Source organism: Marivita sp. S0852 (genome assembly GCF_046591575.1).
Classification (GTDB): Bacteria; Pseudomonadota; Alphaproteobacteria; order Rhodobacterales; family Rhodobacteraceae; genus Marivita.
The window spans coordinates 57672-115342 of record NZ_JBIQWA010000007.1 but is presented as its reverse complement, the minus strand read 5'-3'; the positions used below and the strand labels follow the sequence as shown (position 1 = coordinate 115342).

The following is a 57671-nucleotide window of genomic DNA, read 5'->3' as shown; positions in this document are numbered from 1 at the left end:
CGTGACAATCGTGTCAGCCCCCTGTTCTGCGGCCCAATCCAGCCCGGCAAGCACACCCGCCAGAGGGCCGGGAAACCCGTCAATGCTGTCTGGCAGAACCGGCAAACCAAAGGCGGCAAACCGCGCTGGATCACCATTGGCGTTCAACGCAATGCCGTCAACTTGTGCGGCCAGACGGGCTTGAACCCGCGATAGCAGGGTTTCTCCGCCAAGGGTCAAAAGCCCCTTGTCACCGCCACCCATACGCGTGGCCTGACCCCCTGCCAAAATCACGCCCAGAGGTTTGGACATCATAGCACTCCGATCCATGCGTCGGTCATTCGGCGCTTTTCCTGCGATGTTTCTTGGACTCTTCGGGAATTGCATCGGGGTCAATGTCGCGCAGCAGACGGTCTTCGCCGGACAGGCACACAAACCGCTTTCCGCGCATCCGCCCGATACAGGTCAGTCCGACCTGACGGGCAATCTCGACCCCCCATGCGGTGAACCCGGACCGCGACGCCAGAACAGGAATACCCATCAGCGCAGTCTTGATGACCATCTCGGATGTCAATCGACCGGTTGTGTACAGCATCTTGTCCGACACCCCCACTCCTTCGAGAAACATCCAGCCCGCGATTTTATCAACGGCATTGTGACGCCCAACATCTTCCATATAAACAAGCGGTTGGTCACCCTGGCACAGCACTGTTCCGTGAATGGCCCCGGCCTCCAGATACAGCGACGGCGTGGTGTTGATCTTGTGGGCCAGTGCATAAAGCGCGGATGTTTTCACCTCCAGCTGTGGCAAAACCACCTGATCCAGCCCCTCCATCATATCACCGAACACCGTGCCCACCGCACAGCCGCTGGTCCGGGTCTTTTTCTTGACCTTTTCCTCGTACACCGTCTGCCGCTCGGTGCGCACGACAACCACCTCAAGATCGTCGTCATATTCGACCCCGGTGATCACATCATCATCCAGCAACATGCCCTGATTGCGCAGAAACCCGACCGCCAGATATTCGGGATAGTCCCCGATCGTCATCGCCGTCACGATTTCCTGGCTGTTCAGAAAAATCGTCAAAGGGCGTTCCTCGACAACACTGATTTCGGTTTCGGCCCCCGTATGGTCCGTTCCCGTCACCCGCCGGGTAAGCCGTGCGGCCCGTGGATCGGGCGCAATGAGGTAGTCGTGACCGCCATCTTCCGGCATAGATTGCAACTCCTTGCGTCAAGAGATACGTCCGCCCGGACGCAGTTCTCGGGAGACAGTGATGGCGGGCGATCACATAATGTCAAGCTACTGGCGCGGCCTTCGGGACGGGCTGCCATTTCTGTTTGTGGTCGGTCCGTTTGGGATGCTGTTTGGGGTGTTGGGCACCGAAGCCGGATTGTCCATTTATGAAACGCTTGCCTTTTCGGTTGTGGTGATCGCCGGGGCTGCACAGTTCACGGCGCTCCAGCTTTTGACCGAAAACGCACCGACACTGGTTGTGATCGCATCGGCCCTGGCGGTGAATATGCGGATGGCGATGTATTCGGCCTCGATCACGCCGCATCTTGGCGCATTGCCTCTGTGGAAACGCGGCATCGTGGCGTATTTTCTGGTTGATCAAACCTATGCGGCTTCGATGATTCACTATGAAAAGACCCCCGAACAAACGATCCATGAAAAATTCGCCTATTTTCTGGGGGTCATGACACCGATCTGCCCACCTTGGTACATTGTAACGCTGCTTGGCGCGGTTCTGGGGGAAAGCATCCCACCCAGCCTCGGGCTTGATTTCGCGCTGCCAATCGCCTTCATCGCGATGATTGGCCCGCTTTTGCGCACACCGGCGCATCGGGCAGCGGCGCTTGCGGCAACCATCCTTGCCTTGGGCTTTGCCTGGGTGCCCTACAATCTTGGCCTGATCATTGCGGGCATCGGGGGCATGATTGCCGGGGCGCAGACCGAAGTCAGATTGGGGCTGAAACTATGACCGACACCCAAGAGCTTTGGATCGTCATTATTGCCCTGGGCATTGGCAGTTTTGGCCTGCGCTTTGCATTCCTTGGTCTGGTCGGAAACCGCGCCCTGCCGGAATGGATGATGCGCCACTTGCGATACACCGCCGTTGCCATCTTGCCTGCGCTGGTGGCACCGCTGGTGGTGTGGCCGAATGCCACTGATGGGCAGACCGACCCAACCCGTCTTGCCGCCGCAATCGCGACATTTGTCGTCGGGTATCTGACGAAAAACGTGTTCGCGGCAATGGGTGTCGGGGCGGCTGTGCTGATCACGCTCAGCGCGATCCTGTAGCGCGCTTACTGCAGGACGGCCTGTTCGAACTGCGCGATGGCAACCGCTTTGTCGTCACTGTCGTTTTCGAACAGGCGTGATGTCTGAACGCCCGGCAATTCACCGAAATCCGCCATCAGACGTTTGGGAAACCAGGTCGATCCGACGTTCTGAAACCCCGGCAGTTGGCGCAAAAGCCCAGCCGTGCTCAGCGCGCATTGCGCCGACGCCACCGGTCCGGAAACCGTCGCCAGGCGCAGCGCGCGTTCGGCCACGTCTGGCGACACCTCGATTCGCTGCATCACCACATGATACGTCTCTCGGGCATGGGCCCGGGCGTAAAAATCCGCAACACCGGGCGTGACACCGTACAGGACATCATTGCGCTCCGGCACCGCACGCAACCGAACCGTTCCGGCAGGATCGAAGATCACACGCTGGGATGCATTGATCATCAGACTGGTATGCGCCCCCGCGCCGGACCGGTTGTTGATCATCGTGTAAAGCGTCAGCGCAGGTGGCCCCGGATGCCGGTACGACGCACTGCTGATCACCTCAAGGGATGCATCAGGGCGTTGATCGGTCAGCCCGCCACCTCCGCAGCCTGCCAGAACCAGCAGCGCCAGGCTGGCAATCACGCGCGCGCAGAATGTCATGTCGATCGCTTGCCTGACGTCACGAATTAAAGATGGCAAGGAAGATCAAAATGCCGATGGAGATCGCCGCAACCCGCACCGACCAACGGATGAACCCGTCAAAGGTTTTTTCCTGTTCGGTGGTGTCCATTGTGCCGTGCTTGTGTTCAGCCATGTCAGACGTCCTCTAGAATTCTTTTAACAGTCGCTACTTGATTTGCCCGACTGTGTCACCCGTGCCAATCGCGCAGTGTGTCGCGGTTCACTCTGCCTGTTCCAATTCCGCCGCAAGCTGAAACCCGATCCGCCGCGGGGGATTTTCGGCCTTTGGGATTGGCAAGGCGCGCAACGCGACATTCAATTGCGACACATGCTGGATCAACTGCATCCGCCCCCCGGCGGCGTCAGTGCCATAAAACGTGACGATATCGGGATCGAAATACCCCAACCCCTCGATACGCAGCACTCCGGTTTCATTTCCGGCAAAGCCCATCGCCACTTCATGCTCGTTATCCAGCTGTTTTTCAAAATCCTGAATATAGAGGATCAACCGCTCATGCGCCCATTCCGCCGGGCTTTTTTGTTGCACCGGCTTGCGCGTGATCGCATCGGGCAAAGGCTTGTCACCGCTTTCGCCACACCCTTTTGCATGCACCTCGAACTGGCGCGGCAAGGCCTCACTTTCTGCCAATTCTGCCGTGGTCCGTATCTCGTCAGACATCGCGCCATCTCCGTTTGCCCGCAGTGCGACACTAGACACAGTCGCCGTACATCATCAACCAACCAAACCGTGACCAGATTGCGCGCACGCGGTCCGCTCGGTTTGGAGCTCATTTTCACCAATGCTGCGTGTGCTCCTGGCGGCAGACTTTGGGTCGGGTTCTGGAAGTTTCAAATAGTATCAACTTACTGACCCGAGATGTGCAGAGCAAAGCGCCTGATTGCGGCCCCAGCCCAGATCTGAATACTTGCGCACTGACGTTCAGGATCAAATTCCGGACCGCAGCAATGTCCTGCAGAGCGCACGCGCGCAAAACACTAACAAATCATTAATAGGTCCGTATCGGTCCCAATGTTTCGCGCGCGAAACATTCGGGTGCTGGTGTTGACCTATTCGCCGGGGTGGCGGGCCAGTTCGGGCATCGGGGCCGGATCGTCTTTGGCCAATTCCTCAAAGTCAAAATTGTCCAACCGTCGCGCCCGACGCCCGGCTTTGTCGGCGCTGATCTTGATGTCGGCGATGTCCTTGGCCGCCTGTCCAAAATGCCGGTCCAGGTTTTCGACCCGCGTTCCCAACCGGTCCACATCGGCGTAAAGCAGGCCCAATTCCTTGCGAATGGCCCCCGCCTGCTCTTGCATCCGCGCGTCTTTCAGAATGGCCCGCATGGTGTTCAACGTGGCCATGCAGGTGGTCGGTGACACGATCCACACCCGCGCTGCAAAGCCGTCACGGACCACTTCGGGGAAATTGGCGTGAAGTTCGGCATAGACGGCTTCGGAGGGCAGGAACATCAAAGCCCCATCCGCCGTTTCGCCTTCGATGATGTATTTCTCGGAAATATCTTTGATGTGCTTTCGCAGCGAAACCCGCAATTGCTGTGCCGCGCGGTTCAGTTGGTCTTGCGAGTCAGCCTTTCGCAGCTGTTCATAAGCCTCAAGCGGAAACTTGCTATCAATCGCAATCGGCCCTGGGGGATTGGGCAAATGGATCAGACAATCCGCCCGTTTGCCGTTCGACAGCGTCGCTTGCAGATCATAGCTGTCCTTTGGCAGCGCCTTGCCAACGATATCCGTCAGCTGGATTTCTCCGAACGCCCCGCGTGTCTGTTTGTTCGACAGGATGTCTTGCAACGAAAGCACGTCGCCCGAGAGTTTGGTGATATTGTCCTGCGCCTTGTCGATGCTTTGCAAACGTTGCTGCAATTCGCCCAGGGACCGCGCGGTGCGTTGGCTTGATCCTTGCAGGTTTTCAGTCATCTGATGCTGCACCTGGGCCAGCCGCTTTTCCATCAGCTGCAACATCGCCGTCTGGCTTTGTGCCTGTGCTTCGCTCACATGGTGCAAGCCGCCGGACAGCCGTTCCTGACCATCGCTGAGGCTTTGCACCCGCTGCCCGACCTGGGCCAGCTGATAGACCAACGGTTCGCTCAGTTTCGCGGCGCGACGGGCCGAGAGCAGCGACAGGATGAGCAGCACGAACACCAATGCGCCAAGTCCGATGACAACAAGCACCACAGGATCGCTCAGATCAAATGCGAGATCACCAATCCGGATCATGTGCGGCCGAACAAGCGTTCAATGTCGCTCAACTTGAGTTCGACATAGGTGGGCCGGCCATGATTGCACTGGCCGGAATAGGGGGTTGCTTCCATCTCTCTTAACAACGCATTCATCTCCTCCCCGCGCATCTGGCGGCCGGACCGGATTGATCCATGACAGGCCACGCGGCTCAGGATTGCATCAATACGGTCTTGCACAGCCGTGGCCTGACCCTGATCATCCAATTCATCCAGAATGTCGCGCAACAGAGCCTCGGCATTCACCTCTCCCAATATCGCCGGAGTTTCGCGCACGACCACGGCCCCTGCCCCGAACGGTTCAACAGTCAAACCCATACGCGATAAATCCTGAACATTTTCTAAAAGCCGACCGCAATCAGCATCGGTCAGTTCAACAACATCCGGGATCAAAAGCGCCTGCGCCGGAACACTGTTTTCCGCCATCTGGGTTTTGAGTTTTTCATAAACAAGACGTTCATGCGCCGCGTGTTGATCGACAATGACAATCCCATCTTCGGTTTGCGCAATGATGTAGTTCTCATGCACCTGCCCGCGCGCCGCGCCAAGAGGCAGGGCGGTGGGGGTTTGTCCGGTCTCTTGTGGGGTGTCGTCGACCATGCGGCCTGAATAGGCGTCCTGCACCTCGGCAAAGCCGGGGGCCTGGGCGTGATAGGCCGTTTGTTTCGCGGCGAAACTCGGGCGGTCCATCTGGTAGACACGGGGGTTTTGCGGCTGTTCGGGGCGCATCGCGCCAAGAGTGGCACCGGCAACAGTGGTGGACGCGCGATGCCCGGCTTCGGCCAGGGCGTGGCGCAGGGCAGACACGATCAGCCCGCGCACAAGGCCCGGTTCGCGAAAGCGCACCTCGGATTTGGCGGGGTGGACGTTCACGTCAACCTTATGCGGATCGCAATCAATAAAAAGCGCAACTGCGGGATGACGGTCCCGGCTGAGAAAATCGGCATAGGCCCCGCGCAATGCACCGATCAAAAGCTTGTCACGCACCGGGCGGCCATTGACGAACAGGTACTGCGCGACAGCCGCACCGCGGGAATAGGTCGGCAAGCCCGCAAGTCCGGTCAGGTGGAGGCCTTCGCGTTCGGCGTCGAGCGGCACCGCATTGTCGATGAATTCGCGTCCCATGATCTGCCCCAAACGCCCGCGCAGGGCATCAAAGAGATCACCGGTGACAGCATCCGCGCGGAAGGTCACGCGACCTTCGCCGCCGCCCGACACGTCACGCAGGGTAAAGCTGACCGACGGTTCGGCCATTGCAAGACGTTTGACCACATCCGAGATCGCCTGCAGTTCCGCCCTATCCGAGCGCAGGAATTTCAGGCGCGCGGGGGTGGCGAAGAACAGGTTGCGCAGCGTGACAATCGTGCCTTTGGACAGCGCGGCAGGTTTGATCGGGTCCACCTTGCCGCCGGTGACGTTCAGCTCTGCGGCATCGTTTTGCGCGGCGCGACTGGTCAAGGTTAATCGACCGACCGCACCAAGCGAAGCCAAGGCTTCGCCGCGAAACCCAAAGCTGTGAATGTTCAAAAGGTCAGAACCATCAATTTTGGACGTGGCATGGCGCGACACCGCCAGAGACAGCTCTTCCGGTGGAATGCCAGAGCCATCATCCGTGACACGGATCAAGGTTTTACCGCCATCCGCAATCGCGATATCAATGCGCCTGGCGTCGGCATCAATGGCGTTTTCCACCAATTCCTTAACGGCAGAGGCCGGACGCTCTACCACCTCGCCAGCGGCGATGCGATTTATGGCGCTTTCCTCAAGCGGTTGAATTGAGGCGCGTATCTTGGGCATTTGGCTGTTCATGCCACGAGATGTAGCATGAGGCGTGCGATTCTTCTATGGGGTTTCCCAGCTATCGCACGCAACATTCTGCGTGACCCAGACGTGTGCCGCTGATCCTTCATGCGTCGTTGCGACGCTTTTGCCGTTTGCCCTAAACCTTGTTTTGAGCACGTGCAGAGCTTGGGGCGAGTTTGATTAAACAGCCCCAACACCCCAAGCGAATTGACCCCGCGTTCCTGCATGGTAACACGGGCATTATGCTGGAAATTTTCCTTCAAACTGTTCCGTTTTTTGCCATTATCGCCATCGGGTTCGGGGCGGGAAAAACCGGTTTCTTTACGGAAGAGGCCACAGCCTATCTTACCAAATTTGTCTTTTACTTTGCCCTGTCTGCGATGATCTTTCGCTTTGCAGCGAACCTGTCGTTGCGTGAAATTTTTGATTGGCGGATTGCTGCGGGGTATCTGTGGGGCACGGCTTTTGTCTATGGGCTGGCCATGGCAATCGCGTTTCTACGCGGTATGGATGTGGCGCGTGCAGGGTTCGAAGGACAGGTCGCGGCAATCGGCAATACCGGCTTTCTGGGTATTCCCATGCTGGCCCTGCTGATGGGAGAAGCCGCCGTTGGGTCGATCATTCTGATCCTTGCGATTGATTTGGTGGTCTTTTCCTCCTTGATTGTGATCCTTGTCGTCGGATCTCGCGAAGGCTCTTTGTCGTTCGGCATCTTCAAGACCGTGGGTCTGGGGGTGATCAAGAATCCGATGATCGTCTCAATTGTGCTGGGGTTTTCTGTGTCCGCCACAGGAGTGAGCATTCCGGAACCGGTGAACCAGTTTTTGGCCATTCTGGGGGCCGCTGCAACGCCGGGGGCGCTTTTTGCGATAGGGGCCTCGCTGGCCAGTAAATCGGCAGAACGCGTCACCATCGCCGGCTGGCTGAGTTTTTGCAAACTGGTCATTCATCCTTTGATGGTTGCGTTTGGGGTGTACTTTCTATTCCCGGCCGATCCATACAATGCCGGTGTTGCCGTCGCCGCGGCGTCTTTGCCTGTCGCTGGAAACGTGTTCATATTGGCGAAACACTATAACGTCGCACCGCAACGGGTGTCGGCGGCGATCCTGATTTCGACGGCGCTGAGCATTGTGACGGTGTCGTTTGTGATTTCTCGAGTTTTGGTCTGAGAGGGGCTTATGGAAACGGTATCTGAAAACGTCTGTTTTGATGGGGTGCAAGGGGTTTACACGCATCGGTCGGACGCATGCGCATGTGACATGACTTTTGGTCTGTATCTGCCGCCCCAGGCACGGGCCAGCAAGGTGCCCGTGCTGTGGTATTTGTCGGGCCTGACCTGCACCCACGAAAACGCCATGACCAAGGCAGCGGCGCAGGGGGTTGCGGCAGATCTGGGCGTCGCTTTGGTGTTTCCCGACACGTCACCGCGCGGCGAGGACGTTGCAGATGATGAGGCATATGATCTGGGCAAGGGGGCCGGGTTCTATGTGAACGCGACGCAAACGCCCTGGGCACCGCATTACAAGATGTGGGACTACATCTCTGCCGAATTGCCCGCGCTGATCGGGGCGGAGTTCGCGGTTGATCTGGATCGACAGGCGATCACCGGTCATTCCATGGGAGGCCATGGCGCATTGACGCTTGCCATGGCGCATCCGGGGCGGTTTGCGTCCGTGTCTGCCTTTGCGCCAATCGCGCATCCCAGCGCAAGTGACTGGGGACGCAAGCAATTGTCGGCCTATCTGGGTGAGGATCAGTCGAAATGGACCCTCCATGACACGACGTTGCAGATGCGCGAAGTCGGGTTTGACGGACCGGTCTTGGTGGATCAGGGCGGATCGGATCAGTTTCTGGACCTGCTGAAACCCGAAGCGTTGGCCGAGGCCATGGCGGCCCGGCGACAGGATGGGGTGTTCCGGATGCAGAAAGGATACGATCATTCGTATTTCTTTGTCTCGACCTTTATTCCCGATCATCTGGCCTTTCACGCCGACGCGTTGGGGCTGTGACGCGACTTTTCATTGATGCCGATGCCTGTCCGGTCAAGCAAGAGGCCGAACGGGTCGCCACACGGCACAAAGTGCAGATGTACCTGGTGTCGAATGGCGGATTGCGCCTGTCGCAGAACCCATTGGTTGAGGTGGTTGTCGTGCCGGACGGACCGAATGTGGCCGATATGTGGATCGCGGATCGGGCCGGGCTGGGGGATGTTGTTGTGACCGCAGACATTCCCCTGGCCGCGCGCTGCGTCGAAAACGGGGCACGGGTGCTGAAACCGAACGGAGAGCGGCTGGATGCGCGCAATGTGGGACAGGCTCTGGCAACGCGGGATTTGATGACCGATCTGCGCGCGGCGGACCCGTTTCGGCAAGGCGGGGGCAAAGCGTTTTCCAGGGCAGATCGTTCACGCTTTCTGGATGCGTTGGAGCGGGACATGCGCGGGGCAATGCAAGATGGCGGTTGAGATCATTCCATTTGCCGAAGGTGAAGCGCAACTTGACTGGATCGGGCTGACACAGGCCATCCAGGCGGGGCATGATTTGCCAAAAGCCAAGATCACTGACAGTTTCCTGTATCGCGGCGATGACACATTGCTGAACCGCGCCGCGTGGATTGACGGGCTGGGTCTGGCGGTAAAGTCGGCCACGATCTTTCCAAACAATGCCAAGACGGGCCGCCCCGCAGTCAATGGCGGCGTCACGCTTTATTCAGATTTGGACGGTACGCTTGAGGCGATTGTGGATTTCCACTTGGTGACAAAGTGGAAAACAGCAGGTGATAGCTTACTTGCCGCGCGGTGCCTTGCGCGGGGGGATAGCCGGGTCATTTTGATTGTTGGCGCGGGCGCAGTGGCCCAGTCTTTGATCGACGCCTATTCAGCGGGCTTTCCGAATGCACGGTTTTTGATCTGGAACAGAACCATGTCAAAAGCACAGGATCTGGCCTCTGCTTTTGAGCATGTCACGGCTGTCAACGACCTGCCATCCGCTGTGGCTGAGGCAGATATCGTGTCCTGCGCGACGATGTCAACGGACCCGGTTCTTCGTGGTGCGTGGTTAAAACCCGGCACGCATGTTGATCTGATCGGGGCCTATCGACCCGATATGCGGGAGGCGGATGATACCGCATTGACGCGGTCGCGGGTTTTTGTGGACAGTCTGGACACAACCGTTGGACATATCGGGGAACTAAAAGATCCGATAGCGCGCGGCGTTTTCTTTGAGACGGATATTATCGCCGATTACTATCGGCCGGAGCGGTTCAAGCGTCAGTCAGACGATGATATCACCCTGTTCAAAAACGGGGGCGGTGCCCATCTGGATCTTATGGTCAGCCGATACATCCTTGATCGCTGGCGCGGGCGGGACGGTTAGGCGCGGCGGGATCAGTCGAAATTTGCCGCCAGACGAGCATGACGGGTGACGGGGCCGTCACCCTGCGCCTCAATCCGTGAAATGGCCTCTTTCAAAGGTTCATATGCCACCGCCATATGATGTGCATTGGCATGCAAAAGCGTGTCGGCATCCTTGACCCAGCCCACATGCCCGTCCCAAAACAGAAGATCCCCGCGTTGTGGCGGGGTGCCGGGTGGCATGGTTTGCCCCAAAGAATGAGCTTGCTGATCGCTATCCCCGGGGCATGGGATGTCAGCCGCGTGGCACGCAATCTGAACAAGGCCCGAGCAATCGATTCCGAAAGCGGAATTGCCGCCCCAGACATAGGGTGTCCCGAGGAGCGTTTCGGCAACCGCGACGGGATCTGTGGCGGGGGTGTCACAGGGGGATAGATGCATCTCCGGCACGAATAAATCCTGCGGCGCGCCTATGATGCGGGCCCACCCGTTTTCCGTGCTTAACACGCTGACATGAGAGCCCAGAGAAAGCGGTATCTGTACGGTTTTCGTGTCTTTGAAGTGCGGACGGCCAAGCGCCATGGTCTGGCGCGCACTGATGCGGTGGGTTGTTGGCTGCTCAACAGGTGCCAGTGTTTCGGCATTAATATATCCGGCATACCCATCCGCGCGCGTGAACCCGAAAGCAAAACCGTGTTCGCGCGCCAAAACGCAGAAAACTTGGCCCCATAACACTTCTCTCTCTCGCTCACCGTCCGGGGCGGACCGCACTGCGGTGAACGGAGCTGCTATGACGCGGTGATCCACGCCATCGGTAAAGCGGTCAGCCGCGACCTGCCCTTGCAGGCTGGAATGGGCAATTGTGCCATTTGACCAAAGCGCACGCCGATCTGTCATAGGTCAAGCAGATCCGGCAATGCATCGAACACCGCGCGCGCGCCTTGCAGCGCGCCGCCTTTGGGTCGGCCCGGAGCAGCGGTTGGCTGCCAGCCGTAGATATCGAAATGGACATAATTATCGTCGTCGTCGACAAACCGGCGCAGGAACAGCGCCGCGGTAATTGCCCCGGCAAACCCACCTTTTGGCGCATTGTCGAGATCCGCAATACCGGGTTCTATCATCGTCTCGTACGGGTCGTGAAAGGGCAACCGCCAGACCGGGTCGGCCATGCGACGCGCCGAAAGGTCAAGCGATGTCGCAATCACGTCATCATCAGTGAAATAAGGCGCAATATCCGGGCCCACCGCGACACGCGCGGCCCCGGTCAATGTGGCCATCGACACAATCAGATCCGGATCACCTTCGGCGGCGAGCGTTAAAGCATCGGCCAGCACAAGTCGGCCTTCGGCATCGGTGTTGTTGATTTCAACGGTCAGACCCTTGCGAGAGGTCAGAATGTCTTGCGGGCGGAAACTGTTGCCGCTGACGCTGTTTTCGACGGCGGGAATCAGCACGCGCAATTGCAGCTGCAAATCGGACGCCATGATCATATGCGCAAGTCCAAGAACATTGGCGGCCCCGCCCATGTCTTTTTTCATCAAACCCATCGACCCACCCGGTTTGAGGTTCAACCCACCAGTGTCAAAACAGACGCCCTTTCCGACCAGTGTCAGGATTGGCCCATTGGTTCCCCAAGACATGTCAATCAGGCGCGGCGCGCGATCAGAGGCACGGCCCACGGTGTGAATCATCGGGTGGTTCTGTTTTAGCAGATCATCACCTGTGACCACAGTGATCTTGGCATCGTGCTGGGCGCAAAGCGCGCGCGCCGCGGCCTCAAGTTCGTCCGGCCCCATGTCAGAGGCTGGTGTGTTGATCAGGTCGCGGGTCAAAAATTCAGCTTCGGCCAGGATTGCGACCCGGTTTGCATCGACCCCATTGGGGGCCACCAGCGTCGGCCGATGCGTTTTGGTTTCGCGATACCTTTCAAAGCTGTACCCGGCCAGAAGCCAGCCGAGAACCTCTTGTTCCAGCTGATCGTCTTCTATGCCGCTGACGATTTCGTAGGTGGCTTTCGCCAATCTGGGCATCGCAGCCGCAAGCGCGAATCGCCCGCGTTTGCGTTTTGCGCCGCTTCCATATCCGATCAGAGCTGCTTCGGGTTGACCCTTTTCATTCGGGATGACCAGAGCAGAGCCAATGGCCCCCTTGAAGCCGCTGGCCTCCACCCAGGTGCGGATCTTGTCGCTTTGCTGTCCGGCCCACAGCGCCACCTCATCAGTGCCAAGAACATGTAAAGGCACAGCTTTGGTGCCTGCAGGCGCAAGTGCAACGGTCATTGATATCCCCTTTTCCGCTTGCGCAAAGGGTACGCCGATGACCGCGCGCTGCAAGCGGAATTACAAAGACAGATCCAGACCCAAATCGGCACAGGCAATGGCAATCTCTCCGGTGCGGAGCAGACGACACAAGGTTGCAGCCAGCGCGACACCTTCGTCCCGGTCAATACAAATCAAGACGTCTTCGGAGATTGCCGCGATCCCCGCCAGGCCAATCTGCTCGGCAATCGGCACAAGAGACCGCACGGTTTTTCGCAATGCCGGTGTATTCGCATCAGTATAATGGTCGCGAATTTGGGCAAGCCGTTGTGCCATATCCTCAAGCGCGCGACACAGAATATTTTCTGCCACGTTCGGCCCAAGATCCCGACTCAGCGTATCAAGGGTGTCCTCATCAAAGTGCGCGGTGTCTCGCGGATGCAGAACCGAAATCTGGTCCACCATCGTTTATCCTTTCTCACCCCTACCTTGGGGTATCTATCGCAGCCATCTCTTTCGATCCGGTAACTCCCGCGACGGTTTTTCTCTCGAATTCCTTTCAATTTCGACGTATCCCGCGTTGAATGATGTATGACCGGGCGGAGGATTTCATGAACGCCGCGAAGCCACTGCCTTCTTATCTCATCCAGCGCTATCATGGATGGAAGGCGACGACCTATTCCGACAATCGGGCGTGGTACAAACGCCTTGCCACCGAAGGCCAGCGCCCGCGTGCGATGGTGATTTCATGCTGCGACAGCCGTGTTCATGTGACGTCGATTTTCGGAGCCGATCAAGGTGAATTCTTTATTCACCGCAACATCGCAAATCTGGTTCCGCCATATGAACCCGATGGTGACCACCATGGCACATCCGCCGCTGTGGAATACGCTGTAACCGCGTTGAAGGTGGCACATATCGTGGTGCTGGGGCATTCGAATTGCGGGGGCGTTCAGGGATGTTACGACATGTGCTCTGGCAACGCGCCGCACCTGGAGGAAACGTCAAGCTTTGTGGGCCGCTGGATGGATATTCTGCGTCCCGGCTATGATCGCGTGACCGCGTCGAATACCGCTGAGGATCACGTTCGCGCGCTTGAAAAGGAATCGGTCATTGTTTCGTTGGAAAACCTGATGACGTTCCCCTTTGTAGCCAGTGCCGTCGAGGACAACAGCCTGACATTGCACGGCCTATGGACCGACATCGGAGAAGGCGGTCTGGAATTTTTCGAGCCCGCATCGCGGACCTTTCAGGCCGTCTGATCAGTTTTTCAGTGTCGCGGTTGCGCCGGTACAATCGCTGCGCAATTTCGGCCGCCCCAGCCTGTCGGCCAATCGTGCCAAAGGCGATCCGATCATGGCACCTGTGCAGATGGGTTTGCCATGTTCGTCCGCCAGAACCAGATGTCCGGACCGGAAGGTGATTTCATATCCTTTCGCACCCAGCCGAGTGCACAGGTCACCCCAGCTGGTGGCGTGTTCAAAATGCGGAAGCAGGATTGTGCGCAACAGCATGACCGTTTCGCTATCAAGAGGCGGAGGCATGCTGGCCGATTGATCTGGCACGAAAGGGCCGGGCTGCGCTGTCATTTTGTCACCTGTACCAAACACTCAACGATGCAATCAGCCTGCGAGTGAATTGCGGCAGAATTGGGGCAGCATGGTGCGGTGGTGCCGGGTGTGAAGTTTACGCAACAGGTTGTTGGATTTCGTGAAGATCCGATACCGGAACATCCCCCGCATGGGACGCGGGGGATGTCTAACTTAAGGGTAGCCCATTCAGCCTTTTTTCAGAACCTCGCGGCCCAGAACTTCGGCAATCTGCACCGCATTCAGGGCTGCACCCTTGCGCAGGTTGTCCGAAACGCACCAGAGGTTCAGGCCGTTGTCGATAGTCGAATCCTGACGGATGCGGCTGATGAATGTCGCGAAATCGCCGACGCATTCCTTGGGCGTGACGTAGCCACCGTCTTCGCGCTTGTCGATCACCATGATACCGGGGCTTTCGCGCAGGATGTCGCGGGCCTCGTCCTCGTCGAGGTGATCCTCGAATTCGATATTGATCGCCTCCGAATGGCCCACGAACACCGGAACACGAACACAAGTGGCCGTGACCTTGATCGCCGGATCGATGATCTTTTTCGTCTCCGCGACCATCTTCCACTCTTCTTTGGTAGAGCCGTCTTCGAGGAACACGTCGATATGCGGGATCACGTTAAAGGCAATGTCCTTGGGATAGACCTTGCGTTCATAATCCGCCGTAGGATTGTAGACCGCCTTGGTCTGGTCCCACAGTTCATCAATCGCGTCTTTGCCAGAGCCGGACACCGACTGGTATGTGCTGACCACAACGCGCTTGATGCGGGCGCGGTCGTGCAGTGGCTTGAGCGCGACGACCATCTGCGCGGTTGAACAGTTCGGGTTGGCGATAATGTTCTTCTTTGACACCTGGTGGATCGCATCGGCGTTACATTCCGGCACGATCAGCGGCACGTCAGGGTCGTAGCGATAGAGCGACGAATTATCGATCACCACACAGCCCGCTTTGGCCGCGACAGGCGCGTATTTCTTGGTCGCGTCAGAGCCAATGGCAAACAGCGCAAAATCCCAGCCTTCGAAATCGAACGTATCCAGATCCTGCGTTTTCAGCGTCATGTCGCCAAAGCTGACCTCTGTCCCAAGCGACCTGCGCGATGCAAGTACCGCGATTTCGTCAACGGGGAACTGACGCTCGGCCAGGATATTCAGCATTTCACGGCCCACATTTCCAGTGGCACCGGCAACAACGACTCTGTAGCCCATGGGACTCTCCTTTCATCTGCCTGCCGATGTCGTGAACGACAGGACTGGCGTGGCTCTTACAGGCATTGCTGCATTTGCGAAAGAGGCTGGACCCCCGATCGCTGCATTGCGCATCTTCTTTTGGCAAATATGCAAATCCCACCGAATGGATCAGCGCCCGGGTATGCCGTCTCTGGGCGGAGCGGGGTCCCAATTGTCGATGATGTCAGCCGCTTCATATGCGGTTTCGACAAAGCGGAACAGATCAAGATCTTCGGGGCTGATGGTGCCCGCGTCCTTGAGCGCCTCCCAATTGATGATGGTTTCCCAGAACGCCCGCCCGAACAAAAGGAACGGCACGCGGTCCATGCGGCCTGTTTGGATCAGGGTCAGGGATTCGAACAATTCATCCAATGTGCCAAAGCCGCCGGGAAAAATACAGATCGCCCGTGCGCGCAGAAGAAAGTGCATCTTGCGAATGGCAAAATAGTGAAAGTTGAAGCATAATTCAGGCGTGACATATGCGTTCGGGGCCTGTTCGTGGGGCAACACAATGCCCAATCCGATGGACTGTCCACCGACATCCATAGCACCGCGGTTGCCTGCCTCCATCACGCCAGGGCCGCCGCCAGTGACAATGACAAATTCCCGTCCCTCCGCGTCCATTGATTTTTGTGTCATCAGGGCGGCGAATTTTCGGGCCTCGTCATAGAAATGCGACAGCTTGCCCAGCGTTTCGGTGCGTGCGTGTTCGGCTTCGGACGGGCGCGGGATGCGTGCGCCACCGAACAGAACAACCGTGCTTTCGATCTGATGTGCATCCATTTCCATTTGCGGCTTGAGCAGCTCAAGCTGGAGCCGCACCGGGCGCAGTTCTTCGCGGCACAGAAACTCGTCGTCAGCAAAGGCCAGACGATAGGCCGGGGAAAGTGTCTGCGGTGTATCGGGAACTTTTCTGGCTTTGCTGCGGTCGCGTCCGGCATCGCGGAAAGGGCTGCTGCGCTGATCGTTCATGTAAAGCGGTTCCTTGTTGATCTTTTAGCAGACCTATCGCGTCACATGGCAAGTGACCAGAGAGTGCTGCGCAAACCCCCGCATTGCTAACCGCCCGTCCGGGTTCTATAGGACAGCAACCTTATTCTTTCTTCTTTGCTCGGGATTGCCTCATGTCGAACGCTCAGCTTGAAACTGCCATCGAAGCCGCGTGGGATGCGCGGGACACCATCACGCCCTCCACAGGCGGCGAAACACGCGAGGCGATCGAGGATACGCTGAACGCGTTGGACAGCGGGTCCCTGCGCGTTGCCGAAAAGCAAAACGATGGCAGTTGGCATGTCAATCAATGGGCCAAGAAGGCGGTGCTTTTGGGCTTCCGGATCAAGGACATGGAGCAGCATGACAATGGCCCGCAAGGCGGCGGCTGGTGGGACAAGGTCGACAGCAAATTCAAAGGCTGGGGCGACAACCAGTGGAAATCAGCCGGATTCCGGGCTGTTCCGAACTGCGTGGTCCGCAAGTCAGCCTATATCGCACCGGGCGTTGTGTTGATGCCGTCATTTGTGAACCTTGGGGCCTATGTGGATGAAGGCACCATGGTCGACACCTGGGCAACCGTGGGGTCCTGTGCGCAGATCGGCAAGAATGTTCACCTGTCCGGCGGCGTTGGAATTGGCGGCGTCCTGGAGCCGATGCAGGCCGGACCGACCATCATCGAGGACAACTGCTTTATCGGGGCGCGATCCGAAGTCGTCGAAGGTTGCATCGTGCGCGAAGGCTCGGTTCTGGGCATGGGTGTGTTCATCGGACAGTCGACCAAGATCGTCGATCGCGAAACCGGTGAGGTCATGTATGGCGAAGTGCCGCCCTATTCGGTGGTCGTGGCCGGGTCGATGCCGTCGAAGAACAACATCAACCTGTATTGCGCCGTGATCGTAAAGCGCGTGGACGAACGGACACGATCCAAGACCGGCATCAACGAATTGCTGCGGGACTGACCAGCGCAAAACTCCGCGCCGCGTGTCTTTTCAGGGGCTGAGGATACAAGAACAGGGTCTGTTATGACTGAAGCACCCCGCAAAGCGAAAAAGCCGCAACATGTGTTCACTCTTGTTGTCGAGGTTGGGCGGAAAACCGGTGACGGGTTGCCCAAGGGGGCAACTGGCGCGGGGTTGATGTGTTATGCGTCGGGCGTGGACGAGGCGGAGGCCGTGCGCGAGACGGTGGCGATCCTGAAGCAGGCGGATATGGCCCCTTTGGATGTGACCGGATACGGCACATTAGAGGATCGCAAGGCACTGGGGCATGAGATCGACGATGACGAGATCGAACTGATGCAAAAAGCCATGGACGACAATGCCGTCGTCGTCGCCCAGGTGACGCCCTATTTTGGCGACAAGACAGACTAGGCTGCGCGGGCTTCGGCCAATGATATCGCTTCGAAGGCGCGCAGAACCTGATACCCGGCGCGGTGGTGTTCGGGAAGCTGTGAGCGTGACTGTCCACTGAGAACAGAGGCGTCCAGCAGCGGCTTATCCCGGCGCATCCGCCCGATATACAGCGATTCGAGCGCGGCGTCTGGAATGCGGACGGCGTCGTGATGTGGCAAAAGCACCTGATGATAGGTGACAAATCGCGGTGCAGGTTCGAAATGGCCTGCATATCCATTGACCAGGATCGAGGCCGGGATCAGGATTTCTTCTCGACCGAACAGGTATTCGACTTCGGGACCGCTGACCAAAAGCCGCTGATGCCGAGACACCACAATATCTTGCGTCAATCCGAAATACGGGGCGCGCAACCTAACCGGTCGGAACGACCCAAGGCTTGGCACGTCGCGGCGGATGACGTGCAATACCGGCACCAGTTTTCCGTCCGCCGCACGCACAACATCGCCAGGCTTTACCACGGTTGCCAGCCTTGTGCCCTGCGCGGTTTCCAAAGGCACGGACGGAGCGAGGGTCGGCATGGGACCGACCGGTTCAATGTCGGTTGAAAGCGCGACAAAGATCACATCCGGGTCAACCTCGGTCAGCCCCTGAGGTCTGGACAGCGCCAGCAGGTCTTCCAGCATGGGGGCTTGTGTCATTGCGAAATGCCTGATCAGCACATGTTCGGTTTCCGGACGCGCAACCACAAAGCGCCCAAAGCCTTGGGTGACATCCCAACTTATTGTCACCTGAAGCGTGTCTGTGCGAGCTTCGCGGCCACGGTCCAACACTTCATGAACGACAAACTCACCCAGCGCGATGACAAGAACAACGCTGCCGTGGGGCGTCGACATCAATGAATAGCTGGCTGTGGCGCGGGTATCGCGGTGATATGACAGCAAGGTTTGCGGGCGTGCGTCCGGCGACAGGCGGGTTTCCAAAACGATTGACCCGCGTGGAACGCAGGCTTTGGGTCGGCTGATTAACAACGCCTCGACATCGTCGCGCACCCAAGGCGTGCGGGTGCCGCAATCCAACAGTGCAAACCAGGTCATGCGGCGGCCCCGAACAGCATTTGGGCTTCGTGTTTTTTCAGGATCTGGCGCGCGGAATCGCCGTAGCCTTTGCCTGTGGCAAGATCGAGATCCGGGAAAAGCTGCGCGATTTCGGCAGCGACATCGTTTTCAAACGCATCCGCGGTTTGCGGTCCGGGAAGGAAGCTTTCGGTCGCAAGGCCGTTGGCCATGACGATCTCGTGCTGATCAAACAGCAAATGCACATAGGTGACGCTACCGCCTTCGACAGATGTGATCTTGCGCCCGTCGACCAGATGTTTTGCCGCGACCAGAACCTCTGGCGTGCCAAACACAAGATCCGCCAGCGGATCACGCACCAGAATGCGGTGTTGTGGCGACAGCATCAGATTGGCGTGGTCGCCGAATGTGCCCGCCGCAACATGCACCGGCGCGAAAGAGGCAACAGCCGCGACAGTGCGCTGACCAATCCAGCGCAAGGGCTGATATCCATGATCCAAGGTCCAGACCAGATCGCCCTGTGTCAGGTCTTCGACCCGCGTCCAGCCAGTTTCAGTTCTGATGCGCGTTCCAGCGACAAAACAGGGGACGGTATCAATTGTGACAAAACCGACATCGACTTCGCCATTGGTGCTTTCGACTTCGTATGTGAAATTGACGCTTTCAAAATCGCTATCCGACGTGACCGAAAACGTGCCATCTGCATTCAGCGTGACCGTCTGGCCAGTTGTCAGCGTCACACTATCACCCGCGATAACCGGGATGCCGTTGATATGTGTGATGGTCAGCGTGCCGCCGGTGTAGTTTTCATCATTCCCCAAGACATCAAGCGTCTTGGTCTTGTTGGTAAACATGCTGATCGCATCTGACTGCGCGACAAGATCCGTCTGAATCGAATCCGCCGCAATCAACAGATTTGAATCGTAGTTGCTATCGGCCACATCGGCGATACCGATCCGGATGGTATTGTTCTGGTCTGGAATGACCTGCATGGTCATTGTCAGCGTGACGGTGAACCCGTTCATTTCCGTGTTGTAATCATCGTTCGAGTTGTCAAGAAACAGGTTCGCATTTTGCGTGGTGTTCAGGTTGGCCGGGTCCACATCACCATTGCCGGCCTGAATATCGACCTGGGTTTCATTGATCCAGACGCCAACAAAATCCTGAAACTGGGAATTGGTGAAATCGGGGAATTCCTCGGTGGCGAAAACAAATCGAATTGTCATCAGATCTTCGTCCGGGACGAAAACGATATCCAAAAAGGACGCGTCAAAGGTGCGGTTGCCCGCAGCCGTGTTGAAATCGATGTTGTTGTTGGGGCCGAAGCTGAATGAAGTGGTTGAATCGCTGCGGTTCGGATCGCCGGATGACTGTGTGAATCTGTCTGCCCGTCCGGTGGACAATATCACGCCGGTGTCGCTTGGGGTGGTGTTCGGAGCCAGAGCGTCACCATTGCTATAGATCGCCGAGGACCGGCTATCGCCCGTGTAGCTTGCGCTGATGACGGTCGTGCCGGTGCCGAAAATCGTCTGCGCCATCGCCAAAGGACTGGCGTTCGTTGTGTACGTAAGCTCTGCGCCTGTCGCCATGCCTGCCTCGCTGAGTGCCAAGGCAAACGGCCCGATACTTGCCAACCAAAGCCGCCACCGGTGTTTTCACCGTGTCGCAACACACAAAATATGAACCCGTCTGCCTCAAGACGTTTATTATTCATCAAGCCGTAACACGAAGGTGTCACAGATGTCATGCCTAGCACGACATGGGCCTGTTCCGCGGCCCCCCAAAATGCGGCCTTTTCGTCACATTTGCCTCTTTCGTCTTTGGGCGTTAGCCATGCAAAACTCTACTGCAAGGCATTGATCATGTACGAAACCGACCCTGTTACACTGACCGCCGAACTTGTGCGCTGTCCGTCCATCACACCAGCAGACGGCGGTGCGCTGGATGTGTTGAGATCGCTTCTGGAGAGTGCCGGGTTCGAATGCACGCGCGTGGATCGCGGCGGCATTTCTAACCTTTTTGCGCGTTGGGGCGAAAAAGGACATGCAAAGACGTTCGGGTTTAATGGGCACACGGATGTGGTGCCCTTGGGCAATCCGGATGATTGGACGTTTGATCCGTTCGGAGCCGAGATCAAAGACGGTTTCCTATACGGACGTGGGGCGACGGACATGAAATCGGCCGTCGCAGCCTTTGCAGCCGCAGCTGTTGATTTTGTGCGCACGACCCCGCCTGACGGGGCTGTGATCCTGGCCATCACCGGGGATGAGGAGGCCGATGCGGTTGACGGGACGGTGGCGCTTTTGGATTGGATGCACGCCAAGGGCGAGCAGATGTCCGTGTGTCTTGTCGGAGAACCCACCAGCCCCAACCACATGGGAGAAATGATGAAAATCGGGCGGCGCGGATCAATGACGGCATGGGTCACTGTAACCGGAAAACAGGGCCATTCCGCCTATCCGCACCGCGCGTTGAACCCGATGCCGGCAATGGCACGTCTGATGGATCGGGTATCGTCACATGAATTGGATCAAGGGACGGCACATTTCGATCCGTCCACATTGGCCGTGTTGACGATTGATACCGGCAATCCGGCAACAAATGTGATCCCGGCCGAAACACGGGCCTGCATCAATATCCGGTTCAATGACACACATACCGGTGCTGGCTTGTCCGATTGGTTGCGACACGAGGCGGCTGCGGTGGATGCCGCGTTTGGCACCAGCACAAAGGTAGAGATCACCATCTCTGGCGAGAGTTTCATCACACCGCCGGGTCCGTTGTCGGATCTGGTCGCCAGGGCGGTCGAACGCGAAACCGGGGTGACCCCCGAATTGTCGACCACTGGCGGCACATCGGATGCGCGGTTTGTGAAAGACCATTGCCCCGTGGTTGAGTTTGGACTGGTTGGCAAAACCATGCATGCGGTTGATGAACGGGTCGAGGTGGCGCAGATTGGAGAGTTGAAACGCATCTATGCGCGTGTCCTGAAGGATTATTTCGCAACATGAGCGTTGAGATTTCGCAGACCACTGACCTGACCGAATGCCTTGCGCTGCGCTACACTGTGTTTGTGTCCGAACAGAACGTGCCCTTCGATCTTGAGCGGGACAGCCTTGACGCGACGGCGGTGCATCTGTTGGCGCGTGTGGATGGCGTGCCGATGGGCACTGCGCGGATTGTTCTGAAAGACGGCACCGGGAAAATCGGCCGGGTTTGCGTGTTGAAAGAGGCGCGCGGCACAGGTTTGGGTGCGGCGCTGATCCGCAAGGCTTTGGACGTTTTGCGCAATACGCAGGGCATCACCCGTGCCGCCCTTGGCGCACAACTGGATGCGCTTGGGTTTTATGAACGGCTTGGTTTTTCCGCTTATGGCGAAGTGTTTGATGACGCGGGAATTGATCATCGCATGATGGAATTGCGCTTCGACACCTGAGAGCCTGCGTGATAGGCCAAGGACATGAGCAAACTGCCCAAGAAAAGCGATATCCTTGACTGGATTGCCGCGAACCCGACCCTGACCGCGAAACGCGATATTGCAAAGGCCTTTGGCATCAAAGGTGCCGCGCGGATTGACCTCAAGCGCCTGCTGAAAGAGCTGGAGCATGAGGGACATCTGGAAAAGCGGAAGAAAACCTATCGCGATCCGGACCGCCTGCCGCCTGTCAGCGTGCTGCAGGTGAAGGAACCGACGATTGACGGGGATCTGTTTGCCAAGCCATTGGAATGGCACGGCGAAGGGGTTGAACCGATTGTCCTGATCGTGCCGCGCGCCTCAGACCCGGCTTTGGGGGAAGGCGACCGCATTCTGGCGCGGTTGCAGGTGGTGCATGAGGAGGATCACAATTACGAAGCACGGCTGATCCGCCGGATCGGAACGAACCCGCATCGCGTGGTCGGGATTTTCAGGGCGGGATCTGACGGGGGGCGCATCCAGCCCATCGATAAAGGCTCCGACAAGGAATGGATGGTTGCCGCCGATGCAACCGGCGGTGCCAAGGACGGAGAGCTGGTGGAGGCAGAACAGGCCGGACCCGCAGGGCGCATGGGCCTGCCCCGCGCCCGGATCACGCAGCGGCTGGGCGACCCCTCTGCCCCGCGCGCGGTGTCGTTGATCGCGATTCACCAGCATGGAATTCCCGACACGTTCCCGGACGATGTCATCGCCGAGGCAGACGCGATGAAACCGGTTGGCCTGAACGGGCGCGAGGATTTGCGAGACCTCCCGCTGATCACCATCGACCCGGCGGATGCACGGGATCACGATGACGCCTGTTATGCCCATGCCGATGATGACCCAAAGAACGACGGCGGGCATGTGATCTGGGTCGCGATTGCGGATGTGGCGCAATATGTGACGCCGGGCTCTGCTTTGGATGCCGAGGCGCGAAAGCGGGGCAATTCCAGCTATTTCCCGGACCGCGTGGTGCCGATGCTGCCGGATCGGTTGTCGGGTGATCTGTGTTCTTTGCACGAAGGCGTGCCGCGTGCCTGTATTGCCGTGCGAATGCAGATTGATGCCAAGGGCAAAATGATCGGTCACCGCTTTGTGCGCGGGCTGATGAAATCGCCTGCATCGCTGAACTATCAAGAGGTTCAGGCGGCCATGGACGGCGATCCGAATGACAAGGTCGCGCCACTGGTGTCGGACGTGATCCGGCCCCTTTATGCGGCGTACGCAGCTTTGGTAAAGGCCAGGAACGCGCGTCAGCCGCTGAACCTTGATCTGCCGGAACGCAAGATTGTGTTGGCCGAAGACGGCACAGTGCAGTCGGTCGATTTTGCCGAGCGTCTGGACGCGCATCGGCTGATCGAGGAATTCATGGTGCTGGCCAATGTCGCGGCTGCCGAGACATTGATTGCGAAGCGCACGCCGCTGCTGTTTCGGGTGCATGAAGAACCACCGGTCGAAAAACTGAACGCGCTGCGCGAAACCGCAGATGCGGCGGGATTCACCTTGGCCAAGGGACAGGTTCTGAAAACTGCCCATCTCAACAAGCTGCTGGACGACGCCGCAGGCTCCGAAGAGGCCGAGCTGATCAATCTGGCGACGTTGCGGTCGATGACGCAGGCTTATTACAACCCGGCAAATTTCGGCCATTTCGGCTTGGCCCTGCAAAGCTATGCACATTTCACATCGCCCATCCGGCGGTATGCAGACCTGATTGTGCACCGCGCTTTGATCACGGCGCATGGATGGGGCGATGATGGTCTGTCTGTGCAGGATATCGACCGGATCAAAAGCACGGCAGAACATATCAGCGACACCGAGCGTCGTTCCATGATGGCCGAACGCGACACCACGGATCGCTATCTGGCGTCCTTTTTGTCAGACCGCATCGGGGCCGAATTCAGTGGCCGGATCAGTGGCATTGCGCGGTTTGGGGTGTTCGTGAAGCTGGACGAAACCGGTGCCGACGGGCTGATCCCGATCCGGTCTTTGGGCAACGAATATTTCCATTTTGATGCGGATGCCGCGACACTTATGGGGGCCGACACCGGCACGATGATCACGCTGGGCCAGCGGGTGACTGTCAAGCTGACGGATGCGGCGGCTGTGACGGGTGGGATTGGTCTTGAGCTTCTGACACTTGAAGACTCCGAACTGCCCAGCGGCTCTGGCAAAGGCCGAATGGGGCGGCGCAGTCGGCCCAAGGGCAAAGGTGGACCAAAGCGTAAAGCGGCGAGAGCCAAGAAGAAAGACGCAAAGACCAAACGCAAGGTCACGCGTCGGCGGCGAAACGGCTAGGCTGTGCATAAAGCGCGCGGCAGAGTGGCGATGGATCGCTTGGCCGCTTTTTGCGTGCTTCGCAAATCAGCGAATTCGCGGTAGAATTGCGCAAGTTCGGAAAACGAACACGAGCAGCAGGGTGTAAAATCATGGGTATTCGCGTCATCGCATCGGGATTGATCGTTCTGGGCAGTTGGGCATCAGCGGACGCTGTCAAAGATTCGCCCCGCCCGGTTGTGCGTGCAGATATACAGTCTGATATCGCGCAAGGTTCGCTATCGCTGGTGTCATTGATCGCACCTCAGAAATCTTTGCGTCCGGCGTTACGCCCGTTGATGCCCGCCGCGCCAGCAGATCTTGTACCGGCGAGCGTGCAAGCGGGGTTCGACGACTGGATTCGTGGCTTCAGGACACGGGCGTTGCGTCAGGGGATTGCGGGCGACGTGTTTGACCGCGCATTGAATGGTGCGCGCTATGATGCGGATGTCATTCGACGTGACCGCAACCAGTCAGAGTTCACCAAGACAATCTGGGATTATCTGGACAGTGCCGCGTCGCCCGCGCGGATTCAGAATGGGAAAGACGCGCTTAGAAAAAACGCAGCGGTGCTTGATCGGATCGAGGCAAAATTCGGTGTCGACAAGGATGTGATTGTCGCAATCTGGGGGCTGGAATCGGCCTATGGCACATTCCGCGGGTCCAGCCCGGTGATCGGGTCATTGGCAACACTTGCCTATGACGGACGGCGCGGGGCGTTTTTTGAGGCCGAATTGATGGATGCGCTGCGCATTCTGCAAAGCGGCGATGTCACGCCAAACAACTTGACCGGAAGCTGGGCCGGGGCGATGGGGCATACGCAGTTTATTCCGTCGTCTTATCAGCGCCTTGCGGTTGATTTCACCGGGGATGGAAAACGCGATATCTGGTCAGACGACCCTTCCGACGCGCTGGCCTCAACGGCAAATTACCTGGCCAAGAACGGCTGGGTGAAAGGCGCGCCCTGGGGCGTTGAGGTTCGTATTCCCGACGGTTTTGATTATTTGCTGGCCAGCCGCGAGATCAAGAAAATGCCATCTGACTGGGCCAAGCTGGGTGTCGTCGGTTTGGATGGGACAGCCGTCAACGACTATGGACAAGCCTCGGTGCTGTTGCCTGCCGGTGCGAACGGTGCTGCGTTTTTGATCTTTAAAAACTTCGATGTGATCGAAACCTACAACACGGCGGATGCCTATGTGATTGGCGTTGGCCATCTGAGCGACCGGATCACCGGCGGTGGTCCCATTCAAACAGACTGGCCGCGCGAGGATCGGGCTTTGAGTTTCAAGGAACGCAAAGAGATGCAGCGTCTGCTGACGGCAAAGGGGTTTGACACCAAAAAGATCGACGGCAAAATCGGGCCACTGACGATCAACGCCGTGCGCCGGTTCCAACGTTCGGTCGGTGACAGGCCGGATGGCTACGCCTCATTGCGAATTCTGCAAAAACTGCGGTGATGTGGGTGCAATCCCTGCAATTGTGCTATCGGTCCTGATCGCACCCCTCACCGCGAAAGCAGCTTAGAACCCGGCTTTCGTGTTCGGGCGTCGGGTTTTTATAAGACATACCGCCACAGGGCATGGCCATCATGACAAAGCTGTCGTTTTCGCGTTTCAGGAACGCAAGATACGCGCCCTTCGACGCGCCTCCGCACCATGGCCCGGTGCAGGTGACCCGCAGGACGATGTCACGCTGGAACCGGCGGGTGAACCCTTCTTGGGTCAGGGAATACCCATCAAACCACGCCGGGATGTCGGTTTGCGGGCGCGTTCGGGACTGATCGGTGAAATCCCGTTTCGGCAACGCGGTTTCGTCAAAGACCACATCTCCCTTGACGATGATATAGGCATCTTCTGAGGCGGCCGCACGGTTGAAATCGCGGGCGATGTCGTTTGGCATGCAACTGAGCGCCCAAACGGGCTGCGCCAGCGATAGCGCCAATGCACATATGACCGCCCAACGCGTCACAGATGATCTTTGAACGTTGCGAGCACCCGGTCGTAGACATGGCGTTTGAACGGCACGATATGATTGCTTAGCTGGTCTGGGTCCATCCATTTCCAGCGGCTGAATTCCTGGTGCTCTGTGGCGATATTCACCTGATCATCGCTGCCCAGAAACCGCATGAGGAACCATTTCTGCTCTTGCCCGCGATAGCGCCCTTTCCAAAGCTTGGCGACCAGTTCCAGCGGCAGATCATAGGGAATCCAGTCTTTGGACTCTGCTTCGATCTTTACGAGATTCGAGGTAACGCCGGTTTCCTCCCACAATTCGCGCAACGCTGCGTCGCGCGGGGCTTCGCCTTTGTCGACACCGCCTTGGGGCATCTGCCAGGCCGGGCCGGGATAATCTATGCGCTGACCCACAAAAACGCGCCCATCGCGATTTGCCAGCATGACCCCAACACAGGGACGGTAGGGCAGTTTCGCGATGTCGGCTGGGGTCATTTCTGGGCTTTCCATTGTCTCTTTCGCGACGATCAAAGTCGGTGGCAAAACCCGGTCCGGTCATTGCCCACAGCTTTGTTCGATACACCAAGCGATCACGATTTCAAATGCAAAGAGCATCCTGTCTGACGATGCAACCGGGGAACCCGGAAGCAGGCATGCCTCCGGGTTCGATGCACGCGTCCTTTCGGACACGGTTTAGTCGTCAGACGGCTGCAGCGCTGTCAGACCTTTGAGGATGTCAATGGCATAGGCCAGTTGGTAGTCTTCTTCGCGCAGCGCTGCGGCGGCTTCTGCCTTGGCGCGGTCCGCTTCGATCTGCTGAATCTCGTCTTCCGTCAGACTGTCGTTATCAAGACTGCCGCGCAGGTCTGCTTCGGAACGGTTGAACACGTTTGTGTCCTCGTCCTCTTCTTCTGACACTTCGGGGCGACGCGGCTGTTCAACCACGATATCCGGGGAGACCCCAAGCGACTGAATGGATCGGCCCGATGGTGTATAATACCGTGCAGTTGTCAGACGCATTGCGCCATCGCCGCGCAGCGGCATCACCGTCTGGACGGACCCTTTGCCAAAGCTCTTGGTGCCAACAACAATCGCACGGCGGTGATCCTGCAGCGCACCCGCCACGATTTCAGACGCGGATGCAGAGCCGCCATTGATCAAAACAACGATTGGTTTGCCCTCAGCCAGATCACCGGGTGTCGCATTATAGCGATCCCCGTCTTCCGGCTGGCGACCGCGTGTGCTGACGATCTCGCCTTTTTCGAGGAAGGCGTCACTGACACGGATGGCCTGGTTCAAAAGACCGCCGGGATTGTTGCGCAGATCAAGAACAATGCCTTCGACATTGTCCATGCCACCGGCTGCTTCGATCTGTTCTTGCAGACCTTCTTGCAGGTTTGGATAGGTCTGGTCGTTGAAAGTGGTGACGCGCAGAACAACAGCGTCGCCCTGAAGGCGGGTGCGCACGGCGGTCAGGGTGATCGTGTCGCGAATGATCGACACATCGAACGGTTCGGTTTCGCCTTCGCGCACCACCGTAATGATGATCTCTGATCCGACCGGGCCGCGCATCATGTCAACCGCTTCGTCCAGCGCAAGCCCCAGAACCGAAGACCCATCGACATGGGTTATGAAATCGCCAGCTTCGATGCCGGCGGCATCCGCAGGTGTGCCGTCGATAGGCGAGACGACTTTCACAAAACCGTCTTCCTGCGTCACCTCGATCCCCAGACCGCCGAATTCACCCCGCGTCTGGACGCGCATGTCATCGGCGTCGTTTGGCGACAGATAGCTGGAATGCGGATCAAGTGATGTGAGCATGCCGTCAATGGCGGCTTCGATCAGTTCTCCGGCATCCACCTCTTCGACATATTGGGCGCGGATGCGTTCAAAAATGTCACCAAACAGATCAAGCTGTTCATAGACATTTGTTGATCGCGCGTTTTCCTGTGCAACAAGCGGCCCCACGAATTGGGTTGTGGCGACAATGCCTGCAAGCGTGCCACCCATTGCCGCCATGACAATTTTTTTCATTCGGTCATTCCCTTATCATCTGCAAACCACCCAAGGGGGTCTTCTGGCCTATCGCCGCGTCTGACCTCTATATAGAGCGTTTCAGACAAAGCTGCGCCAGTCCTTTCACCAGATGGTGATAGAATATCGTCAGGTTCTCCAGCCGGGCCACCCATCAGGCCAACCGGGCTGCCTTCGGGCAGCACTTGCCCGGTTTCACCGAACACTTTGTCCAGACCAGCGTACACAAACAGAATTTCAGGTTCGGGTTCCAGGATTGTCACCAGACCGTAGTCAAGTAGCGGCCCGCGGTAGCGGATCGTGGCAGCGGTTGGTGTGGTCACAAGTGCGCGAGGCCGCGTGGCGATCAACACGCCGGGTCGGGTGACGCCTGCCGCGTCGGTTTCCCCGGCGCGGCGCAGAACCTCACCCGCCACAGGCAGCGGCAATTCACCTTTGCGATCCGTCGCAGACGGCAGATCCAGATCTGTCTCGCTTTCGGTGATCTGGCTCAACCCGCTGGCAAAGCCGTCAAGCGTTTCGCTTGCTCCGATCAATATGGCCGTGCGGACGGCATCTTCGGTAAACTTGCGGGGCAAATCAGTGCGGTCTGCCATTGCCTGGCTCAACGCGGTGCGTGCGGTCTGGACATTGGCCAACCCGGTTTGCAGGGTGTTGGTGGCGTCCTGTTGCAACTGTCGCAGAATGGCAGCCTCTTCGACATTGGCGCGCAACCCCGCTGCCGCTTCTGTCAAAGCGGGTGTGACCGACGCCATGAGCAACCCTGCTCGGGCTGCGCCGATCGGGCCGTCCGGATGGACAAAGGTCTGCGGTCCCACTGTCGGCCCAAGCGCCGACAACGCGGCAAGAAGCCTTGTCACTTCACCGTCGCGGGCCTCCAAGATCCGTCGCAATTCCGTTTCCCGGATCGACGCCGCGCGCAGACCGTCCCGCATGGCTGCCAAGCCGGTTTCAAAAGCTTTAACCGCTTCGGTCAGGGCGCGCACACGATCACGCGCTGATTGCGCCGCATCAAGTTTTGCAGTGGCGCTTTCCAATTGCAGCATAGCGGACCGCGCCGCCTCTGCCGGAGACTGGGCGGTCAGCGGTACGGTCATCGCCAAACAGAACAAGAACGCCAGACGTATCATGTCTGAATCAGGCTCTGGCCGGTCATCTCGGCCGGTTTGGGCAGCTGCATGAGTTCAAGCAACGTTGGTGCAAGATCGGCCAACCGCCCCGGCCGCAGCGTTGCACCCTCTGGCCCACCATAAAGCACTACCGGAACAAGATTGGTTGTGTGCGCTGTGTGCGGCCCGCCGGTATCGGGATCGACCATTGTTTCGCAATTGCCGTGGTCTGCGGTGACAATCATCGCGCCCCCGGCCGCCTTGACGGCCTCAAGCACCTCGCCCAACCCGGCGTCCACCGCTTCGCAGGCCTTGATCGCCGCATCAAGATCACCGGTATGGCCCACCATATCGGGGTTGGCGTAATTGGTAACGATCAGGTCATAGCCTGCCTTGACGGCGGCCACGAATTTCCGGGTCACGTCTTCCGATGACATTTCAGGCTGCAAATCATAGGTGGCGACATCCGGGCTTTTGGGCATAAACCGGTCCTCGCCCTGTTCCGGGGTCTCTTGGCCGCCGTTCAGAAAGAACGTCACATGAGGGTATTTTTCGGTCTCCGCCAGCCGGAATTGGGTCTTGCCATGTTTGGCGACCCATGCACCGAGGGTATTTTTGATCTCTTGCTTGGGATAGGCTGTTGTCATGTACGCGTTATGGGACCGGGAATAATCGACCATACCCAAAAGGCCGGAAAGATCGGCTTTGGTCCGGTCAAAGCCGTTAAAATCCGGGTCGCCAATGGCCGACAAGATTTCCCGCGCGCGGTCGGCACGGAAATTGAGGCAGAAAAAACCGTCACCTTTTTGCAGCCCGGCGTAGTCACCGATGACATGTGGTTCGATAAATTCGTCATTCTGATCATTGGCATACGCGTGTTCAATCGCCTGCACAGCGCTCTCGGCGGACGCCCCCTGCCCCTTGATCATCGCGTTATAAGCGCGCTCGATGCGATCCCAACGAGTGTCGCGATCCATGGCGAAGTAGCGGCCAATCACCGTGCCGATTTTGGCAGTGTCCGGCAGGGTCTGTGTCAAATCCTGCATGAACCCCTTGGCCGAGGTTGGTGCAACGTCGCGCCCATCGGTGATCGCGTGCACGATGACCGGGACGCCCTGATCCGTCAGGGCTTTTACAGCGGCCTTGATGTGGCGGATATGCCCGTGCACACCACCATCCGAGACAACGCCCATCAGATGCGCCGTTCCATTCCGGGCTTTCACTGCCTTGGCAAAATCAAGGATTGCGGCATTTTCAAAGAAACTGCCGTCTTCGATCGCAAGATCAATCTGCCCCAGATCCATCGCCACAACGCGACCGGCACCAATATTGGTGTGGCCCACTTCGGAATTGCCCATCTGTCCGCTGGGCAGACCGACATCCGGCCCATGTGTTATCAGCGTGGCGTTCGGACAGGTCGCCATAAGGTGATCCATGGTCGGCGTATTGGCCAGTTTCGGCGCGTTCGCAGCAGCGTCGTCGCGCAGCCCCCAGCCGTCAAGAATGGTCAGGACAACGGGTTTGGGGATTGTCATATGTTTTGCCCTCTGCTCGGGGATGTGGTGTGTGCGTCATATATCGAAGACGCGGGCGTGACCACCTCCGAGGAACGGCGCGGCGGCCTGCCGCTTTGGCGGCCGACATTATGCCTGAAACAACCGCCATCCCGACAGCCATCTTGTGACGGTCGTGATCGCACACAGGGTCGCAAACGCATAGGCCAGCCACCAAAATGCGGATGGAAACAGACACATCGCGACGAACACTGCAATGGTCTCGGTGCCTTCGGTCAGTCCACCAAGGTAGTAGATGCCTTTGGTCGGGTACTGATCCGAGGTGATGCCACGTTTTTCAGCGATGATGGAAAACGCAAGAAAGCTTGATCCTGTGCCAATGAAGCTGGAGATCAGAATGGCAGCAGGCAGCGCGTTTGCCGCGGGATCATGCATCGCGAAGCCCAGGGGAAACAGCCCGTAGATCATGAAATCCAAAGCAATATCCAGGAACGCACCCCGATCCGTTGGCTGGGTCAGGCGCGCAACGGACCCGTCCAGACCATCTGCAAGACGGTTCAGGGCAAGACATAGAAGAGCCAGACCAAATGCGCCGAATGCCGCAGCACAGACGCCCGCCAGCCCGATTGCAAACCCAAGCAGCGTGATCTGATCCGCGCTGACGCCGCGCGCCACCAAGAGGCGCGCAGGACGGTCAAGGGCACGTTTGACGAAAGGTAGGATGGTGGCGTCGATCATGGCAGGCTGTCCGGGGCAACGTTGCAAAACGCATTAGCGGGCGGTGTTGGCGGCGTATACTGAAATCTTGCACACCTGTTTGTCATTTGACCGCGGCGCGGTATCGCTGATGTTTACCACCATCACCCAAGGCCAGGTGCCTGTAAGACCAAGGAACCCCAATTCATGCGTTCACTTTTCGCTGCCACGCTTGCCACGTTTACCGCAGTCGCGGCCACGGCTGACCCTGATCCGTCCAATTGGGACGCCGTCACAGAAGAGGCACGCGGCCAGACGGTGTATTGGAACGCCTGGGGCGGGTCCGACACGATCAACAGCTTTATCGCGTGGATCGGAACGCGGGTTGCCGAAGAGTACGACGTGACGCTTGAGCATGTGAAATTGTCGGACACGGCCGACGCGGTCAGCCGCGTTGTGGCCGAAAAATCTGCTGGCAAAGACGCGGGCGGCGCGGTCGACATGATCTGGATCAACGGCGAAAACTTTGCCGCGATGAAACGGCAGGACCTGCTGTTTGGTCCGTGGGTCGAACAGTTGCCAAGCTGGGCCAATGTGGATGTTGCGGGCAAGCCTGCCGTGATCTCGGATTTCACCGTGCCGACCGACGGGCTGGAAGCCCCGTGGGGTATGGCGCAAGTGGTGTTCTATTACGACACCGCGCGGCTGGACACGCCGCCCACCACAATGGCGGCTTTGGCAGAGTTTGCAGCCGCCAATCCGGGGCGGTTTACCTATCCGCAGCCTCCGAATTTTCTGGGCGGGACGTTTTTGAAACAGGCCTTGATTGAATTCGTTCCAGAGCCTTCTGTTTTGCAATCCCCCGTCGACGCGGCGGACTATGACGCAGCGACAGCTGATCTTTGGGCGTTCCTTGACGGGCTGACGCCAAACCTATGGCGGTCGGGTCGGGCCTATCCGCAAAATGAATCGCGCCAGATTCAGTTGATGGCGGACGGTGAAATTGATCTCGCGATCAGTTTTAACCCCAATGAGGCCAGCAACGCGATTGCGAATTTTGAATTGCAGGACACAGTCCGCACCTATGTGATGGACGCAGGCAGCATCGGCAATGCCAGCTTTGTGGCCATTCCGTATAACGCCAACGCCAAAGCCGGGGCGATGGTGGTGGCGAATTTCATCATGTCCCCCGAGGCGCAGGCGTTGATGCAAGACCCGAATGTCTGGGGTTTGGGAACGGTGCTTGATCTGGCCAAACTGTCAGAAGCCGATCGCGCGCGTTTCGATGCCTTGGAACTGGGTGTTGCGACACTGGCACCGGACGCTCTGGGCAAAACCCTGCCAGAGCCGCACCCCAGCTGGATGGTCAAGCTGGAAGAAGATTGGACCGAACGATACGGGATTGCGCAATAGGCGTTCCGCATGGTGTCCTGTGACAGCTCTGCCAGACGGGGCCGGCTGTTGCCATGGGCTCCGCTTCTGACGGTTGCAATCATGGTCGGTCCAGTTGCTGCAGGTGTGCTGGGCACGCTGGCACCGGCCTTTGGGTTTTTGCCCGCATTGGGGGGGACAGAGGTCACGCTGGACGCGTTTCGGATGTTGTTCGACTGGCCCGGTCTTTCCCGAGCAAGTTTGCTAAGCCTCAGCACCGGGCTTGTCGCGACGGTGCTGTCCTTGATGATCGTGGCCATGATCTGTGCCGCCTGGAGCGGGTCAGCGGCGTTCAGATTGATCGAACGCGCCTTGTCGCCGCTGCTTTCGGTGCCCCATGCCGCAGCGGCGTTTGGGTTGGCCTTCCTGATTGCGCCGTCCGGATGGATCGCGCGGGCCGGATCGCCGTGGCTTACCGGTTGGGACCGCCCGCCTGATATCTTGATTTTGCAAGACCCAAACGGGCTTTCCCTGATCGCGGGGCTGGTGGTTAAGGAAGTGCCCTTCTTGCTGCTTATGACCCTGGCGGCCCTGTCCCAGATCAGAACAGCACAGGCCCGCGACACAGCAATGGCGCTTGGCTATGCGCCGGTGTCAGGCTGGTTCAAAACGGTGTTCCCACGCGTCTATTCGCAAATCCGATTGCCGGTTTACGCGGTGCTGGCGTTCTCAATGACGGTGATTGATGTGGCGCTGATCCTTGGACCAACGACACCACCAACCCTTGCAGTACAGATTTTGCGATGGATGAATGACCCTGAACTGAGCTTACGGTTTCTGGCCTCTGCCGCAGCTGTTTGGCAGCTGGCTTTGGTGATTGCGGCGTTGGTGCTGTGGCGCATAGGAGAGCATATTGTTGCCCGGATTGGACATCGCTGGGTCGCGTCTGGCACGCGCGGCGGGGCCACGCGCATAGTGCGCGCCATATCGCTGGCCGCTGCTCTGTTAAGCGGGTCTGCGGTGTTTTTCGGCTTGTTTGGATTGCTAATTTGGTCCTTTGCCGGGTTTTGGAGCTTTCCGGAGGTGCTGCCCGACGGGTTTACACCCCGAACATGGATGCGCCACGCGACGGGGCTATGGCCGATCATCAGCGAAACGCTGATCATTGCAAGCGTCGCTACGTTGGTCGCCCTTTTGCTCACGCTGGCCTGTCTCGAAGCCGAGGAACGTCACGGGTTAAAGCCGGGCGCACGGGCGCTTTGGCTTCTTTATGTGCCGTTGATCGTGCCACAGATCGCGTTTCTGACCGGGTTGCAGACGCTTGCCATTTTCACCGGGCTGGATGGCAATCGCACCGCAGTGATTGCGGTGCATACGATTTTTGTTTTGCCGTATGTGTTTTTGTCGCTGGCCGATCCGTTCCGCGCATGGGACGCCCGATTTGGATATGTTGCGCGCGCGCTGGGGGCGTCTTGTGATGGGGTGTTGTGGCGTGTTCGTCTGCCCATGCTGTTGCGCCCCATCCTGACCGCAGCGGCGGTGGGGTTCGCGGTGTCAATCGGACAGTTTTTGCCAACCCTGCTTGCCGGTGCAGGACGGGTTCAGACATTGACCACAGAAGCGGTCGCCCTGGCATCCGGCGGAGACAGGCGGGTGATTTCGGTCTATGCCCTGACACAGACGGCGGCGGCGTTTTTGCCGTTTGCGCTTGCCGTTTTTGTACCTGCAATCGTGTGGCGCAATCGCAAAGGGCTTCGTCATGTCTAAGGCCGGATTGACGCTGCAAGACATCAAAATTCGCCGCAATGGTCGCACATTGGTTGATGTCTCGGGTCACATCAATCCCGGTGAGGTTCTGACCGTGATGGGACCAAGTGGGTCGGGCAAGTCGACGCTGTTGGCCTATATCATCGGCACGTTGGACAGCGGGTTCGACGCACAGGGACGGGTGATTCTGAACGGCACGGATATCACCGAACATGCCCCGGAGCGGCGACGCGTCGGGATCTTGTTTCAGGACGAATTGTTGTTTCCCCATCTGTCGGTTGGGGAAAATCTGGCATTCGGACTGCGGGCGACGGTCAAGGGGCGGGCAAACCGGGCAAAGCAGATTGATGCGGCATTGGACGATATTGGACTAAGTGGGTTTGCCAATCGAGATCCGGAAACCCTGTCTGGTGGGCAAAAAGCGCGTGTGGCTTTGATGCGGATGTTGTTGTCTGATCCCAAAGCGTTGCTTTTGGACGAACCGTTTTCACGGCTCGACACCGAACGGCGGGGGTTGATCAGGACATTGGTGTTTGATCAGGCCCGCGCGAAAGGATTGCCGGTTCTGTTGGTCACCCACGATCACGCCGACGCATCGGCCGCAAATGGACCCGTACATGTCCTGGAGTGACCGGTCAGCCTCGTTTGGTTTGTCGATCCCGGGCCGGCTCTGCGCGTTGCCTGAGCGCGTGGACGATTTCGGTAGGCAGGATGGCAAAGCATTTCGCGTATCGCGGGATTAAACGCGCAGGTTGGGACAGCGCGCGCCACAACCATTCCATCGCAATCGCCCTCACCCATGCGGGCGCACGCACCTGAGAGCCGGAAAAGAAATCAAGTCCGGCCCCGATGGATACAAATCCAACGGACTTGAGTGTCCTTCGCCCATACGCTGCGAACAATTCCTGTTTCGGCGCGCCCAGCGCAAGAAACGCCAGGTCGGCATTGGCCTGCTGTAACGCGTCAAGAACGTCATCCGCACTTTGGCCAAAAGGATCAAACCCCATTTCAGGGGCAATCGTCGCCACCACCCGCGTTCCGGGCACGGTTGTCTCAAGATGGGTTTTGGCGCGCTGCAATGTGTCAGCCGTGCTGCCCACAAGCGCGATGGTTTTTCCGTGATCCGCCGCAATGCGGCTCAGCGGCAGGATGGCGTCCGATCCGGGGATCAGGTCAACCGGTCGGCCTGCCACTTTCGACATCCAGACAATGGGATTGCCGTCAGCAACCACCAGATCCTGTGTCGCATAGGCCTCGCGAAACCGCGCGTCGGTGCGAAGCTTGACCAGATGATCCAGATTAAGGGTCGCCAAAGAAAACCCCTCGCCGTTTTGCAGGCGGGTGGTGACATGACGCGTCAGCGCGGCCCAATCCGGCACGTTTACAGACACATCAAACGCGTTGCCCCAAAAGCGCATCTTCAGCTCCTTTGTGATCGTTGAGGGGTGGCGTATCCGGGTCATAGGGCCAAAACGGGGCAAGAGCGCTGCAAATTCAAGACATGTTACAATGGTTCCGAATGCGACACATGAGATATTTCAGTTTTGTCGAATTATGACCATTATTGTTTGATCTAAGACGCCGCGAAACCCCGAGACGAAACCGAGAGCAGATCGTGACACAGCCGACCACCTGTCTGATCCCCAGCAGCTGCTGGGGTGGCTCCTGTTTGGGAGATGCAACATGACAGGTGTGGTGTCGATCATTGGATGTGGCTTTGTCGCCGACCTTTATATGCGATCTTTGAAGGCGATGGACGGCATTCAGGTGGCCGGGGTCTATGACCATGACGCGGCGCGATTGACGCAGTTCTGTGCGCATTGGGGCGTTTCAAAGGTGTCTTCGCTCCAGGCGCTTCTTGATCAGCATCCGCGCGATGGCATCGTGTTGAACCTGACAAATCCATCGGCACATTTTGATATTAACACGGCCTGTCTGTCGGCGGGATGTCATACCTATTCGGAAAAACCGCTTGCTATGACTTTGGCCGACGCCAAGACCCTGCATCAGCAGGCCAAGGCCGCGGATCTGATGCTGGCCTCTGCGCCGTGCAGTGTTTTGGGTGAAGCGGCGCAAACGCTGGGACATGCGCTTCGCACCAACATCGCAGGTACGCCGCGCGTGATCTATGCAGAGCTGGATGACGGGTTCGTCCCACAGGCGGCGTATAAAAAGTGGGTGTCAGACACCGGGGCCCCCTGGCCGTTTGAAGACGAATTTCGGGTGGGCTGTACGCTGGAACATGCGGGCTATTACCTTGGCTGGCTGATTGCGTGGTTCGGGACTGTGCGGAGCGTTGTCGCAGCCTCGGCTGAGACGGTGCCGGACAAGGAAGGGACCGGACCGTTTGCTCCGGATGTGTCGGTTGCCACGCTGTTCTTTGAAAACGGCCCCATGACGCGGCTGACCTGCTCGATTGTTGCGCCACATAACCATCAGATCCGGATCATCGGCGACAAAGGTGTGTTGGCCTGTCGGGCGGCCTGGGACAATTCCGCCAAGGTGACCTTTGCCAAGCGGATAACAGTGCGGCGTAGATTGATGGAATCGCCTTTTCCAAAGCGGATCAAACTGGCGCAACCAACGCACCCAAAAGTGGCGCGTTGGGGGGCTGCCGCGATGAATTTCTGCCTTGGACCTGCCGAAATGCTGGACGCGCTGCGCGAGGAGCGTCCCTCAAGGATGTCGAACGACTTTGCACTCCACATGACCGAAGTCACCCTGGCGATTCAGAACGCGGGCGACAGGTCTGGCGCACAGATCATGACCACGCGCTGTGATCCAATGGAGCCGATGCCGTGGGCGAAGTGAAGCGTATCCTATTGACCGGGGCGTCCGGCTTTATTGGACGCGCCACGCTCCGGGCCGCCCTGAACGCGGGATTGGAGGTGGTGGCGGTTCAACGCAGCACGGGCAAGCCACAGGCGGGCGTGACCTTTGTGACCGCAGATCTGACCAAAGAGGACGCGGTTGATCAGCTTGCCGCCGCATTGGACGGCTGTGACGCAGTTATTCATCTTGCGGCGGCGATGTCCGGTGATCCGGATGATCACAAAAACCTGACGCTTGGCGGCACAGAGCGGGTGCTTGCGGCAATGGCGCAAACCGGGGTCGGACATATGACACTGGCCAGCACTATTGCCGTGTTTGACGCCATTCAGGTGCCCATCGGGGATGCCCTGACAGATGACTGCCCGTTGGAAAACCCGGCCTTGTCGCGCGACGCTTATTCCGGTGCGAAAGTACGGCAAGAAACCCTGGCGCGTTCGGCGGGGCTGGACAGTCTGGCGATTGTGCGACCGGGGATTGTGTATGACACCGATCACGTCTGGAACGCGCATTTGGGTGTGGCTGTGGGGCCGATCCTGTTTCGGATCGGGGACGACAGCCCATTGCCAATGTGTCATGTTGATCGCTGTGCCGCCGGGCTGGTTCAGGCAACCTTGAGCCGATCAACAGAAACCGGCGTGATCCTTGATCCGGAATTGCCCTCGCGCAGAGATACCATTGCCGCATTGAAAAAAAAGGGCTGGCCAGCGGTCACTATACCTTTGCCCTGGAAGGCGGTTTGGTCCGCTGCGCGTGTGCTTAGGCCGATTTCCGGCAAGATGCCTGGGGTATTGCGCGAAAATGTGCTGAGGCAGCGCATGTTGCCGATGGGGTATCGGTTCGCCGCGCTATCCTATGAAAACAGCCTTCCAAATCCGGCTCCTGATTGGGGAGGCGACATATGACCCTTCCGAAACTGGCTTACCTCACCGGTGAATATCCCCGCGCAAGCGACACCTTTATCCAGCGCGAGGTCGCCCATTTGCGGCGTTTGGGGCATGAGGTTCTGACCTGCTCGATCAGAACGACCGGTGCCGAACATCTGGTTGGCCCCGAACAGCGGGATGAACACACGCGCACGTTCAAAGTGATTGATGCGGCAAAACATCCGGGAACCTTGATCAAGGCGCATGTCACATGGATGAAGACGCCGCGCCGATATCTCTCGGCTTTGGCTCTTGCCTGGAGCACTGCGCCCAAGGGCATCAAAGGACGGCTCTACAATCTGATCTACTTTATTGAGGCTGGTGTGCTTGCTCACAAGCTGGACCAGGAAGGCGTCACACATCTGCACAATCATATCGCCAAGGCATCCTGTACGGTTGCGATGCTGGCAGGGGCGTTGTCGGGCATTCGGTGGAGTTTTACGATACACGGGCCTGACATCTTTTTCGAGCCGCACCATTGGAGGATCGACGAAAAGGCCGCGCGCGCATCGTTTGTGTCTTGCATTAGTCATTTCTGCCGATCTCAGCTTATGTGCTTTGCCGACGCAAAGCATTGGCCGCGCTTTCACATCGTGCATTGCGGCGTGGACCCGTCACGCTATGCCGCTCAGCCCGATCATACAGGGCAACGTGCGCTGTTTGTTGGGCGATTGGCGGCGGTTAAAGGTGTGCCGATTCTGGTCGATGCGGTGGCGCGTCTGGCAAACACCCATCCTGATCTCGATTTGCGGTTGGTTGGCGACGGACCGGACCGCGAAACACTGGAAAAAGAGGTCGCGAAACGGGGGTTACAGGACCGTGTGACCTTTTTGGGATATCGGTCGCAGGCAGAAGTCGCCGAGGAATTGGCGCAAGCGGACGTGTTTGTCCTGCCCAGTTTTGCCGAAGGTGTGCCGGTTGTGTTGATGGAAGCCATGGCGGCACAGGTTCCCGTTGTCACCACGCGGATCGCCGGTGTGCCCGAGCTGGTCGAGGATGGTGTCAGTGGACGCGTTGTTCCGCCGGGCGACACCGACGCGTTTATCGCCGCGTTAGAGGATATGTTGCGGGACGCAACACAGCGCCAGACATTTGGCGCGGCCGGACGACGCAAGGTGCTGCAGGAGTATGATGCGGCAACCGAGGCCCGGTGGCTGTCCCATTTGTTTAGCGCCTATGCCACAGATACCCCCAAGCCCGGTTTGCGGCCTGATCCGGAGTTGGCCGAATGACGGTTGATGTGGTGCTGATCGGACGCAACGAAGGGGTGCGGTTGGTCAATTCGCTGGCATCGGTCATGCCACAGGCGCGGCGGGTGGTTTACGTGGATAGCGGGTCGTCCGATGAGAGCGTTGCGAATGCACAAAAAGCCGGTGCCGAGGTGGTCAATCTGGATATGTCCGTGCCGTTCACCGCAGCCCGCGCGCGCAATGCGGGCTTTGACGCCCTGAACGCTTTGGGTCCGCCTGCGCGGGCGGTGCAATTTCTTGACGGCGATTGCACCATGGCCGATGGGTGGCTGGCCAAGGGCTTGGCCCGGTTGCAACTTCATGAAGATTTGGGGCTGATCACCGGACAAGCCGCAGAAATGCGGCGCGACGCGACCGTATATAACCAGATGTTCGATGTTGAATGGAAACGCCCTGCCGGAGAGATTTTGGCCTGTAGCGGCAATATGATGGTGCGCACCCGCGCCTTTGAGGATGTAGGTGGCTTTGATCCGACTGTGATTGCGGCCGAGGATGACGAGTTTTGCACACGGTTGCGCAAAGCAGGTTGGCGGCTGGAACGGATCGCACAGGATATGGCGCGGCATGACGCAAACATGACCCGATTTTCGCAATGGTGGAAACGCGCAGAGCGCACCGGTCACGGGTTTGCACAAGTTGGTCATCTGCACCCCGATTATTTTGTGCGTGAACGACACCGCGCTTGGGTCTATGGGGCGATCCTGCCGGGTATCGCGGTGATCGGGGCGATTGTGTGGACCGGTGTGCCGCTTCTGGTTCTGGGTGTTTACGGCATGTCTTACGCTCGAACGGCAAAGGGATTGCTGGCTGATGGTTTGCCCCGGACGGAGGCACTGCATCACGCGGTTTATCTCACCTTGTCCAAGTTTCCGAATGTGATCGGTATGTTGCGCTATCACTGGCGGCGACTGACCCAGGCGCAAATGCGCATTATCGAATACAAATAAAGGGTTCGCATATGGCGTCTTCCAAAATTCGTGTTGGCCTGATCGGGGCCGGATATATAGCCAGCTGGCATGCGGATGCGTTGCGCGCCACGGATGGGGTAGAGATCACTGCGGTTTGTGACCCATCCGAAGCGGCGGCCAAAGCCTTGGCAGACGGGCTTGGCGTTCAAAGGTTTCGCGATGTCACCGAGTTGATCGACGCTGGTCTGTGTGATGCAGTGCACATTCTGACACCCCCCCATCTGCATCATTCTATTGCCCTGCAATGTCTGCGTGGGGGATTGCATGTGCTGGTCGAGAAACCGGTTTCGACATCGGCTGCGGAAACTGCCGAGATAGAGGCTGCCGCACAGGAACACGGGGTGCGCTTTCACGCGGGCCACAATTTCATGGGCCTGCCGTCCTATGGCCGCCTGAAAACCATGCTCGAAAAAGGTGACTTGGGTCGGGTTTCAATCGCCGAGGTGCATTGGTGCCTGCCGCTTGCGCCATTGCGCTCGGGCCCCTTTGGCATTTGGCTGTTGCGCGAACCCAAAAATCTGCTGCTTGAGCTGGGCCCGCATCTGATGGGGTTTATTGTCGATCTGTTTGGCACGCCGGATATTCAGTCCGTCAAGCTTTCAAAGCCCATTGATCTGCCGGGCGAGGATACACGCCATCAGGCCTGGCGTATCATGGCAAAGGTCGGGGCGGTGGATGTGACGCTGACCATTTCGATGGTCGAAACGATTGATGACAGGTCGCTGACGCTGCGTGGATCGTCGGGGCGGGCGCGATTGGATTTTGCGTCTGATACGTTGGTCATAGAGCGGGAAAACGCATCTGATCTTGTTCTGAATCCCCTGCGCAAGCAATTGGATCTCAGCTGGCAGCATCTGCGCGAGGGCATTGGCAACGCGGTTACGCAAGTGGCCTCTCTCAATCGCAAATCCGCCTACGCACTCAGCTTTCAAGGCATGAGTGCGGCCATCTATGGACCATTGCGCAAGAACACCCCTGCTGATCCCCGCTTTTCGGGGCAAAGCGCCGTCGCGGTGATGACGGCGCTGGACCATGTGTTGAAGCAGCTTCCCGCTGACACTCTTGCGGCGGCTAAACCAAAGGCCAAAACGCGCGATCCAAAACCAACGGCGATGGTCATTGGCGGCACCGGTTTCATCGGGCGCGCGTTGACGCGGGCTTTGGTGGCGAAAGGTCAGGATGTGCGCGTTCTGAGCCGTGGACGTCATGGACCGTTTCCCGACCTTCCTGATCAGGTCGAAACGGTTGGAGTGTCGCTTTACGACAAGGCAGCGCTGGTCAAGGCGATGCAGGGAATTGATGTTGTTTATAACCTTGCCCGGTCACTGGAGGGAACTTGGGACGACGCGCTAGAGCATGACGTGGGCGTCGCTGTTCGGATCGCCGAAGCGTGTCAGGAGGCGGGTGTGTCGCGCCTTGTCTATACCGGGACCATCGCCAGCTACGATATGTCGACACCGACCCAAAAGATCACCGAGGATACCGCCTTCCCGAAGGACATGACCGATCGCAACATGTATGCCCGGTCCAAGGCAGAGTGCGAAAGACGGCTGCTGGACATGCACCGGCGTGACGGCTTGCCATTGGTCATTGCGCGACCGGGCATTGTGGTTGGTCACGGCGGGCCTTTGCAGCATTGGGGAATCGGCCGTTGGCATGGGGCAGGCGCGGTTCGGATTTGGGGAAGCGGGCTGAATATTCTGCCTTTTGTGTTGATCGACGATGTCGCCGAGGGTCTGATCCTGATGGGGGATCATCCCGACGCGGTCGGTCAAAGCTACAATCTTGTTGGCGAGCCGATGCTAAGCGCACAGGGATATTTCGACGCAATTCATACAACGCTGGGCGCGCGCATTCGGGTGAGCACGGGAAACCTGACGATGTTCTGGGCGGCGGATGCCGTGAAACATGCGCTCAAAGTCTATGCATTGCGCCGTCGCGGTTTAACGCGCCCGTCCTTGGCCGATTGGAAAAGCCGCGCCCATCTTTCTCCGTTCGTGAACACCAAACCGAAGGCAGACCTTGGCTGGAGACCCGAGCCGGACAAGACGCGTTTTATTGATAAGGCGGTCGCCAAAGCCAATCTTTTTGGGTTCTGACTGGCAGCTATTTGCCTGCCTTGATCAACAATCCCCTCAAATCGGACGTATTCTTGACAGATTGCACTGCGATAGACACGGGGCGTGGATGTGTGTGCGCCCAGTGCTTATGTGAATGCAGGACGATGTCGGGATGTGGGGCTGAATTATGACAGAACAGCCAAAATTTCAGCGCCGAAAACGGCGCAAAGCCGAGGTTGCCGCACCTCAAAAGAAAACCGACATCCGCACCAAAGGTGACGCGTCGCGGGATCTTCGCCTCAAGAAGCTTCTTGAAGAGAAAGAAGCACTGTTGCAGCGTAAAGCCGAACTTGAAACGGCACGCCTGCGCGCAGAGGTTGCTGCGGCAGAGGCGGTTGCACAGACGGCAAAACCAAAGGAACCGTCTGCGGAGCCCGTTCCCGCTCAACCGGCTGGGCCTGTAACAACCCGCGCGGTCGATACGCCCGCAAAACCCAAGACACCGCTTGTTCTGGGCAAGGCTCCTGAATCGAAAAAGACTGCGCCTGCACCTGCGCCCTATGATCCAGAACAGGCGTGGCAAAAGCTGGATAGATTTGAACTGAACCCGCAGAAACTGGCCAAACATAATGTGATAACGGCGCTTCGGGATGATCTTTCGCATACGCGGTTCGACATCCTTCGGACCCGGATGTTGCAAGCTTTGGCTGAAAACGGCTGGCGGCGCGTTGCGATCACATCGCCAACGAAAAACTGCGGGAAAACATTTACCGCCGCCAATTTAGCGATCAGCCTGTCACGGCAGGAAAACTGCAAAGCGGTCCTTCTCGACCTTGATATGCGCAACCCCAGTCTACACAAAATTTTTAGCGTGCAAGATCCCGGTGTAATTGGCGATATGCTACGCGATGATATCGCGCCGGACCATCATCTTCAGGGCTTCGCCAGCAACGACATTTCTGCCGGCTCTCATGTGGCAATAGGATTTAACGGGTTAACCGAACCCTACGCTGCCGAATTGTTGCAAGACCCGTCGACAGACCGTGTCCTGCAGGAGATTGAAACAACCTTCCAACCCGATGTGATGCTGTTCGATCTGCCGCCCGCCTTGTTGAATGATGACGTTCTGGCGATGCGTCCACATATCGACGCCTTGTTGATTGTTGCCGCTGGCGGAATGACCCGGGCCAAGGACATCAAGGAAACAGAGCGTCGCCTTGGCGATAAAATTCCGCTTCTTGGTGTGGTCCTGAACAAAGCCGAGGATGTCGAGGCGACAGATTACGCCTACTAGCCGTTGCGCTGGGCAATATTGAGGCTGGCCCAGTCAGCAAGAGGTTTCGCGATCAGCGCGATTGCCCCCAAAATCAGGGCCGCAACAACCCCCAAACCGAATTTTAATCCCTGCCCTTTACCCTTTCCTTTGGTTGGAGGCGGTGAATGGGTGTTCAATACCGGTACGGAAATCACGGGGCGCACCCCGAGCGCGCGTTCCATTTGCGACGCGGTCCGAATTGGAGGGTTCAGCATCTCAAGCGCAAAGGCCACGCCGGTGGCAACGACGAGGCTTACCACGGCCCCAAGCATCGCCACTGATCTTTTGCTGCGAGAGGTGGCATAGACCGGGGCGATGGCGCGTTCCAACACTTCGAAACGGGCCAGTTGCCGCTGTTCTTCGAGGCTTTGGCTCATTTCTGCATCCGCTTTGCGGCGGGAAATGACGGTGAATTGTTCATTCAACTGCGCCAGATCGCGCTCAAGCGCCACCAATTCGCGTTCGACTGTGGGCGCGCGCGCCAAAAGGCCATTGATCTCAACGATGCGATCTTCAATCAGGTCAATCTGGTTCTCCAACACGTTGACCTGACGTTCCAACGCATCCGCCCGTGTGCGGCGGCTGTTTGTCTCAAGTGCCAAGATTTGTTGACGCAGTGATATCAACGTCCCGTTCAGCGTGGTCAATTCCCCCTGAAGCACCGTTATATTGGCGGGCAGCACCTCGGCATTGGCAGTTTTGAAATCTGCAATTTCGGCCTCTGCTGCGATGATGGACTCGCGAATTTGCGCCTCTTCGCTGATAAAAAAATCAAGCTCGAACTGGGCGCGATCGACACTTCGAATGCGCGCTTCTTCCAAAACCCGGTCCAGAAGATTATTGGCCACAGCTGCGGCCGTTTCCGGATCATTCAGATGAACATATATCACCATGCCCGACACTGTCTGGTTCGGCTGCCAGGCCTCGCCAGAGAGAATCGCCTCGATCAAAACAGAGTCGCGCATGGCGTTCACACGTTCGGTTGGCGTCATGCTTGGGTCGTCGGCGAACAGATCATAGGTATCCATGATCTCAGTCAGTGTTCCGCGGGACATTACGCGTTGTTCGATCAAGCGGACGGTGCGGCTCGCATCAAGGCTGGAGCGAGTCGCAGGCGGCGCGCCGATCGTGGAGGTGGTTCCAGTGACCTGCGCATCTTCGATCTGAACAACCGCAATAGCGGTGTAGACCGGCTGTTTCATCAACGCGACACCAACCGATATCACGCAGCCAAGCAACGTGAGTAGAATGATCAGACCCATCCGCCGTTTGAGCGCGGACAGGACTTCGGAAAACGACTGAAAATACAACATGTTTTCAGCTCCAGCCTAAGGCTTGCGCCCGATGCGTGACGCGGGCAAGATCATCAGTATGCGCCAACAATTGGCCTTAATTTAGCCAAATTTCCTTAATTTTACCAATGCTAAGCGCAGCGTGATTGGAAACAACGTGTTTCCGTTGCGGCGTGTTACTGCCTGGCAAGCCCGGTGACAGGCAATGACGTGACAACATCCCAAACTGTGGTTTGCATCAACAAGGCCAGTTCATCTGACGGGGCGGTTGCCTGACGTCCATCTGCCCGTTTTAACTGCTTCGGCAAACCGACAGGAGAGCGGTGATAAAGCACCGCGTAATGTGTCAAAGCCACCAGATACGCACCCAGGTCATTCAGGTGGATCGGGTCCAATGACCCGTCGTCCAGCCGCGCAAACAGATCGTTGCGCGATGTCATCCCATTGATGCCGCCGGAGGCGTCTACCCGCCTGACCAGATTGGCCATCACACGCCCGGCCGGGATAACATAGATCGGCGGATTGCCTGCGTCGTTGGCCATGGCTTGCGCCAGAAGCACCCCCTCCCAATAGCGGGCGGGATCTGTGTCTAACCTATTCAGCCAGCCTTGGGGATCGTTCAGATCATGCCAAGTTTCATAAAGATAAACACGGATGTCCGGGCGCGCCTGTCTTGCTGCCGCGGCCCATTTCTCTAGGTACTCAGGCGAGGAAAAATAGTCGATCGCTGCCTCGATTTCGACCATTTCCGTAAGCACAAATGCATCATATGCCCCGCTCGCCAGAGCGGTTTTTGCACCTTGATAATGATCGTGGTTGTTTTCCACTGCGAACCCCTGGATTTCAACATCCGGTTCCCAATGCGCCTGCAGTGGCGTGCCCCACCCCAGTTGAGACGCATATGTGTGATTGGCAAGTTGCGCCAGCATCGCAGGCATATCCCGCCCGACCAAAGAGTGCCCAAGATGGAAGACAGTCAACGGTCCCTCCGGCGGGGGCAACGGCGTTGCATATGCCTCGGCCAGCTCTTCGGGCGACAACGCCTTTGGTTTTTGCGCAAGCGTCCAGCCGGTTGCACCCAGCCCGACAATCGCCAGCGCCGCAAGAAGGGTTTTGCGCATACCCATCAGGACGCTTTCCGACGCGCGCGCATTTCACGTCGACGTGACATGGCGTTGGCCCGTTGTTGCGCGCGATCCGTTGCATCCTGAGAGGGGGCGGCTTTTGTCTGCGGCCCCGCCGACACATGAGCGCCGCCAAGCCCGGCAATCCGGTCCGCCAACGCCTCAAGTTTCGGGAACTGGAAAATGTCCGTAATGGACAGCCCGGCAATTTCCAACCGGTCTCGCAGCAGGCGATGGGTTTGAACGGCAAGCAATGAATGTCCGCCCAGATCAAAGAAATTGTCATCCGGTCCAATCTTGCCGATGCCAAGAACTTCTGTCCAAATGCGTGCAATACGCGCCTGCAAGTTTGCATCGGCCTTGCTGCCGTCCCGCGGAACGGAAACAATTGCTGGCCGGGGAGAGCGGGTCAGAGCCTTGGTCGGCGCAGGAAGCGCTTTGCGGTCGATCTTTTGGTTCGGCGTGACAGGGAAACGATCAAGCGTCACGTAATGCGCCGGGATCATATAATCCGGCAAATGGTCCGAAAGGTGGGCGCGCAGGGCTTGCGGGTCGATGTCCTTGTTTTTGGTCAGATATCCCACCAAACGCACATCTCCGGGTGTGTCTTCGCGGGCCAGAACGACGGCGTTTGTGATTCCCGGAAAGGCCTGCATGTTGCTTTCGATTTCGCCCAATTCAATACGAAATCCCCGCAATTTGACCTGCTGATCCGTACGGCCAAGGAAATTCAGTTTCCCGTCCGGACGACGCTGAACCAAGTCTCCTGTTCGGTACATTCGGCCAGAGGCAAAGGGGTTAGCGCGATATCTGTCGTCGGTCAGTGCCTGATGATTGCAATAGCCGCGTGTAAGCCCGTCTCCGCCGATCCAAAGCTCGCCCTCCTCGCCGATTCCCAATGGTGCAAGTGCGTCATCCAGAACATAGAGCTGTGTGTTGGCAATGGGTGATCCGATGTTCACCGTGGTTTCATCTGGCTGTGCCTGCTCTGTCGAGGACCAGATCGTTGTTTCCGTCGGGCCATACATATTGGTAATCTTCGCAGGCGTCGCGGTTTGCAATTCGGCCACCAATGCCCCCGGCAAGGGTTCTCCACCAAGGAATATGTGCTTCAGCCCCTTAAGCTGTGCGCGGGCGTCGTCATCCATCGCGATCATACGCGCCATCGACGGCGTACACTGCAAATGCGTGACCTTGTAACGGGACAGCATCGCCGCGATCGAGTGGTCCTGATCTTCATGCTCTGAACGGGGTGCTGATTTTCGGACAACCTCTGCCAGCGGTTTCAACCCTTCCAACACCTGATCCGTCGAGATCCCATAATCAATCAGGCAGGCAATTTCGGACACGCCAATGGCCTTGAGTTGATCCACGCGATCCAGCGCATCTTGCGGAGTTCCAAACAGACCGGACTCGTTGAAGTAGCGTTCAAAGGCAAAATCCAGGATGCCTTCAAGATCATCCTCGCTCAGATCGCCAAGGTTCAAGTCAAAGGCGTTTTTCACGCCTTCCGGCTTTTTGAACGCCGGAAATGCCCATGCATATTGTTTGATCAACCCGGCCGCAGAGCGCAGGTAGTCTTTCATCGGTTCGCGCGCAATTTCGCGGGCTTCCTCGCGCGTTTGGGCAAGAAACGTGTGCAGCATCAAGGTAACCTGGAACTCTTCGGGATTGTGTCCCGCGTCGCGCAAGGCGCGCCGGTACAGGCCGATCTTTTCCGCCACCTCATCAATGGATTGCCCCAACAGATGCGTCAGGACATGCGCACCGTTCAAACCGGCCTCGCGCCATGTATCGGGGTTACCAGCGGTAGTGACCCAGATCGGCAGCTCTTTGGACACCGGGCGTGGCTGGGTGACCACCTCGTGCATCTGGCCATCCTTGCGCGGGAACGCGACCGGTTCTCCGCGCCAGAGTTTTCGCACTTGATCAATGGCATCAAACATCGCCGGTTTGTTGTCGGGGGGCGTATTTTCAGGCCGCAGGACAAAATCGTCCGGCTGCCAGCCGCTGGCAATGGCCAGCCCCGCCCGACCATTGGTAAGATTGTCGATAACCGCCCATTCTTCGGCAATTCGGGCCGGATGATGAAGCGGCGCGACGCAGCTGCCCGCCCGAACACCAATTTGTTTGGTCACACCTGCCACCGCAGCACCCGTCACAGACGGGTTGGGATACGGCCCTCCAAATGCATGGAAATGGCGTTCCGGGGTCCAGACCGCGCAAAAGCCGTTTTCGTCGGCAAATTTGGCACCTTCAAGCAAAAGCTTATATTTGTCGCGCCCGACCCCATCATCGTTGCCCCAGTAATAAATGGAAAAATCCATACCATTAGATGCGGTGCGCGCGGCACCGCCCGAGATCACACCGCGCTGGCTGGTGCTGGGCAAAACAACCTTGATGCCTCTGGCCATTGTATAGAACAATTCCAGCACGGATATATCAAAGCTGAGACTGGTCACCGCAAGCCACGCCGCATCCTTGCGATCAGGCACCACCGCATCCATTCCGGTATAGAAATTCAGGACATTGCGATGTTCGATCATGACCCCTTTGGGCACACCGGTAGATCCGGATGTATAGATCACATAGGCCAGATGGTCTTGCGTTGTGTGTGACACCGGGTTCGTGCAATCCGCGTTGGCAAGACGCGGCTCTTCATCAATGACCAGGACAGACGCCGTTGTTCTGGGCAGATCGTCCAACAGGTTGCGTTGCGTGAGGACAATAGGCGCTTTGCTGTCGGAAAGGTAATGCGACAGACGATCTGCAGGATAGTCCGGATCAAGCGGCAGGTAAGCCCCGCCCGCCTTGAGGATGCCCAGGGCACCGGCGATCAAATCGGGATCACGGGCACAATGCAGGCCGACAATCGTGTCCGGCCCCACCCCCATGTCGCGCAAAGAATGGGCGATACGATTGGCGTGGTCGTTCAGGCTCGCGTAGGTGATCTGGGACGTTTCATGTACCAGCGCGACCGCGTCGGGCGTCTGGGCCACCTGGGCTTCGAATGCGGCATGCATAGTTTGATCGGGATCGTATTGTGCGCGTGTCTGATTGAACCCCTCAATTACATCGCGGCGTTCGCCCGGTGGCAAATGATCCACGTCCTGCGGCGGCTTTCGATCGCTCAGCTGATCGGCGATCCAGCGGAGGCGGCGGATCAGGACGTCAGCGAAAGTCGATGTCAGCTGACCCGTGTCGATATGTGCAATGACCCTATCACAGTCGTTTTCCAACGTCAGAGCAACGCCCGGGATGGGCCCAGCACCGTTAGACAGGCCAAGGGCAGGAGCCGAAGGCGCACGCATTTCGGGGTCACGCACCGCGATGTCGCTGGCGATGCCCGACGGAATGTCAGGCATGGTTGATTGATGCGGCGACAAAGATACCGGGACCCACGGGAGGATCACGCCAAGATCCGCCCCTGCGGAAAGGCTGTTGTCAGAAAATGCCACCATCGTGCGATGGTCGCCTGACAACCGGTCGGCCAAGACAGCCAGCGCTGGTACAAGAAAATCGCCGGAGATGTCCGTTTCCACGCGCTCGATATTGACGTGCCCTTTTGACAGGAACGGCAGGCCGAGAGGCGTAAAATTGGCCAATACCGTCCGCCAATAGGCATCCTTGGGTGCGGTGGACTTGATCACATCTGAGAGTGTCTTGCGGGTGTCGGAAGACAGGTTTGGCAGCACCTGACCAAGCGACATATGGCGCGACGGGTCGAGCGGTGTTGTGTCGGACGCCTTGAGATTGCTCAGTTTCAAAGCTGCATCAGAAAAGGCGACAGTGACGCTCTGATCGTCGACATCAATCACGGTTCCCGGAGCCGCATTGCTCGTGACACTCTGCGCTTGGCCAACATGGATCACGCCATTTTCTGTCCAGAGCTTGGCCGTAGATAACGGGTTCCAATATGGGCCATGATCCATCGCCCGGATCAAGCGGAGTGCATCCTGCGCGGAACGATCAAAGCATAGAATACCGTTGGCGTCGGGACGATCGGCCAGAGCGTGGTAGGTTCGTTTCAAGCTGTCCTGCACTCTGCGGTTCGGTGCTTTGGACGACAGTTCATTCAGAAGGTCGGGAAAACTCAGAACACCGGCTTCGTAACATTTGGTATTCAGCGTAAGAGCGGTGTCTTCACCGGAAATATCAAAGCTGCGCTGCACAAGGATATCACCGGTATCAATGCCCTCTTGCACCAGATGCCACGTTATCCCGTGACGGGTTTCCCCCTCGAGCAACGCCCAGACAGGGGCATTCAGTCCCGCATGACGGGGCAATGGGCCATCGTGAAAATTGACCACACCCTCGCGCGCGCATCGGAGAACATTGGAGGGCAGAAGTTTCAAATTGGCAATGCTCAGAATCCAATCAACAGACGCCCCGGACAGGCGCGCCCCAAGGTCAGGCCCGTGTGGCTCTACCCGGATGTTACGCGCGCGGGCCCAGTCCCTGATGGATGCGTTGTCTGTGACGAAAACCGAAATGCCGTGCCCATGGGCCAGAAGCGTTTCGGCGCAATGCTGTGTCAGGCTTTCGTCGCCGATGAGGATGCTGTCGAATACGGTCATAAATCACTCTGCGCTTGTCTGAAGACGGGTCGCCGGTAGATCCGTGATTGTTTGAATTGATGTCGGCGGGGTCGGGCGAAAGAGCGCCTGGACGTCATGGCGGATCAAGTCACGCAAGAAGCGATGCGCGTCCGTGTTGGGCTTGCGCTCCACCCACCGTCGAACACGGCAAAGCGAGGCACCCAGGACATTCATCGCCGTTGCCGCGATTGCGTAAAGCCGGTTGTAATTTTTACTGTAATAATACCACCGGCTTTCGTACCAATACTGCGGGGTACGGGCCCATGTGCCCATACCAGTCGATACAGAGCCGATGTGGCAGACTTTGCTTTCGCGTACGAAATGAACCTCGTACCCCGCGCGATACGCGCGGAGGCACAGGTCTGTTTCTTCGAAGTATAAAAAGTAGGTTTCGTCAAAAAGCCCGATCCTGGACAGGACGTCTGTGCGCACCAACATGGACGCACCAACAATCCATCCAACCGGGCCGGATGCACTCGGAAGATGCAGCGGGACAACATAGTTTTTTAGAAGTTTCGTGACGGGGCCAAACCGGATGGATGCCTCGAACTCGGACGCGATGCCCGGAAAGCGGAAGGCGCTGCAATCGTCCTGCCCGTTTTCGCCGTAAATCCAACTGCCTGCGATTGCGGCTTTTGGATGCGCGTGCAAATAATCGACCAGTGCTGTGATCGCGCCTTGTTCAACCTGTGCATCGGGGTTGAGGATATAAACGAATTCAGCTTGGGGGCAGAGGGTGCGACCGGCGCGGATTCCAAAGTTGTTGCCTGCGCCAAACCCCCCGTTTCGTCCGGATTGTAGCACCTGCACAGTGAGATGATCGGGCCAGTCTGTCGTGGCAACCTGCGTTTGCATCTGGTCAAACGACTCGTCGGGAGACGCGTTGTCGACAAGCAGGATCGCCCCGCCAAGATCCTTCATCGCGGCCGCAGCAGACCGCGCGGCCTGAACCGCAAGGTCAGGCGTCTTGTAATTCAGAACTACGACGACGACGTCTGTCATGGGTCTACTCCGCGGCCTTGGTCGCCTGAAAGTCAATGATTTTGCCCTTACCCGTGCGCGCCGCTTCGGTGGTTAAAATCACATTGCGCAGTTGGCTGGCCAGAACCCGGACATTGGGTTCAAGCACCATGCTATCGTGGTCTCCGGGAACTTCGAAAACTTCTATCTGTGGGGCGTGCTGACCCCAATCATTGTCTTCAAACAGATAGGCACGTTCATGATTCACCCATCGCCCACCAGAGACCCGCCACTTACCAATCAGCGGAGGGCGGAACAAGACGATCCGACCATCCCAGGGGCGCAGCGCATAGGTTGACACAGCTTGCAGAAACGCCTGTTCGATTTCGGCATTGTGAAAACTGTGGGCGGTTTGGGTTGTTTCCTCGGTTTGGCGTTTTTGCAGTTCCCAGGCAATCCGCTTCCGCAGCCAGATAAACGGATAGGCGAGGCCTTTCTTGCGGGTTTCTTCCAACTGTATAAGAAGGCGGTCCCTTCTTTTCAAAGGCCGGCGTAGCGGCAAAGGTGTGTCAAGCAGGACAATCAATGCGACCTCGTCGCCCATCTCGTGCAATTGCTGCGCGATGTCATAGGCTGTGATGCCGCCCCCGGAAAACCCGCCGATGAAATACGGGCCATCGGGCTGAACCTGTTTCATCTCGGCGATATAGTCGCGCGCGGCGTCCTTGATCGTCATGTGCGGGGCTTCATCGCCATACAGCCCTTTGGCCTGAAGTCCGTAAAATGGACGGTCCCGGCCAATAAGTTGCGCAAGATGCCGCAAATTCAGGACATTTCCGAACATTCCGGCGACAAGGAAAAACGGCGTTTGCCGACCACCTTCACCGTCATGCATGGCAACCAGATGTTTGAAACGACGGCTTTGTTTGCGTTGCGGTTTGCCTGCGTCCGCTGGTGTATCATGAATACCGGCCTGTTCCTGAATTCGTGCCGCGCAGGCGCGGATGGTCGGTGCTTCAAACAGAATCGAGATCGGAAAATCCACGTTATAGGTTTTGCGGATTCTTGCGAACAACCGCACCGCAATCAGCGAATGACCCCCAAGATCAAAAAAGCTGTCTTCGACGCCCACGTTCTGAACGCCAAGCAATTCTTGCCAAATGTCCGCCAGTGTGCGTTCAACCTCGGTTTCAGGCTCGGCATAATCTGCGTCCAACTGCGGACGATCAAATGTTTGAATATCCGGCGGTGCGTTGCTTGTGCTTTTCACCTGTTCAATCAACGCGTCCATATCAAGCGATGACACAAAGATCTGAGACTTGTCCTGCCCCAATGCCCGCCAAAACGCGACCGCACCGTCCTCTGGGCGGATACCCTGAGACATGTTGTGCTGAAGCCGCTCTTCAGATGCCGTTAACGGTTGGGTTGCGCGGCTGAAATCGGCGGGTTCGAATTCCGACCCGGTCACCTTGAACGGCGCAATCAGCGCTGACGGATCATCAAGACGTTTGATCGAGAATCCTTCGATTTCCATACAAACCGTGCCGTCCGGCATAGCCAGCGTGATGTCGAATGATGCGGTGGCATCGTCATTTCGATTCGCATCCGACGACCTGACCCAACTGACAATGCGTTCTGGCAAGCGATGGAACACGCGTACAGAGGCATAGGAAACCGGAACCCAAAGTCTTTCAGAGCGATACCCGTCGATCAGCCCCATCGCCCAGCCGGTCGCAATGTCGAGCAGCGCGGGATGGAAATGCCAATCCGCGGCATCCTGTGTTTCAGAGTTCACAGACAGATCCGCGATACCTTCGCCCTGCCCATAGGCACAGGTGTCCAGAACCTTCCAGCTTGATCCAAACGCCAACTGGGTTTCCTGGGCGGCAGTCAATTTGCCGCCGTTCGGCGCAGATTGCGGCGGGCCGCAGCGGTTTCGGATGGAGGTAAGGTCAAGCTTTCCCGGCTGTGCTTCGGGAATGAGCGAAAGATTTGCAGTGACCACCGGAGCAAACCCGTTCCGTCCGGAATGCGTGCAATCCGCCAGAACATCGAGGTGGTATCCATCATCCCGACGTTTGAGCCTGGCCCGGATATCGCGATGATTTTCGTCCGCCACATGTAAAGGCCGCAAAAAGGTCATGTTGCGAATAGCGAATGCTTCGCTTTCGCCCTGACAACGCAACGCCTGCGCCGCGAGCGTCAGATAACCCGCACCGGGGAACAATGCATGGCCGCCCTTGGTGCGATGTTGGTCGATAAACCAGTCTTGCGCGGAATATCGTGCCTCAAACAGTCGGTGTCCGGATGGGTCAAAGCCGGTTTTGTGCAAGAGCGGCAGGTCAATATCCGACAACGGCTCTGGGTCGGCGTCCCCCATACGGTCTGCAAGCGCATCCGCTGCCATGCCAACATCGGACCAGATGCCCCAATTGATCGCCACCACCGGCGTTGTCCCACCGTTGCGGGATCTTGCGAAAGCGTTCAAAAACTCGTTCGCCGCCACATAGTCGATCTGTCCAGCGGGTGCGGTTTGTGTTGATGTCGACGAAAAAAGCGCGATGAAATCTGTTTGCCCGTCCGGGAATACGTCATCCAGCACTTTGGTTCCGTGAATTTTGGCCGAGAAGACCTGTTCGACCGATGCGGTTGTTTTCGACACAATCAGCGCATCATCCATCAGACCAGCAGCGTGGATCACCCCGTTTATTTGCCCCAATGTCGTTTGGGTCTGGGCGACCATGTCTTTCATGTCGGTCAGATTGCACACGTCCAGCGCATAGGTGTGTACCGTCGCGCCGAACGATTCAAGCTCTTGTACCGCATGAATGCGTTTCACCATCGGGTCCTGCGGCGCGTGCCTTTGCACATACTTGTCCCACATATCCCGATCTGGAAGCGCGCGGCGGCTGGTCAGGATCAGGGTGCATTTCTGTGCGGCAAGAGAGCGCGCAATCGTCAGGCCAATCCCGCCGAACCCGCCTGTGATCAGATAGATCCCTTCAGGTTTGATGCGCATCTTGGCCTTTGGGTCAAGCCGTTGCTTTCTCAGGGTTTGTTCAAACCGCCTGCCCCCCCGAAGAGCCGCGATCGTCGTGTGTGGTTCTGCAACAAGTTCTTCAAGGATCTGGTCCACCAAAGCGGTCTTGGCCGTCGCGTAAGCGGCTGCGGCGGTTCTACGGCCCAAAAGCGGGGTCGAAGGTTTTTCCGGCAGAACAATATCCAGGGACGCCACCGACAAACCCGGGATTTCATGCGGTATCACACGGACCGGACCGGCGAGAACGGCCTTGTCGGGGTGTGCGACGGCTTCATCTTTGACCGCAGCGGCCCCATTGGTGAACACAGCGATATGCGTTGGCTTGGGCAGTGTTTCATCGGCAATTGCCTGGGCGATGAACATCAGCGAATAAAAGCCATGTTCCTGAATCCGGTGAAAGAAACTGGACCCGGGACGATGGCTTTGATCTTTGGTGACACCCCAGAAATGTGCAATCCGGCTTGGCACAAGTCCACGCGCCAGCATGTCCCGGAACAGAAGATCATACCCTTCTCGTCCGCGTTCAGGTGCAAGAACATAGGTGGTGTCATCAAGCCGCGCATAACTGTCACCGGGCCAAACCTCGACAACGGCGTGCCCGACCGCCCTTAGTCGCGCAACGGCGGCTGACGCCAGCCCCGCATCGTCCATGAACACAAGCCAGCTTTGAACGTCTGCTGCCTTGAGATCCGTTGACACGTCGATTGCGGTATCGGCATATTTCGGACGCCACGCGGGAACCCAGCCCCAGTTTTCCACAGCCTCTATCCGGGTGAGAAAGTTGGTCGCGCTTTGCGTTTGCGGATGGCCAGGTTCTATAAAATAGCGGGATCTTTGGAACGCATAGCTTGGCAGAGGGACACGGTGGCGCTGTACCTCGCCCCAATACTGATCCCAATCAAAATCACCTCCCAAAGCCCAAACGCGGCCCAAGGTTTCAAGCAGATAGCGGTCGTCCGAAATCTCTTCATCCGGGTGGCGCAGGCTGGACAACACCTGCTGACCATCAATGCCGTCACAATGTCGCGCGAGACCGGACAGCGCTTTGCCGGGTCCAACTTCAAGGTAAATCCGGTTTGCGGTTTCACTTAGAGTGTCGAGACAATGCGCAAAGTGGACGGTGCCGCGCAGATGCGACACCCAATACTCCGGGTCTGTTGCCTGCTCATCGGACATCAGATCGCCGGTTGTGTTTGACGTTATGGGGATCTGTGGCGGGTGCAGATCAATCGAGGCAAGATACGCCCGAAACTGAGGGAGTATCGGATCAAGCATCCGCGAATGGGCAGCAATATCAATTGGAATGCGCTGAAAGTCGATGTCCCGCGCGCTCAGTTCGTCTTCCAACGCCTTTAGATCGGCGCTTGGGCCGGACGCAACGCTTAAACCGGGGCTGTTGATGGCCCCAAGATCAAGGTCAGTTCCCAAAAGCGGGCGCAGATCATCGGCCGACAATGCAACAGAGATCATTCCGCCGGGTTCAACGCTGTCAAACAATGTGCCGCGAAGATGGACCAAACCGATGCAATCCTCGAAAGACATCACACCAGCAACGCAAGCCGCCGTATTTTCACCCATGGAATGCCCGGCCACCGCAGCGGGTTGAATACCCCAGCTTATCCATAGCTGCGCCAATGCGTATTCCACGATCATGATCAGCGGCAATTGCAGCGATGGTGTTCTTAGGGCTTCTGCGGCCTGCAATTCGGCACCGTTGTCTGGCAACCAAAGGCTGCGGATGTTGCGATCTTCAAGCGTTTCCAGACAAGCAAGCCCGCGATCCATCCATTCGGCAAATACGGGTTCGGTTTCGTAAAGATCACGCCCCATATTGATATATTGCGCGCCGCCGCCCGGAAACAAAAAGACGGTATCGGGCCGTTGCAAGGACGTGTGCGTATGGACCCGTTGCGCCGGCGTCTGTTCAAGCAACCTCGCTGCTTCGGCATGGTCAGCGGCAACCACCACGCGTCGTTTGTCAAACGCGCGACGCCCTTGCTTTAGGGTCCAGGCGACATCTGCCAGCGGTTGATCGGTATTGGCACGAAGATGGGCAGCCAGCTTGGCCGCATTTTCCTCCAAAGCGGCCTTGCTCCGTCCCGAGACGGTGAGAATCTGAAACGGCCAATCGCTTTGCTCCGAGGGGCCGCGCTCGGGCGCTTGTTCCAGAACGACATGCGCATTGGTGCCGCCAACCCCCAAAGAGTTCACGCCAGCGCGTCTGGGATGGTCTGACTTTGGCCATTTGGTC

General features: G+C 57.8%; 49 protein-coding genes (2 of these 49 cut by a window edge). 22 read left to right on the top strand and 27 right to left on the bottom strand.

Features of this window, described 5'->3' with window-relative positions:
* Together mobA and ACG74X_RS15675 are read right to left on the bottom strand one after the other, a co-directional pair.
* Nucleotides 1–291, bottom strand: the 5' end (the start) of a protein-coding gene (gene mobA, locus ACG74X_RS15680) for a molybdenum cofactor guanylyltransferase MobA (protein WP_411236052.1). Its footprint begins 342 nt before the window's first position; 291 of the gene's 633 nt are visible here — the first part of the coding sequence; its start codon is at nt 289–291; its stop codon lies off the left edge, out of view.
* 25 nt (nt 292–316) lie between these two features.
* On the bottom strand, nt 317–1195 hold the full coding sequence (locus ACG74X_RS15675; RefSeq protein WP_411236051.1) for a formate dehydrogenase accessory sulfurtransferase FdhD: 879 nt from the start codon (nt 1193–1195) through the stop codon (nt 317–319).
* 61 nt (nt 1196–1256) lie between these two features.
* On the opposite strand from ACG74X_RS15675, the gene ACG74X_RS15670 reads away from it, so the two are divergent.
* Both ACG74X_RS15670 and ACG74X_RS15665 read left to right on the top strand, forming a co-directional pair.
* Entirely contained in the window at nt 1257–1964 is a 708-nt protein-coding gene (locus ACG74X_RS15670; RefSeq protein ID WP_411236050.1) for an AzlC family ABC transporter permease, read from the top strand.
* Entirely contained in the window at nt 1961–2284 is a 324-nt protein-coding gene (locus tag ACG74X_RS15665; protein ID WP_411236048.1) for an AzlD domain-containing protein, read from the top strand. Before ACG74X_RS15670 ends, ACG74X_RS15665 begins: the two co-directional genes overlap by 4 nt.
* A gap of 5 nt (nt 2285–2289) precedes the next feature.
* Here the strand turns inward: ACG74X_RS15665 and ACG74X_RS15660 are convergent, their stop codons facing one another.
* The 5 genes from ACG74X_RS15660 to mutL form a co-directional block, all read right to left on the bottom strand.
* Entirely contained in the window at nt 2290–2919 is a 630-nt protein-coding gene (locus ACG74X_RS15660) for a hypothetical protein (RefSeq protein WP_411236046.1), read from the bottom strand.
* Nucleotides 2920–2938: 19 nt separating this feature from the next.
* The gene (locus ACG74X_RS15655; RefSeq protein ID WP_411236044.1) at nt 2939–3073 is read right to left on the bottom strand and encodes an aa3-type cytochrome c oxidase subunit IV; all 135 of its coding nucleotides are present in this window, start codon (nt 3071–3073) and stop codon (nt 2939–2941) included.
* Between the two features lie 87 nt (nt 3074–3160).
* Nucleotides 3161–3619: a DUF6173 family protein gene (locus tag ACG74X_RS15650; protein ID WP_411236043.1), complete on the bottom strand. Its 459-nt coding sequence runs from the start codon at nt 3617–3619 to the stop codon at nt 3161–3163.
* Between the two features lie 389 nt (nt 3620–4008).
* Nucleotides 4009–5175: a DNA recombination protein RmuC gene (locus ACG74X_RS15645; protein WP_411236042.1), complete on the bottom strand. Its 1167-nt coding sequence runs from the start codon at nt 5173–5175 to the stop codon at nt 4009–4011.
* Nucleotides 5172–6992 carry a DNA mismatch repair endonuclease MutL gene (gene mutL / locus ACG74X_RS15640; RefSeq protein ID WP_411236041.1) on the bottom strand — a complete coding sequence of 607 codons (1821 nt, stop codon included), beginning with the start codon at nt 6990–6992 and terminating at the stop codon, nt 5172–5174. Before mutL ends, ACG74X_RS15645 begins: the two co-directional genes overlap by 4 nt.
* A gap of 248 nt (nt 6993–7240) precedes the next feature.
* Here mutL and ACG74X_RS15635 point away from each other — a divergent pair, with 248 nt between their 5' ends.
* From ACG74X_RS15635 to ACG74X_RS15620, 4 genes are read left to right on the top strand one after another with little or no spacing between them, the layout of a single operon-like run.
* Nucleotides 7241–8167, top strand: a complete 927-nt coding sequence (locus ACG74X_RS15635; protein ID WP_411236039.1) for an AEC family transporter — start codon at nt 7241–7243, stop codon at nt 8165–8167.
* A gap of 9 nt (nt 8168–8176) precedes the next feature.
* Nucleotides 8177–9007: an S-formylglutathione hydrolase gene (gene fghA / locus ACG74X_RS15630; RefSeq protein WP_411236037.1), complete on the top strand. Its 831-nt coding sequence runs from the start codon at nt 8177–8179 to the stop codon at nt 9005–9007.
* A complete protein-coding gene (locus ACG74X_RS15625) occupies nt 9004–9462 on the top strand; it encodes a YaiI/YqxD family protein (RefSeq protein WP_411236036.1) in 459 nt (152 codons plus the stop codon). Before fghA ends, ACG74X_RS15625 begins: the two co-directional genes overlap by 4 nt.
* A complete protein-coding gene (locus ACG74X_RS15620; RefSeq protein WP_411236035.1) occupies nt 9452–10372 on the top strand; it encodes an ornithine cyclodeaminase family protein in 921 nt (306 codons plus the stop codon). The genes ACG74X_RS15625 and ACG74X_RS15620 overlap by 11 nt, the downstream gene beginning before the upstream one ends.
* 11 nt (nt 10373–10383) lie before the next feature.
* On the opposite strand, the gene ACG74X_RS15615 is transcribed toward ACG74X_RS15620, so the two are convergent.
* Genes ACG74X_RS15615 through ACG74X_RS15605 form a run of 3 tightly spaced genes read right to left on the bottom strand, consistent with a single transcriptional unit; the run spans nt 10384 to nt 13073 of the window.
* Entirely contained in the window at nt 10384–11247 is an 864-nt protein-coding gene (locus tag ACG74X_RS15615; RefSeq protein ID WP_411236034.1) for an NlpC/P60 family protein, read from the bottom strand.
* Complete coding sequence (locus ACG74X_RS15610; RefSeq protein ID WP_411236033.1) at nt 11244–12629, bottom strand: leucyl aminopeptidase family protein; 1386 nt, start codon at nt 12627–12629, stop codon at nt 11244–11246. The genes ACG74X_RS15615 and ACG74X_RS15610 overlap by 4 nt, the downstream gene beginning before the upstream one ends.
* Before the next feature lie 60 nt (nt 12630–12689).
* Complete coding sequence (locus tag ACG74X_RS15605) at nt 12690–13073, bottom strand: hypothetical protein (protein WP_411236031.1); 384 nt, start codon at nt 13071–13073, stop codon at nt 12690–12692.
* 146 nt (nt 13074–13219) lie between these two features.
* On the opposite strand from ACG74X_RS15605, the gene ACG74X_RS15600 reads away from it, so the two are divergent.
* Nucleotides 13220–13870, top strand: a complete 651-nt coding sequence (locus ACG74X_RS15600; protein ID WP_411236030.1) for a carbonic anhydrase — start codon at nt 13220–13222, stop codon at nt 13868–13870.
* On the opposite strand, the gene ACG74X_RS15595 is transcribed toward ACG74X_RS15600, so the two are convergent.
* From ACG74X_RS15595 to ACG74X_RS15585, 3 genes are all read right to left on the bottom strand, one after another.
* The gene (locus ACG74X_RS15595; protein ID WP_411236028.1) at nt 13871–14197 is read right to left on the bottom strand and encodes a hypothetical protein; all 327 of its coding nucleotides are present in this window, start codon (nt 14195–14197) and stop codon (nt 13871–13873) included.
* 189 nt (nt 14198–14386) lie between these two features.
* Complete coding sequence (locus tag ACG74X_RS15590) at nt 14387–15409, bottom strand: aspartate-semialdehyde dehydrogenase (RefSeq protein ID WP_411236027.1); 1023 nt, start codon at nt 15407–15409, stop codon at nt 14387–14389.
* A gap of 150 nt (nt 15410–15559) precedes the next feature.
* Nucleotides 15560–16402, bottom strand: a complete 843-nt coding sequence (locus ACG74X_RS15585; RefSeq protein ID WP_411236026.1) for an LOG family protein — start codon at nt 16400–16402, stop codon at nt 15560–15562.
* Nucleotides 16403–16554: 152 nt separating this feature from the next.
* On the opposite strand from ACG74X_RS15585, the gene dapD reads away from it, so the two are divergent.
* On the top strand, nt 16555–17382 hold the full coding sequence (dapD, locus tag ACG74X_RS15580; RefSeq protein ID WP_411236025.1) for a 2,3,4,5-tetrahydropyridine-2,6-dicarboxylate N-succinyltransferase: 828 nt from the start codon (nt 16555–16557) through the stop codon (nt 17380–17382).
* Between the two features lie 63 nt (nt 17383–17445).
* Nucleotides 17446–17793, top strand: coding sequence for a hypothetical protein (locus ACG74X_RS15575; RefSeq protein ID WP_411236024.1), 348 nt, complete (start codon nt 17446–17448; stop codon nt 17791–17793).
* Here the strand turns inward: ACG74X_RS15575 and ACG74X_RS15570 are convergent.
* Together ACG74X_RS15570 and ACG74X_RS15565 are read right to left on the bottom strand one after the other, a co-directional pair.
* The gene (locus ACG74X_RS15570) at nt 17790–18869 is read right to left on the bottom strand and encodes a Hint domain-containing protein (protein WP_411236023.1); all 1080 of its coding nucleotides are present in this window, start codon (nt 18867–18869) and stop codon (nt 17790–17792) included. The genes ACG74X_RS15575 and ACG74X_RS15570 overlap by 4 nt on opposite strands.
* Entirely contained in the window at nt 18866–20482 is a 1617-nt protein-coding gene (locus ACG74X_RS15565) for a Hint domain-containing protein (RefSeq protein WP_411236022.1), read from the bottom strand. The genes ACG74X_RS15570 and ACG74X_RS15565 overlap by 4 nt, the downstream gene beginning before the upstream one ends.
* A gap of 228 nt (nt 20483–20710) precedes the next feature.
* Between ACG74X_RS15565 and dapE the strand changes: the two genes are divergently transcribed.
* The 4 genes from dapE (at nt 20711) to ACG74X_RS15545 (ending at nt 26072) form a co-directional block, all read left to right on the top strand.
* Nucleotides 20711–21859, top strand: coding sequence for a succinyl-diaminopimelate desuccinylase (gene dapE, locus ACG74X_RS15560; protein WP_411236092.1), 1149 nt, complete (start codon nt 20711–20713; stop codon nt 21857–21859).
* On the top strand, nt 21856–22284 hold the full coding sequence (locus tag ACG74X_RS15555; RefSeq protein WP_411236021.1) for a GNAT family N-acetyltransferase: 429 nt from the start codon (nt 21856–21858) through the stop codon (nt 22282–22284). Before dapE ends, ACG74X_RS15555 begins: the two co-directional genes overlap by 4 nt.
* Before the next feature lie 24 nt (nt 22285–22308).
* Entirely contained in the window at nt 22309–24597 is a 2289-nt protein-coding gene (rnr, locus tag ACG74X_RS15550; RefSeq protein ID WP_411236020.1) for a ribonuclease R, read from the top strand.
* 131 nt (nt 24598–24728) lie between these two features.
* Nucleotides 24729–26072 carry a lytic murein transglycosylase gene (locus tag ACG74X_RS15545; RefSeq protein WP_411236019.1) on the top strand — a complete coding sequence of 448 codons (1344 nt, stop codon included), beginning with the start codon at nt 24729–24731 and terminating at the stop codon, nt 26070–26072.
* Between the two features lie 25 nt (nt 26073–26097).
* Here ACG74X_RS15545 and ACG74X_RS15540 read toward each other — a convergent pair whose 3' ends face one another.
* From ACG74X_RS15540 to ACG74X_RS15515, 6 genes are all read right to left on the bottom strand, one after another.
* Nucleotides 26098–26514, bottom strand: coding sequence for a hypothetical protein (locus ACG74X_RS15540; RefSeq protein WP_411236018.1), 417 nt, complete (start codon nt 26512–26514; stop codon nt 26098–26100).
* 65 nt (nt 26515–26579) lie between these two features.
* The gene (locus tag ACG74X_RS15535) at nt 26580–27062 is read right to left on the bottom strand and encodes an RNA pyrophosphohydrolase (RefSeq protein ID WP_411236017.1); all 483 of its coding nucleotides are present in this window, start codon (nt 27060–27062) and stop codon (nt 26580–26582) included.
* Between the two features lie 198 nt (nt 27063–27260).
* The gene (locus tag ACG74X_RS15530; protein ID WP_411236016.1) at nt 27261–28601 is read right to left on the bottom strand and encodes a S41 family peptidase; all 1341 of its coding nucleotides are present in this window, start codon (nt 28599–28601) and stop codon (nt 27261–27263) included.
* Nucleotides 28598–29731 carry a murein hydrolase activator EnvC family protein gene (locus ACG74X_RS15525; protein ID WP_411236015.1) on the bottom strand — a complete coding sequence of 378 codons (1134 nt, stop codon included), beginning with the start codon at nt 29729–29731 and terminating at the stop codon, nt 28598–28600. The genes ACG74X_RS15530 and ACG74X_RS15525 overlap by 4 nt, the downstream gene beginning before the upstream one ends.
* Entirely contained in the window at nt 29728–31245 is a 1518-nt protein-coding gene (gene gpmI / locus ACG74X_RS15520) for a 2,3-bisphosphoglycerate-independent phosphoglycerate mutase (protein WP_411236014.1), read from the bottom strand. The genes ACG74X_RS15525 and gpmI overlap by 4 nt, the downstream gene beginning before the upstream one ends.
* 108 nt (nt 31246–31353) lie before the next feature.
* Entirely contained in the window at nt 31354–31962 is a 609-nt protein-coding gene (locus ACG74X_RS15515; RefSeq protein WP_411236013.1) for a CDP-alcohol phosphatidyltransferase family protein, read from the bottom strand.
* 165 nt (nt 31963–32127) lie between these two features.
* On the opposite strand from ACG74X_RS15515, the gene ACG74X_RS15510 reads away from it, so the two are divergent.
* From ACG74X_RS15510 to ACG74X_RS15500, 3 genes are all read left to right on the top strand, one after another.
* A complete protein-coding gene (locus tag ACG74X_RS15510; protein ID WP_411236012.1) occupies nt 32128–33333 on the top strand; it encodes an ABC transporter substrate-binding protein in 1206 nt (401 codons plus the stop codon).
* A gap of 81 nt (nt 33334–33414) precedes the next feature.
* The gene (locus ACG74X_RS15505) at nt 33415–35058 is read left to right on the top strand and encodes an ABC transporter permease (protein ID WP_411236011.1); all 1644 of its coding nucleotides are present in this window, start codon (nt 33415–33417) and stop codon (nt 35056–35058) included.
* A complete protein-coding gene (locus ACG74X_RS15500; protein ID WP_411236010.1) occupies nt 35051–35689 on the top strand; it encodes an ATP-binding cassette domain-containing protein in 639 nt (212 codons plus the stop codon). The genes ACG74X_RS15505 and ACG74X_RS15500 overlap by 8 nt, the downstream gene beginning before the upstream one ends.
* A gap of 4 nt (nt 35690–35693) precedes the next feature.
* Here the strand turns inward: ACG74X_RS15500 and ACG74X_RS15495 are convergent, their stop codons facing one another.
* The gene (locus ACG74X_RS15495) at nt 35694–36476 is read right to left on the bottom strand and encodes a WecB/TagA/CpsF family glycosyltransferase (protein WP_411236009.1); all 783 of its coding nucleotides are present in this window, start codon (nt 36474–36476) and stop codon (nt 35694–35696) included.
* Nucleotides 36477–36741: 265 nt separating this feature from the next.
* Between ACG74X_RS15495 and ACG74X_RS15490 the strand changes: the two genes are divergently transcribed.
* The 6 genes from ACG74X_RS15490 to ACG74X_RS15465 all read left to right on the top strand — a co-directional run bounded on the left by ACG74X_RS15490 (nt 36742) and on the right by ACG74X_RS15465 (nt 44385).
* Entirely contained in the window at nt 36742–37869 is a 1128-nt protein-coding gene (locus ACG74X_RS15490; protein WP_411236008.1) for a Gfo/Idh/MocA family protein, read from the top strand.
* Complete coding sequence (locus tag ACG74X_RS15485) at nt 37857–38792, top strand: NAD-dependent epimerase/dehydratase family protein (protein WP_411236007.1); 936 nt, start codon at nt 37857–37859, stop codon at nt 38790–38792. The genes ACG74X_RS15490 and ACG74X_RS15485 overlap by 13 nt, the downstream gene beginning before the upstream one ends.
* Complete coding sequence (locus ACG74X_RS15480; RefSeq protein WP_411236005.1) at nt 38789–40045, top strand: glycosyltransferase; 1257 nt, start codon at nt 38789–38791, stop codon at nt 40043–40045. Before ACG74X_RS15485 ends, ACG74X_RS15480 begins: the two co-directional genes overlap by 4 nt.
* A complete protein-coding gene (locus ACG74X_RS15475) occupies nt 40042–41010 on the top strand; it encodes a glycosyltransferase (RefSeq protein ID WP_411236003.1) in 969 nt (322 codons plus the stop codon). Before ACG74X_RS15480 ends, ACG74X_RS15475 begins: the two co-directional genes overlap by 4 nt.
* A gap of 11 nt (nt 41011–41021) precedes the next feature.
* The gene (locus tag ACG74X_RS15470) at nt 41022–43130 is read left to right on the top strand and encodes an NAD-dependent epimerase/dehydratase family protein (protein WP_411236002.1); all 2109 of its coding nucleotides are present in this window, start codon (nt 41022–41024) and stop codon (nt 43128–43130) included.
* Nucleotides 43131–43278: 148 nt separating this feature from the next.
* Complete coding sequence (locus ACG74X_RS15465) at nt 43279–44385, top strand: CpsD/CapB family tyrosine-protein kinase (protein WP_411236001.1); 1107 nt, start codon at nt 43279–43281, stop codon at nt 44383–44385.
* Here the strand turns inward: ACG74X_RS15465 and ACG74X_RS15460 are convergent.
* The 5 genes from ACG74X_RS15460 to ACG74X_RS15440 form a co-directional block, all read right to left on the bottom strand.
* Nucleotides 44382–45719: a Wzz/FepE/Etk N-terminal domain-containing protein gene (locus ACG74X_RS15460; RefSeq protein WP_411235999.1), complete on the bottom strand. Its 1338-nt coding sequence runs from the start codon at nt 45717–45719 to the stop codon at nt 44382–44384. The genes ACG74X_RS15465 and ACG74X_RS15460 overlap by 4 nt on opposite strands.
* A 155-nt stretch (nt 45720–45874) precedes the next feature.
* Nucleotides 45875–46825 carry a hypothetical protein gene (locus tag ACG74X_RS15455; protein WP_411235998.1) on the bottom strand — a complete coding sequence of 317 codons (951 nt, stop codon included), beginning with the start codon at nt 46823–46825 and terminating at the stop codon, nt 45875–45877.
* Nucleotides 46825–51399 (bottom strand): MupA/Atu3671 family FMN-dependent luciferase-like monooxygenase, encoded by a 4575-nt coding sequence (locus tag ACG74X_RS15450; RefSeq protein ID WP_411235997.1) that lies wholly within the window; start codon nt 51397–51399, stop codon nt 46825–46827. Before ACG74X_RS15450 ends, ACG74X_RS15455 begins: the two co-directional genes overlap by 1 nt.
* A gap of 3 nt (nt 51400–51402) precedes the next feature.
* Nucleotides 51403–52422 carry a glycosyltransferase family 2 protein gene (locus ACG74X_RS15445; protein WP_411235996.1) on the bottom strand — a complete coding sequence of 340 codons (1020 nt, stop codon included), beginning with the start codon at nt 52420–52422 and terminating at the stop codon, nt 51403–51405.
* A 4-nt stretch (nt 52423–52426) separates the two neighbouring features.
* Nucleotides 52427–57671, bottom strand: partial view of an SDR family NAD(P)-dependent oxidoreductase gene (locus ACG74X_RS15440; RefSeq protein ID WP_411235995.1) — the 3' portion only. Its footprint extends 1232 nt past the window's final position; only the last 5245 of its 6477 coding nucleotides appear in the window; its start codon lies beyond the right edge, outside the window — the gene reads right to left on this strand; its stop codon occupies nt 52427–52429.

What these genes read in the sequence shown, in the direction of transcription:
- ACG74X_RS15615 (WP_411236034.1), bottom strand. Translation starts at nt 11,247, where the DNA reads ATGACAGATCGGCGTGCGCTTTGGTCAAATGGCACAATTGCCCATTCC.
- ACG74X_RS15525 (WP_411236015.1), bottom strand. Translation starts at nt 29,731, where the DNA reads ATGATACGTCTGGCGTTCTTGTTCTGTTTGGCGATGACCGTACCGCTG.
- ACG74X_RS15530 (WP_411236016.1), bottom strand. Translation starts at nt 28,601, where the DNA reads ATGAAAAAAATTGTCATGGCGGCAATGGGTGGCACGCTTGCAGGCATT.
- mutL (WP_411236041.1), bottom strand. Translation starts at nt 6,992, where the DNA reads ATGCCCAAGATACGCGCCTCAATTCAACCGCTTGAGGAAAGCGCCATA.
- fghA (WP_411236037.1), top strand. Translation starts at nt 8,177, where the DNA reads ATGGAAACGGTATCTGAAAACGTCTGTTTTGATGGGGTGCAAGGGGTT.
- ACG74X_RS15555 (WP_411236021.1), top strand. Translation starts at nt 21,856, where the DNA reads ATGAGCGTTGAGATTTCGCAGACCACTGACCTGACCGAATGCCTTGCG.
- ACG74X_RS15490 (WP_411236008.1), top strand. Translation starts at nt 36,742, where the DNA reads ATGACAGGTGTGGTGTCGATCATTGGATGTGGCTTTGTCGCCGACCTT.
- rnr (WP_411236020.1), top strand. Translation starts at nt 22,309, where the DNA reads ATGAGCAAACTGCCCAAGAAAAGCGATATCCTTGACTGGATTGCCGCG.
- ACG74X_RS15570 (WP_411236023.1), bottom strand. Translation starts at nt 18,869, where the DNA reads ATGACCTGGTTTGCACTGTTGGATTGCGGCACCCGCACGCCTTGGGTG.
- ACG74X_RS15465 (WP_411236001.1), top strand. Translation starts at nt 43,279, where the DNA reads ATGACAGAACAGCCAAAATTTCAGCGCCGAAAACGGCGCAAAGCCGAG.
- ACG74X_RS15500 (WP_411236010.1), top strand. Translation starts at nt 35,051, where the DNA reads ATGTCTAAGGCCGGATTGACGCTGCAAGACATCAAAATTCGCCGCAAT.
- ACG74X_RS15620 (WP_411236035.1), top strand. Translation starts at nt 9,452, where the DNA reads ATGGCGGTTGAGATCATTCCATTTGCCGAAGGTGAAGCGCAACTTGAC.
- ACG74X_RS15445 (WP_411235996.1), bottom strand. Translation starts at nt 52,422, where the DNA reads ATGACAGACGTCGTCGTCGTAGTTCTGAATTACAAGACGCCTGACCTT.
- ACG74X_RS15470 (WP_411236002.1), top strand. Translation starts at nt 41,022, where the DNA reads ATGGCGTCTTCCAAAATTCGTGTTGGCCTGATCGGGGCCGGATATATA.
- ACG74X_RS15585 (WP_411236026.1), bottom strand. Translation starts at nt 16,402, where the DNA reads ATGAACGATCAGCGCAGCAGCCCTTTCCGCGATGCCGGACGCGACCGC.
- ACG74X_RS15480 (WP_411236005.1), top strand. Translation starts at nt 38,789, where the DNA reads ATGACCCTTCCGAAACTGGCTTACCTCACCGGTGAATATCCCCGCGCA.
- ACG74X_RS15515 (WP_411236013.1), bottom strand. Translation starts at nt 31,962, where the DNA reads ATGATCGACGCCACCATCCTACCTTTCGTCAAACGTGCCCTTGACCGT.
- ACG74X_RS15575 (WP_411236024.1), top strand. Translation starts at nt 17,446, where the DNA reads ATGACTGAAGCACCCCGCAAAGCGAAAAAGCCGCAACATGTGTTCACT.
- ACG74X_RS15460 (WP_411235999.1), bottom strand. Translation starts at nt 45,719, where the DNA reads ATGTTGTATTTTCAGTCGTTTTCCGAAGTCCTGTCCGCGCTCAAACGG.
- ACG74X_RS15605 (WP_411236031.1), bottom strand. Translation starts at nt 13,073, where the DNA reads ATGGTGGACCAGATTTCGGTTCTGCATCCGCGAGACACCGCGCACTTT.
- ACG74X_RS15455 (WP_411235998.1), bottom strand. Translation starts at nt 46,825, where the DNA reads ATGGGTATGCGCAAAACCCTTCTTGCGGCGCTGGCGATTGTCGGGCTG.
- ACG74X_RS15545 (WP_411236019.1), top strand. Translation starts at nt 24,729, where the DNA reads ATGGGTATTCGCGTCATCGCATCGGGATTGATCGTTCTGGGCAGTTGG.
- ACG74X_RS15655 (WP_411236044.1), bottom strand. Translation starts at nt 3,073, where the DNA reads ATGGCTGAACACAAGCACGGCACAATGGACACCACCGAACAGGAAAAA.
- ACG74X_RS15595 (WP_411236028.1), bottom strand. Translation starts at nt 14,197, where the DNA reads ATGACAGCGCAGCCCGGCCCTTTCGTGCCAGATCAATCGGCCAGCATG.
- ACG74X_RS15475 (WP_411236003.1), top strand. Translation starts at nt 40,042, where the DNA reads ATGACGGTTGATGTGGTGCTGATCGGACGCAACGAAGGGGTGCGGTTG.
- ACG74X_RS15660 (WP_411236046.1), bottom strand. Translation starts at nt 2,919, where the DNA reads ATGACATTCTGCGCGCGCGTGATTGCCAGCCTGGCGCTGCTGGTTCTG.
- ACG74X_RS15675 (WP_411236051.1), bottom strand. Translation starts at nt 1,195, where the DNA reads ATGCCGGAAGATGGCGGTCACGACTACCTCATTGCGCCCGATCCACGG.
- ACG74X_RS15590 (WP_411236027.1), bottom strand. Translation starts at nt 15,409, where the DNA reads ATGGGCTACAGAGTCGTTGTTGCCGGTGCCACTGGAAATGTGGGCCGT.
- ACG74X_RS15450 (WP_411235997.1), bottom strand. Translation starts at nt 51,399, where the DNA reads ATGACCGTATTCGACAGCATCCTCATCGGCGACGAAAGCCTGACACAG.
- ACG74X_RS15510 (WP_411236012.1), top strand. Translation starts at nt 32,128, where the DNA reads ATGCGTTCACTTTTCGCTGCCACGCTTGCCACGTTTACCGCAGTCGCG.
- gpmI (WP_411236014.1), bottom strand. Translation starts at nt 31,245, where the DNA reads ATGACAATCCCCAAACCCGTTGTCCTGACCATTCTTGACGGCTGGGGG.
- ACG74X_RS15645 (WP_411236042.1), bottom strand. Translation starts at nt 5,175, where the DNA reads ATGATCCGGATTGGTGATCTCGCATTTGATCTGAGCGATCCTGTGGTG.
- ACG74X_RS15600 (WP_411236030.1), top strand. Translation starts at nt 13,220, where the DNA reads ATGAACGCCGCGAAGCCACTGCCTTCTTATCTCATCCAGCGCTATCAT.
- ACG74X_RS15540 (WP_411236018.1), bottom strand. Translation starts at nt 26,514, where the DNA reads ATGCCAAACGACATCGCCCGCGATTTCAACCGTGCGGCCGCCTCAGAA.
- dapD (WP_411236025.1), top strand. Translation starts at nt 16,555, where the DNA reads ATGTCGAACGCTCAGCTTGAAACTGCCATCGAAGCCGCGTGGGATGCG.
- ACG74X_RS15650 (WP_411236043.1), bottom strand. Translation starts at nt 3,619, where the DNA reads ATGTCTGACGAGATACGGACCACGGCAGAATTGGCAGAAAGTGAGGCC.
- ACG74X_RS15535 (WP_411236017.1), bottom strand. Translation starts at nt 27,062, where the DNA reads ATGACCCCAGCCGACATCGCGAAACTGCCCTACCGTCCCTGTGTTGGG.
- ACG74X_RS15610 (WP_411236033.1), bottom strand. Translation starts at nt 12,629, where the DNA reads ATGACCGTTGCACTTGCGCCTGCAGGCACCAAAGCTGTGCCTTTACAT.
- ACG74X_RS15495 (WP_411236009.1), bottom strand. Translation starts at nt 36,476, where the DNA reads ATGCGCTTTTGGGGCAACGCGTTTGATGTGTCTGTAAACGTGCCGGAT.
- ACG74X_RS15505 (WP_411236011.1), top strand. Translation starts at nt 33,415, where the DNA reads ATGGTCGGTCCAGTTGCTGCAGGTGTGCTGGGCACGCTGGCACCGGCC.
- ACG74X_RS15635 (WP_411236039.1), top strand. Translation starts at nt 7,241, where the DNA reads ATGCTGGAAATTTTCCTTCAAACTGTTCCGTTTTTTGCCATTATCGCC.
- dapE (WP_411236092.1), top strand. Translation starts at nt 20,711, where the DNA reads ATGTACGAAACCGACCCTGTTACACTGACCGCCGAACTTGTGCGCTGT.
- ACG74X_RS15665 (WP_411236048.1), top strand. Translation starts at nt 1,961, where the DNA reads ATGACCGACACCCAAGAGCTTTGGATCGTCATTATTGCCCTGGGCATT.
- ACG74X_RS15670 (WP_411236050.1), top strand. Translation starts at nt 1,257, where the DNA reads ATGGCGGGCGATCACATAATGTCAAGCTACTGGCGCGGCCTTCGGGAC.